The following is a 56,887-nucleotide window of genomic DNA, read 5'->3' as shown; positions in this document are numbered from 1 at the left end:
ACCGAGGTCGGTGACCTGACGATTGAGTTCTTCGTTGAGAGGCTTGCCCTCACGCGGTTCAAGGTTGATCAGCGGAACACCGGGGTTCATTTCTGCAATCTGCGAATCAAATCGAGTGAAACGCTGACCTGAGATGATCAGATCGGGGTTTGATGCTGCAAGAGCTTCGAGGTTTGGGTCGCGGTGCATGCCGATATCGGCGACGGAGTCGGTGTTGTAGGCCTTGACGGTCGAAGGGATGAGCTTCTTCGGAGCAGCAACCAAGGGAACGTTCCACTGTGCCAAGACCTCGAATGTGCGGTTGTCGAGCGAAGCGACGCGCTGGACGGGCAGCTTGATCTCAACGTTTCCTTGGTCGGATTCGATAGTGACCGAGCTGGGTGCGGAGCTGCTTGAGCTTGCGGGCGCGCTTGTGGGGGATTGGCTTGACGAGGCCGTGCCCCCTGAGCAAGCGGTTAGAGCCATCAAAGATGCTGCACCAAGAGCGGTCAGAGACAGGAGCTTACGCGACATTTTTTCTCCAGCAGAATACGAAAATAGCGGGCGTGCAGGCCTCGTTAATTAAGAAAGGCTTACCTAACTAAAAGTAGGTGAGTAGGAATTCTGTGGCAACTATTGCGGATCATCTCACTGTTTTGACGGGCAGCCCGTCAGATCGCGGCCTACTCAAGCAGGCCTTTCACGGCAGTATCCAACTCACGCAGCCAGGCCTCGGCGGAAGCATCCGAAGGCATACGCCAGTCTCCGCGCGGGGAAAGCGACCCGCCCGCCATAACCTTAGGCCCATTGGGGAGTGCACTGCGCTTGAACTGCTGAGTGAAATAACGACGGATAAACAGACGCTCCCACTTCACGATCTCGTCCAAGGAATACGAAACCTTGTCCTCTTCGGGGTAGCCAGCTGGCCAATCCCCGCGAGATGCATCCGACCACGCGTGCTCCGCCAAGAATGCAATCTTTGAGGGCCGCGCCCCGCGTCGAAGCACGTAGTACAAGTTGAAGTCTTGCAGGTTGTAGGGGCCGATCTTGTCCTGAGTGGACTGCATCTTTTGTCCGGGCTTTGCGGGAACAAGCTCCGGAGAAATTTCGGTTCCCAGAATCGACAGCAAGATCTCGCCAACTTCGGGGGAGAACTGGCCAGAAGACACCACCCAACGAATCAAGTGCTGGATCATCGTCTTCGGGACGCCGGTATTGACGGCGTAGTGGCTCATCTGGTCGCCCACACCGTAAGTGCACCAACCCAGCGCAAGCTCTGACAGGTCGCCAGTACCCAAGACGATACCGCCCAGGTGATTTGCGAGGCGGAAAAGATAGTCCGTGCGCAGTCCTGCCTGAACATTCTCAAAGGTCACGTCATAGTCGTCGTGGCCATCGGCGTAGGGGTGATCGATATCGGCCAGCATCTGCCTGGCTGCGGGGGTGATATCGATTTCCTTGAAGGAGACTCCCAAGCTTTCGCACAGCGCAATCGCATTGGTCTTTGTGCGTGCAGAAGTCGCAAAGCCGGGAAGGGTGTAGCCCAAGATATCTGTACGCGGGCGGCCCAAGAGGTCCATCGCACGAGCCGCAACGATCAGCGCGTGCGTTGAATCCAAACCGCCAGAAACCCCAATGACAATCTTGGGCTGGCCAATAGCGCTCAAACGCTTCGCGAGCCCCGCAACCTGGATGTTGTAGGCCTCGTAGCAGTCCTGCTCCAGCTGGTTCGGATCATCGGGGACGAAGGGGAAGCGATCGACCTCGCGTTCCAAACCCAGATCCGTTCGCGGCGGGTTCATCTCAATGGCAATGCTGTAGGGGCGTGGAATTGAGAGGCCCTCAAGCATCTTTTGAGCGTTGTCGGTGAAAGAATTCTGACGCGTGCGCTCGGTGCGCAGGTGCTCGACATCGACGTCCGCAGTGGTGATCTGGGTTCCCGAGGCGAAGCGCTGCCCGGCGGCAAGAAGCTGGCCGGCCTCGTAGATCAGGGTCTGCCCATCCCACGCAAGGTCGGTCGTTGACTCACCCGGGCCGGCGGCAGTGTAGACGTACGCGCAGGCACAGCGCGCGGAGGTCGACTGTGCCAGGAGCTTGCGTTCGTCGCCTCGTCCGACGGTGATCGGGGAGGCGCTCAGGTTGAGCAGCACCGTTGCGCCTGCGAGCGCAAGGAGTGAAGCGGGGGTGACGGGAACCCACATGTCTTCGCAGACCTCAATACCCACACACAGCCCCGGGATATCAGTGACATCGATCGTCACGGAGCCAAAAGGCAGCAGGGGAGCGTCCCCCGTGTAGGGCTCTGTTGGGGCCCACGGAGCCTGAAGAAGATCGTTATCAAAGCTCGGCGGAGTCACGAAATGACGCTTTTCGTAGAACTCGCGGTAGTTCGGAAGATAGGACTTCGGGATGACTGCAAGTGCGCGGCCTCGGTGGATTGCAACCGCGCAATTGTACAGGGCTGCTCCCTTGCGTAGCGGCGCGCCCACAACGATTAAGGGGAGGAGATCTGCGCTGGCAGCAATGATGGTGGTGAGCGCGCGCTCGACCTCATCGAGGAGAACGTCTTGAAGGAGAAGATCGTCGATTGCATACCCCGAAACGCACAGCTCAGGGAAGAGCGCGATCGAGACGCCGCGTTCATCGCAGCTTCGCGCGGCTGCAATGATTTCTTCGGCATTGGCCAGTGGCTGTGCGGGATGAACGGGGAGCGTCACTGCCGCCACGCGCGCGAAGCCCTGGTCATAAAGGGAATGGAAGTTCATGGCTTTCCTCCTGAGTCGCTAGGGCTATTGTCGCCTACTTGGGCGGGTTGCGCCTTCCCGAGGCCGTGCCTGCGCAGGCGTGTTTAGTTCAGTTCCTTTATGACAGCCTCAAAAGACTGAGCAATGGGGTCGCGGATGATGAGGTCAGCGTCAGCATCGGCGTTCGTTGGCGTCGCGTTCATCAAGACCAGGTGTGAGCCTGAGAAATAGTTGAGCAGTCCGGCGGCGGGATAGACGACCAGAGATGTTCCAGCCACGATCAAGAGATCGGCGTGTGCAATTGCCTGAACGGCGCTAGTGATGACGTCCTCGTTCAGTGCCTCGCCATACATGACGATATCGGGACGGAGCTGTCCGTGGCAGCGCGGACAGGTCGGGACTAACTCTTCAAAGGCCTCGGGAATAGAGGAAAAGGGATAGCCTGCCCCGCAATTGGTGCACAGCAGGTGTTCCCAATTACCGTGGAGCTCCCAGACTGTGCGTGAACCCGCCCGCTGGTGAAGACCGTCGATATTTTGGGTGATGACACATTCGAGAAGCCCAGATGACTCCAGCGAAGCAAGCGCGCGGTGGGCGCCATTGGGCGCTACCGGCTTATGGACTTCGCGGAACCACTCCCAATAGGCCTCGGGATGAACCGAAAAGAAATCGATACTGAGGACCTGTTCCAAGGGGATTGTGCGCTCTTGGAAGTAGAAGCCGTTTGCGCCGCGGAAATCTGGAATACCTGACTCCGTGGAGACTCCCGCACCGCCGAAAAATACTGTTGAAGCAGAGGTGCGAATCCAATTCGCAAGGGTTGAAATATCAGTGGTCATCGTGGCTCCTTTGACGATGGAACCGTTTAAGAATACGCCGAGGCCGGGGCTGCTATGTGCACCCCGGCCTCGTATTACGTGGAAAAGACGCGTCAGATCAGCGTGAGAGCCTGACGTGCGATTGCCAGCTCCTCGTTGGTAGGAACAACCATGACGGTAACAGAGGAATCATCGGTCGAAATGGTCGTTGCGGCAGAGAAACGCTGGTTGTTCACCTCGTCATTGATGCGCACACCGAAGGGGAGGAGGCGCTCGCAGACCTCGCGACGCAGATCCGCATCGTTCTCGCCAATGCCGGCGGTGAAGGTAATGACATCCAGGCCGCCAAGTTCGGCAGTGTAGGAGCCGATGTACTTGATGATGCGGGTGACGTAGATATCCAGAGCGAGGCGTGCACGGCGTGCGACCTCGGGGTCCTCAGAATCGACCATGTGGCGAACGGCGCGCATATCGTTCTCTCCGGTCAAGCCCTTGAGGCCCGACTGCTTGTTGAAGAGGTCATCGACTTCGTCGGCGCTCCAGCCGGTCTGACGCTGCAGGTGGAAAACGACGGCGGGGTCGATATCGCCGGTGCGGGTTCCCATGACCAAGCCCTCGAGAGGGGTCAGGCCCATCGAGGTGTCGATCGGACGGCCAGCCTTGACCGCGGACACCGATGCGCCATTGCCCAGGTGGAGGACGATCTGGCGCAGAGCGTCGTTACCCATGAGGCGAGCAACCTGACCCGAGACGTACTGGTGAGAAGTGCCGTGAGCGCCGTAGCGGCGCACCGCGTACTTTTCGGCGACTTCCTGCTTGAGAGCATAAGTCGCAGTCTCCTCGGGAAGACGCTGGAAGAAAGCGGTATCGAAAACTGCCACGTGAGGGGTGTCGGGCATGAGCTCGCGGGCAACGTCGATGCCCTTGAGGTGCGCGGGGTTGTGCAGGGGAGCCAAGGCGCACAGCTCATCGATCAGGTCACGGACCTCGTCGGTGATCAGTGCCGGTCCATCGAAGTACTTACCACCCTGAACGATGCGGTGACCAACGGCAACAATGTTGGCCTCGGCAAGAGAAGGGCCAACTTCGTCAAAGAGGCGCAGAACCTCGCGCATGCCAACTTCATGGTCGGCAATGGGTTCGTTCACATCGACGACCTTCTCGCCGTACTTGTGCTGGATGTGGCCCTCAGATTCGCCGATGCGCTCAACGAGGCCCTTGGCGATTGCGTCACCATTATCGGGGTTGACAAGCTGGTATTTGATGGAGGAAGAACCAGAGTTAATAACGAGAACGGTGTCGGTCACGACATACCTTCCTTGGGAGTGCTGACGACCCGGGGCAACTCGACGAAGCCGGAGGTCGTCCGCCCGGATTGTTGTGGGCAGTTAACTGAATTTTACTCGCGTCTATTACGCGGACGTGATTCGAGGGTGTGGGATTGTCCCCACACCCTCGAGAGTCGTTAGCCCTGTGCCTGAACGGCTGTCAAGGCGACGGTATTGACAATGTCTTCAACCAACGCACCGCGTGAGAGATCGTTCACGGGCTTGTTGAGTCCCTGCAAAACCGGGCCAATCGCAACGGCGCCGGAAGAACGCTGAACGGCCTTGTAGCCAATATTTCCAGCGTTGAGCGAGGGGAAGATAAAGACGTTCGCGTGGCCCGCGACGGGGGAGTCGGGCAGCTTGACCGAGGCGACGGCCTCGTCAACGGAAGCGTCGAACTGGATCGGTCCCTCAAGCGCCAGCTCGGGAGCCTTCTCGCGGGCAAGGCGGGTGGCCTCGACAACCGCATCCACGTCCACGCCCGAACCAGAGGTGCCGGTCGAGTAGGAGAGCATGGCAACCTTCGGGTCGAGGCCGAACTGGCGCGCGGTCGCGGCCGAGGAGATGGCGATATCTGCCAGCTGCTCGGGGGTCGGGTTGGGGTTGACTGCGCAGTCGCCGAATGCCCACACGCGATCCTTCAGCAGCATGAGGAAAACCGAAGAAACGATCGAGACACCGGGGGCAGTCTTAATGATCTGGAAGGAAGGAACGATGGTGTGAGCGGTGGTGTGGATGGCGCCTGACACCATGCCGTCGGCGTCGCCCATGTGGACCATCATCGTGCCGAAGTAGGAAACGTCGCGAACCTTATCGCGAGCCTGCTCAATGGTCACGCCCTTCTTGGCGCGCAGGCGTGCGAATTCCTCCGCGTAGCGCTCTGCGTATGCGGGGTCATCAACGGAAACGACGGCAGCTGCCGAAACATCCAAGCCAAGCTCCGCTGCACGTGCGTTGATCGCCTGAGCATCGCCGAGCAATACGAGGTCGGCAATTCCGCGCTCAAGAACGATTGCGGCTGCGCGCAGGACGCGATCATCTTCGGGTTCGGGCAAGACGATGCGCTTGCGGTTGGAGCGGGCGCGCTCGATGAGGTCTGCCTGGAAAGACAAGGGAGTGACGACCTGCGGTGCCTCAAGCGCCGAGGCCGCTTCCAGAGTTTGTGCGCTGAAAGGCAGTTCCAGAACGGGCAGTTCCGTCTGAACGTGCGAGGCCATGGCTGCGGGGAGAGCAACTGCGGCCAGGCGGGTTGCGTGCTGGCGTGCGCGGCGCTCAAGAACTTCAATCTCGCGCTGAACGAGCTCGGGCGATGCGCCTTCGGTGTCAAGAGCGGCGATCACGCGCGCATTCGTTGAAGCAGCGACGTCGAGGTTCCAGCCCAAGGTGTCGAAAGTTGACACGGAGCCTTCGGGGAGTGCGTCAATGAGGACGGTGTCTTCTGTGTGAGAGCGGATATCTTCCACGACGCGGGGAAGGGCTTGCTCGGGGTTGGAGGTGATGGCCTCGATTGTTGAGGTGCCACCGGCGCTCACCCGTGCCAGCGTTGATGAGGGGACAAGCTTGGCGAAGTCGTCACTGACCTGTGAGGCGGCTTCTGCCTGTGCGGCAATGACGATAAAACGGGCGGTCACGTCTGCTCCTTGCGTGTTGGGTCTAGTTGTGCGGCTGTTTGGTCGGAAACCAAGGAAGCCAACGGGACTATGGTAGTCCTCCCGTATTGAGTGCGTCGCGCTCATCCCCGGTGACGCGATAGGCTGTGCGTTATGGAAGAGGAATCCTCAGGATCGACAGGTGGAATTGCGACGCTCGCGAGCGTTGCTTTTGTTGTCCTCTCCTGCACGACGATGGCTGTCCTTGCGGTGATGAATCATCCGCACAAAGCGGTTCTCGTACTAGTGGGAACCATGTTCATCATGGCGGCGATGCGCGCGGTGTGGCCTGGTCGCCCATGGTTTGCTTCACGTCGTCGGTGGGCCGATGTTGGGCTCTATGTCGTTCTTGGAGCGCTTATTTGGTACTTCTCTCCCTACACCGCAACCCTCGGCCTCGGTTAATGTGACCCAGTAAACATTTGTTTCATATTGTGGGCAGTGCTGACTTCTTGTTCTAAACCTGAGACTCTTGCCAAGTCCGTAATCAATCACAAGAGGTTTATGCAATGAGAAAGTTCCTCGAACAAAGCGGCATCCTTTTATGGGTGCTGGCGGCTATTGTTTTGGCTTTGGTCCTCGGCTCCGTCACCGTCGGTGGGTCCCACATTATGCCCTCCGCTCTGGGCAATGTGTTCGTCACTTTCTCTACAATTTTTGGCCAGTTCCTCTCCTTCTCAATTCCGCTGATCATCATCGGCCTGGTAACCCCTGCAATCGCAGACCTCGGTAAGGGAGCCGGCCACTGGCTGGGACTCACCGCCGCTCTTGCCTACGCCTCGACGATGTTCGCAGGCTTCTTGACCTACGGAGTGTGTGCCTACTTCTTCCCGAAGGTTCTTGTTGGGCAGCTGACTCAGGTCGAAACTCCGAAGGAAGTTCTCAAGACCTACTTCACCATCGAAATGCCTCCGGTCGTCGGCGTGATGACCGCGCTCTTGCTCTCCTTCGTTATTGGAATTGGCCTGTCCTTGGTGCCCCGGGGCGTTCTGCGTAAGGGCTTCATTGAGTTCCGCGCAATCATCACCCGCTTGATCGAGAACATCATCGTTCCGCTACTTCCCCTGCACATCTTCGGTATCTTCTTGAACCTCACCTACACCGGCGAAGCGGTTCACATTATGCGCACGCTCATCCGCGTCGTCGTGATCGTGCTCATCCTCGAAGTTGTCATTCTGCTCACGCAGTACTTTGTTGCCGGTGCGGTTGGCCGCGTCAACCCCTTCAAGGCCATCTTCACCATGCTCCCGGCGTACTTGACCGCTTTGGGAACCTCGTCCTCGGCAGCAACGATTCCTGTCACCTTGCGCCAGACCCGAAAGAATGGCGTGTCGGATGCTGTCTCTTCGTTCACGATTCCTCTTTGTGCAACGATCCACCTGGCAGGATCGACCTCGAAGATCTTCGCCTTTGCCTTCGCGATCGTCTACACCCAGGGCATGACCGTGACCACTACGCAGTGGGTCGGATTTATCTTCATGCTCGGTATCACCATGGTTGCTGCTCCGGGTGTCCCCGGCGGTGCAATTATGGCGGCAACCGGTATCTTGCAGTCGATGCTGGGCTTCGATGATTCTGCAGTTGCTCTGATGATTGCCACCTACATTGCGCTGGACTCCTTCGGAACTGCAACGAACGTGACCGGTGACGGTGCAATCGCGATCATCATGGATCGCGTCACCGGCGGCAAGTTGGGGCCCGAGGGCGATTCCGAGCACACTCGTGAGCTTGCCTTCGATGGAATGGCATACCTCCACAAGGTTTCTGTCGAGGGCGTTGTGAGCCCCGAAGAGCTGGCAGAGTCTGCTGCTCTGAACGGCACGACCATCACCGAGAGCGGTCGTTCCTGAACAATTTCTCACCGCGAATTTAAGGTGGATGCAACGGCGTGCATTAAGCAATAGACTTAATGCACGCCGTTCGCTGTTGATCACTGTGGGAATGGAGCATGACTCGTGGAGCAAGTCGCCATCGATAGCACGTCAGAACCGATAAAGATCGGTGTCCTCACCTCTGGCGGGGATGCGCAGGGAATGAATGCCGCGGTTCGCGCAGTCGTCCGCACCTCTCTTGCCCGAGGCGCTCGCCCCTTTGCGATCCTCGACGGTTGGTCGGGCGCAGTTAAAGGTGGCGATAGCATTCGCCCCATGACCTGGACCGATGCCTCAGGAATCCTTGCACAGGGCGGAACGGTCATCGGTACCGCTCGTTGTCCAGAATTTCGCGAGTACGAAGGCCGCCACGCAGCGGCACTGCACCTGATTGAGCAGGGGATCGACCGCCTCGTCGTCATTGGCGGCGATGGATCGCTGTCGGGAACCGAAGAATTCCGCACGGAATGGGCCCAGCACCTCAGTGAGCTGGTCAATGAAGGGCAGATCAGCGCCGAACAAGCGAAAGCGCATGAGCGCCTCTACATCGTCGGACTGGTTGGTTCCATCGACAACGATATGGTCGGCACCGACATGACGATCGGCGCGGACACCGCACTGCACCGAATCGTCGACGCAATCGACCAAATTTCTTCAACCGCGGCCTCGCACCAGCGCACTTTCATTGTCGAGGTCATGGGACGTCACTGCGGGTACCTTCCCTTGATGTCTGCGGTCGCAGGCGGCGCAGACTATGTCTTTACCCCTGAAGACCCGGCTCGCGACGGCTGGGAAGACGAGATGGTCAACCTGCTCAAGGAAGGGCGCGCTGCAGGGCGACGCGAATCGATCATCATCGTCGCCGAAGGAGCAATGGATCGCGCGGGAAATCCCATTACTTCCCAAGACATTGCCGATGCTTTCAAGGAACGTACCGGCGAAGACGCGCGAATCACCATCTTGGGCCACGTTCAACGAGGCGGTACCCCCTCTGCCTATGACCGCTGGATGTCGACCCTGCTTGGCTATGCCGCGGTTCAAGAAATCCTTAATCCCGCAGATCCCGATGTTGCTTCGATTCTGGGCGTGCGGCACAACCGAGTGACCCGCATTCCGCTCATGGAAGCGGTTCATGAAACTCGCGGCGTTAAAGACCTCATCAAGGCCGGGGATTTCCAGTCTGCTCAGGCTGCTCGCGGTCGTTCATTCACCGTGATGGTGGGGATCAACCAGCTTCTGGCGACGCCTCCTCATCTTGCGGACAATCCCCCGAAGGAAAGTGGCAAGCGTGTCGCCATTCTGCACGCCGGAGGCCTCGCGCCGGGCATGAACACCGCGGCACGTGCAGCGGTCAGGCTCGGCATCGCTAAGGGATGGACGATGCTCGGAATTGACGGCTCATGGGCCGGCTTGGCAGATAACCAAGTGCGTGAATTGACGTGGGAAGACGTTGAAGGATGGGCTTTCCAAGGCGGTGCTGAACTGGGCACTCGTCGCCCGATTCCCCCCGTCAATGAATACTACGCACTGGGCCGCGCGATCGAGCGCAATGAGATTGATGCGCTCTTGGTCGTCGGAGGCCTGAACGCTTACCTTGCCGTCAAGGAAATGACGAACGAATTGGATCGCTACCCGGCGTTCCGCATCCCGATCGTTCTGGTTCCGGCCTCGATCGATAACAACCTTCCCGGTGCGGAACTAGCAATCGGTACCGATACTGCGCTCAACAACGCGGTGTGGGCGCTTGATCGGATCAAGGAAAGTGCTGCGGCCTCGAAGCGTTGTTTCGTCGCGGAACTCATGGGGCGCCGCTGCGGATACCTAACCCTCATGGCGGGCATCGCCTCGGGCGCGGAATACGCCTACTTGAATGAAGAAAACACGACTCTGGCTGAAATTGACCAGGACGCGCATCGCATGCACCAGACCTTCGAAAACGGGCGTCGACTTTTCCTTGTCGTCGTCAACGAAGAGGCCGATGCGCACTACAACCGCGAATTCCTCGCTAACGTTTTCGAGGCTGAAAGTGGCGACCTCTACGATGTGCGTTCCTCCGCGCTGGGCCACCTCCAGCAGGGCGGAACTCCAACTCCCTATGATCGCCTTCTTGCGACTCGCCTGGTCAATGCTGCACTTAACGAATGCGCAGACCAGTTTGCCGACGGGCGAGCACAAGCCGTCTATGTAGGCGATATGGGGAATGCAATTCAGGTGCGTCCTGTTGAGCACATGTTCGATGACCTCGACTTTGCAAACCGGCGCCCCTTCAACCAATGGTGGCGTGATCTTCGCCCGATTCTGGCTGCAGTATCGGTGCAAGCGCCGCCGCGTGATCTGCAGCCAGTGACTATTATTCAGGCTGAGGGCTTTGGCCACTGAGCGGGAATACCGGAACTTTCGATAATCAGGAGAATGCACGATGAGCGCAATTGACCCGACGACGACCCCTGCCTGGGCACAACTGGACGAACACGCGGAGGTCTTTAACCCCGACCTGCGCGCATGGTTCCAAGATGATCCGCAGCGCGCCCAAAAGTGGACGCTGAATGTGGCAGACCTGCATGTTGATTTGTCCAAGAACCTGATCGATGATGCCACTTTGGAACAGCTTCTTGCACTGGCCGATCAAACCGAGGTTTTCGCTCTTCGTGACGCGATGCTGCGAGGCGATCGCATTAACGTGACTGAAAACCGTTCCGTCCTCCACACGGCACTGCGTCGCGCAGCGGGCGAGGAGCTCATCGTCGATGGACGCAACGTTGTCGCCGATGTTCGCGAGGTTTTGGAACGCGTCTATTCCTTCGCAAACCGCGTTCGCTCGGGTGAATGGGTTGGTGTCACTGGCAAGCCCGTGAAGACTGTGGTCAACGTGGGAATTGGTGGCTCTGATCTGGGTCCCGTCATGGCCTACGAAGCCCTGAAGCCCTACGTCCAAGAGGGCTTGGAGTGCCGTTTCATCTCCAATATCGATCCGACCGACGTGGGGGAGACCACTAAGGATCTGGACCCCGAAACCACCTTGGTCATCGTCGCTTCGAAGACCTTCACCACCCTGGAAACCATCACCAACGCACACGCGGTGCGCGACTGGTTCTTGAGCTCCCTGCGTGCCAAGGGGATCATTAACAATGATCCCGAGCAGGAGAAGGACGCCATCTCCAAGCACTTTGTCGCCGTTTCAACGGCTCTGGACAAGGTTGCGGAATTTGGTATCGACCCGGCGAATGCTTTCGGATTCTGGAGCTGGGTGGGCGGACGCTACTCGGTAGATTCCGCAATCGGCACCTCGCTTGCAATCGCCATCGGTCCCGAGCATTTCGAAGAATTCCTCGGCGGAATGCGCGCAATCGATCAGCACTTCGCCTCGGCAGCGCCGAAGGAAAATCTCCCGCTGATCATGGGCCTGCTCAACGTCTGGTACTCAAACTTCTTGGGTGCTGATACCCACGCAGTGCTCCCGTATTCGCAGTACCTGCACCGTTTCCCCGCCTACCTCCAGCAGCTCACCATGGAGTCCAACGGTAAGTCCGTGCGCCGCGATGGCTCTCCGGTCTTCTACGACACCGGTGAGGTTTTCTGGGGAGAACCTGGCACCAACGGTCAACATGCTTTCTACCAGCTGATTCACCAGGGAACCCGTATGGTTCCGGCAGACTTCATTGCCTTTGCCCGCCCGACCTGGCCCATCCGTGACGGCGAGGCCGATATGCACGAGCTGTTCTTGTCGAACTTCTTCGCACAGACCAAGGCGCTGGCCTTCGGCAAGACCGCGGATGAGGTCCGCGCGGAAGGAACCGCAGAAGAGCTGGTGTCGGCCCGAGTCTTTACCGGTAACCGTCCGACGACCTCGATCATGGCGCCCGCGCTGACTCCCGCTGTCCTTGGCCAGCTCATCGCCCTCTACGAGCACATCACTTTCGTTGAAGGCGCTGTGTGGGGTCTTGACTCCTTCGACCAGTGGGGCGTGGAACTTGGCAAGGTTCTCGCCAAGCAGATCCTCCCCGCAATCGAGGGTGACCAGAGCGTTTTGGCCCAGCAGGATTCCTCCACTCGCGAGCTCATCGAGTTCTACCGCGCGAACCGCACGAAGTAGTCTCTTTCTCTGAGTGAGGCACGTCGGGGGCCGCGCCGTCAGGCGTGACCCCCAGTATGTTATCGGGTTGTGCGCCGACGCCAGTAGTCGATGAGACCGATCCGTGAGGGCGGGAGCCCACAGGAGCAGCATCGGGGCGTTGGCCGCGACCAGGATGGCCACCTGCCAGCCGTTCATGCCGTCTGCGGGGGCCTGCCGTCGGCAAGGCCCAGCCAGACGGAGCCGAACCTGATGATCAGGGTGGCGCAGATGCGGTAGAGCAGGGCGTTTCCGATCCCTCCGAGAACGAGCGGCGGGAGGGACACGAGCGCTCACGCGGGAATGTCTCGCACGCGGTAGGCGATCAGGCCGCCAGCGCAGCACGCGATGCCAACCCCAAGCTGGACGGCCATGGGCAGCCAGTGGGTCGTCCCCCACGGATCGATCACGTGCCCGAGGACGGAGAGGTCTTGCGCCCACTTCGGCATGTCGATGAGGCCGCCGAAGAGGCGGGCGAAGGAACTCCACGCGATGATCGCCCACGCCAGGGACCGCCACCGCGGGGCTGCTCCCACCAGCATCGCGGCGATGCCCACCGCCGCCACGACCCCCGGCAGTTGGGTAAGCGTGAAGACGAACGCCCTGCCGGCAGCGTGGTCCTCACGAACCTGGGTCGCCATGGCGGCCGCCAGTACAGCGCCCGACACGACGAGTAGGACCACTCCTGCGCCGATGGCGTCGGCCAGGGCCGCTATGAGCGCTCGTGTGCGCGGGACCCCACAGGTCAGCGCCGCTTCGCTCAGCCCGCGTTCCTCCGACGCGGCCAGGTTGAGCACCCGCTGGACGACCGCAGTGGCTACGAGGGCCACTATCACAACCGTGAGCAACGTGGTGTACTGGACGACGGGCCGCATCTCGGGGGCGATCTTGTCGATGTAGGCGGTGCTCGACGGGTTGTTGGCGATCAGGTCGGACAAGCCGCCCGACATCGCGCCGAAGAGCGAACCTGTGAGCGCCAGTGCGAAGGCCCAGGCAGCCAGGCGCCGAACGCCCAGGCGCGCGGTCAGGCCCAGCGGGCCGCGCACGCGCCACCGCCTGGCGGACACGGAGCGGTCGGCCAGTACCGCCCCCAGCAGTTCCCGGTGGGAGTGGAGCAGCGCCGCCAGCGCCACCAGTGCGGCGGCGGCGAGCGCAAAAACGGCGAACGCCCACACGCGCTCCGCCCCGAAGGGCTCGGCCACGTCCCGCCAGGCCAGGGGGCTCAGCCAGCGCAGCCACGCGGCCCCCGTCTCGTCGGCCAGGACACGGATGGCGAAGGCCGCCCCGAAAACCGTAAAACACAATCCCCGCGCGGTTGTGGCGTCCCGCACCAACTGCGAGGCCACCAGCGCAACGCCCGCGAAAGCCCATCCCTGGGCGATGGTCACGCCGCCGAATATCAAGGCCCCCCGCAGGGACGTCTCGCCCACGACGGCGTTCACGCCGATCAGCGAGGCCGCCAGGCCCGCACCCGTGAGCGCCATGGCACCCAGCGCCCACGTGGTCGCCGATGCGAAGGGCGTCCAGCGGCCCGCGCCCGCCCCGAGGACGACCTCGACGTGGCCGTCCTGCTCGTCGCGCCGGGCAAGCGCGGTCGTGAGCATGATCGCCATGATCGCCACGAACCACAGCAGGTACCCGCCGTCCTCCCAACTGGCGAACTCGCCCACGGAGCCGGAGGCGGGGAGGGGGCCGAAGAGCAAGCGCACGCCGGGCACGCCGCGCATCTGGGACAGGAGCGCGGTGCGCTCCTCGAAAGAGGGGTACATGCGTTGCAGGGCGATCGGGTGGCCCAGTAGGAACAGCCAAAGCGGTACCATCCACGCGAGCACCTGCCACCTGTAGCGGCGCGTCGCCAGCCCCAAGCACGGGCGCAGTCCCGTGAACGCGCTCATGACGCCGCCCCCTGGTTCCCCGAGTAGTGGCTCATGAACAGGTCTTCCAGGCTTGCGGGTTCCACTTGGACGTCGTCAGCGCCCAGCTCCGCAACCACGCCAAGGACCGCGGGCACCAGGGAAGAGGGGACGTGGGTCTCCACGCGGGTGCCGGTGGGGCGGACGGGGGCGCCGAGCCCGGACAGGGCCTCGACGAGGCGGTGGCGCCGCGCGTCCGACTCCCCGACGCCGATGCGGATGGCGGTCTTGGCCAGGGAGCGCAGATACGACAGATCGCCGCTCTCCACGGTGCGCCCGTCCTTGACGATCGTCACGTGCGAGCACAGGTCCTGGACCTCCGCAAGGATATGGCTGGACAGCAGGACGGTGGCGCCCCCATCGGCGGCCTCGCGGACCGCGTCCGTGAAGACGCGCTCCATGAGAGGGTCAAGTCCCGATGTCGGCTCATCGAGGATGAGCAGGTCCACGGGCGCGGACAGGGCGGCCACGAGTGCCACCTTCTGCGCGTTGCCCTTGGAGTAGGTCCGCACTTTCTTGGTGAGGTCCAGGTTGAAGCGCTCGGTGAGCTCCTCCTCGCGGGCGCGGTCGCGCGAGCCGCGTAGGCCCGCCAGGGTGTCGAGCACCTGCCCGCCCGTGAGACTGGGCCACAGGCTCACCGATCCGGGCACGTAGGCGAGGCGACGGTTAATGTGGGAGGCAGCGCGGGTGGGGTCCATCCCCATGACCCGGGCACGGCCGCCGTCGGTGTGGTACATGCCCAGCAGCACGCGGATCGTCGTGGACTTCCCCGCGCCGTTGGGGCCCAGGAAGCCGTGGATCTGGCCCTTCCCGACCCCCAGGTCGAGGCCGTCCAGCGCCTTGACCTTCCCGAAGCTCTTGATGAGGCCCTCGGCCTCGATGAGATTAGACAAGGTCCCAGTCCTTTCCTGTTTTCTCTTCAAGTACCAGACCAAACTCTGTGTCGTCGCGAACGCGACGAAGCAAGAGCTTGATGACTTGTCTCTGGTTCGGCTCGGGATAGCCGATCTTGGACAGGCGGGCCACCTGCTTCCATAGGAGGTGCCCGGGTCCGCCGCTGGGCAGGTCTTGCAGCACTCTGAGGGCTGTCGACCTGTTGCGCTCGAGGACTGCCCACGCGGTTTCTTCAAGTTCCTTGATGACGCGCTTCCTCTCCTCGTCGTCATAAGCATCGGGGTAGCGGTTGCGGTCGAGCTTAGCGAATGTAGTGAGCATGCTGGCCACCGCTCGGTGGTCCTCGTCGCTGAGTCCATCAATGAGAGGACCCAGCGAGGATGGAATGAGTCCCGACAGCGCCAGGGTCAAGATGATGCGCCGGTCCGTGTGCACGATGGATAGCGTTGCTGGGTCCTCAATAAGGACCTCGATGCGATTGTAGAAATGTTCGAGGACGACCGGGAGCGGCGAAAGTACCTCGCCCGAGCGTACCCTGGCAACGAGTCGGTCTATCCGCTCGCACTGGTCACGCAGGACCGCCATGCGGGCTTCAATCTGGGCTCGAGTCGCCAGCAGATCGGCCTCGATGGCGTCTATCGGATGATCGGGTCGTTCGGGGAGTATCTGGGGGATCTTCCCCAGCGGGATGCCGGACTCAGCAAGCCAACGGATACGCAGCAGGCGTGCCAGGTGCTCGATTCCATAGTCGCGGTGCCCCGCGACGACCGGGGGCACAGGCAGAAGCCCCACGCGGTGGTAGTAGCGCACCGTCCGCGTCGTTGTACCCGCGAGGTCAGCCATCTCTTTGACTCTCATGGAACCCATCGAACACTGTGACCCTACGTCACTGTCAAGGGCACGCGAGAAACAGGATCGTGAACGTCTTCGTCGGAGCACGTGCACCCCAAGATTCGAGCTGATCAGCGCCGCAGTGTTGCTGGGTGACGCTAGCGTGGTGTCATGAGGATTTTGGTGGTTGATGCAGGGGTCTCGGGCCTTGCATGCGCGGACGTGCCCGCCGACGAAAGGTGTTCCGCTCGCTTTGGTGAAGCCTTCACGCACCCGGTCATCGTCTCCGCCCGCGTGTTCACCGGCAACCGTCCCACGACCTCGATTATGGCGCCCGCGCTGACCCCTTCAGTCTTGGGACAGCTCATTGCGCTCTATGAGCACATCACCTTCGTTGAGGGTGCCGTGTGTGGGTCTATCCCTGTGCAGCTTGGGAGAAGTGGAGGGCGCGGAGCCGAAAAAGGTTTTAGTGCTGAAGATGCTCGTGTTGTGCGTGCGAAATCGATTCAACTTGGAAGGTGGAATGAGCGATTTCGACGGGGAAATGGTGCATTGCGCACTCGTTCAGAGAGTGAATAATCTGGTCGCGCTGGCCGGCGGTAACCGCCTCGGAAACCTCAATATGTGCGGTAACGGTCACCAGGTTTGAAGCTACCGAGCTCACGTGAAGATCGTGAACATCCTCGACCAAGGGAATCGACAGCATGTGCTGACGGACCTGTTCAAGATTAATCTCTGCGGGTACTTCTTCCATCAAAATCCGCAGGGTTCGAAGCAATAACATGCATGCGCGCGGGGCCATTAAGAATGCGATGAAAACTGAGGCTAGGGCATCCGCGCGACTCCATCCGCCAATTAATTCAACAGTTGCAGCAATGATGACGGCAAAAGACCCCAAAGCATCGTTTGCTACTTCAAGAACGGCTGCGCGCATATTGAGCGATGCGTGGCGCCCGCCAATTAGCACCATGAGAGAGAGCGCATTTGCGACCAGTCCCAAAATTCCAACCCACAGCATGGGCGTTGCACGGACCTCAACGGGGGAGACTAGACGCTGGATGCCTTCGATCGCAACCAAAAGACTGATGATCACCAGCATGCCCGCTTGGAAAGCTGCAGCAAGAACTTCCGAACGCGCCCATCCCCACGTCCTGCGATTATCACGAGGGCGCATGGCTAGGCTCGCAGCGATGAATGCGATAATCAGTCCCGCAGAGTCAACCGCCATGTGTCCGGCGTCGGCTGCTAGAGACAAAGAAGATGTGAAGAAAGCAGCAACAAGTTCTGTGAGGAAAATCGTTGCTGTGATTGCTAGTGCGATCGCAAGCCTTTTCCGAGAAGCACTGTGGCCGTGCGAATGATCGTGACCGTGGGAATGCGTGTGTTCGTGGCTGCTCGCTGATACTTTTTCCGCAGTATCTTCGCAGGCATTTTCGCTCTGCCCAGCGCAGCACGTCGACTGTGAGTGTGATTCCTTGGGGCTTGGCGTTAGTGGGGATTCGGACATAGTGAATAGCATAGTACCCTGTCTTCGGCGAAGACAGGGCACTGAGAGCGAACAGTCCTGTTGATCAGAGCGTCAACATGACCTTCGTTGCGCGACGCTCATCCATGCAGCGTAGCCCTCGGCCGCCCGCTCAAGCGGCAGGACCAGATCGAAGACAGCGCCCGGGTTGATCTCGCCGCCAAAGATCAGATCAATCATTGCCGGCAGGTACTTACGCACGGCGGCGGGACCGCCGAACATGTGGACCTCGGCAAAGAACATGCGGTCCATGTCCAGTGAGACGCCGTGGGGAACGCCCACGAAGGACAGGTGACCACCGGGACGCACGCAGCCGAGCGCCTGATCGAAGGATGCCTCGTTGCCGACCGCCTCGACGACGCCGTCTGCGCCAAGGCCGTCGGTCAGTTCTTCGACGGTGACGTTGCCGGGTTCGTGCATGACAACAGCGCGCATGGCACTCCTTGGGTAGAAGTATTTATTCCCATAAAGCTAGCCCGAAATTAACCAGACCTCCACCGGGTAGAGCGGGGATTTCAATGAAGACAATGGTGACTCCATCCGCCTGAACACTCATCAGCAAGTACACTGAAGCCCATGGCTTTCACTGTTACCAGCGTTAATGTCAACGGAATCCGTGCCGCACACCGCAAGGGCATGATGGAGTGGCTCGACGCCAACCCCTGCGATGTTCTTCTTCTCCAAGAAGTCCGTGCGGATGAAGAAATCGCCACCGAACTACTGGGCGATTCATGGGAAAGCATCATTCTTCCCTGCCGAATTAAGGGACGTGCAGGTGTCGCAGTTGCGGTGCGCAAGGATAGCGCACACATCAGCGGTGAACCGCGCCTCTTTCTTGACGACCAGGAAAGCGACGTTGATTCCGGACGCTGGCTAGAAGCGGTGGTTGAAACCGAGGCTGGGCGCGTCCGCGTTGTTTCCGCCTACTTCCACTCTGGCGAAAAAGACACTCCCAAGCAGGACGCGAAAATGGCACACCTCCCGCGCATTGCTCAGCGCATGGGGGAGCTCCTTTCCGAGGCCGCGCAGCGGCAAACAAGCGTCCTCGGGACCGTTGTGGCCGGAGATTTCAACATCGTTCGCAGTCGGTCCGATATTAAGAATTGGACTTCGAACCACAACAAACGCGCGGGCGTACTCGATGAGGAAATCGCATTCCTCGATCAGTGGCTCGACGCGGGATGGCATGACGTTATGCGTGATCTTGCCGGCGATGTTCAGGGTCCCTACACCTGGTGGTCCCAGCGCGGCCAAGCTTTTACCAATGACACGGGTTGGCGCATCGATTACCAGTTTGCGACTCCCGTGCTTGCGGAGAAGGCAACCTCTTTCGCGATTGGTCGCGCGGCCTCGTACGAGGAACGTTGGAGCGACCACGCACCGCTGTCGGTGAGCTACGAACTCTAAGCGCTTTCGAAATCAAAAAGCGCCATGGATGAGTAGACGCCGTTCTCGTCCACGCGGTCTAAGCGGAATCCGGGAACCATCCACGAGGCCTCGTAAGAGCCGATGCTCATCGCGCGGTCCAGCGCCTCATCGGACACACCCTGCGCAAGGGTCACGTGTGCGTGATAGGGGAATCGAGCCTCGGCGTACAAGGGACCGGAGCGGATATCTTCCGCCAAGAAAGTGCACTCGCGCGCGCCCTCGGCAAGAGAAAGATAGACAACCGGTGAAACCGGGCGGAAAGTTCCCGTCTCACCCAAAGTCACGCGGAAAGGCGTGTAGCGCTGCGCAACCGTGCGCAGGTGTTCGATCACGTCTTCGCGGCGGTCCTTATCCACTGCTGTTGGTGGAAGAATCGTGATGTGGGCGGGCACTTTTGTTCCCTGCTCATCGCCCAAACCGACGCGAATTTCCGTCAGCGCGCTCACCCAGGGTTCAGGTATCGCAACGACAACGCCGAGCCATTCTTGGCCCGGTAAACGCTGAGGGAGATACATGAAACTACCTGAAATGGGGGAATACGAACTCGCCCATGGTACATGGGGAGGCCGGCGTCGAGCACATCGAGTCCACAAGCGTATCGGCGTAAGGAAGATGCTCAATGCGCTACGCTGAAGACACTGTATTGATCGATTCACCCAAGGAAGTGTGCACGTGGATCTGTCCTGGTCAGCCGCTCTGAGCGCCCAAGAAGGACGCAAACTCGCCGGCGAACTTTTTGAAGAAACTTTCGGCTACCAGCCGCTCGACGTATGGTCGGCACCCGGGCGCGTCAACGTTATAGGCGAGCACGTGGACTACAACGGGGGCCCCTGTCTTCCCATCGCACTCCCGCATCGAGCCTTCATCGCCTACGCCCCCCGCGAAGATCGACTTTTGCGCTTGGTTTCGCCTCAGACTCGCGAGACCGTCGATGAACTGGACCTCGACAAGGTCGCGCCGCGTGGCTGCGAGGGCGAAGTTATCGGCTGGGCCTCGTATCTTTCCGGCGTCGCGTGGGCGCTTGAGAAGGCCGGTTATGGGCCGATTCACGGCTTTGACGCTGCGCTCTACTCCTGCGTTCCCCGCGGTGGTGGGCTTTCTTCCTCTGCTGCCCTTGAATGCGCAATGGCCGTCGCCATTGACGAGGCCGAAGACCTGGGCTTGGCTGGCCCGCTGAGCGCGCCGAACGATAAGGGGCGAGCAATCCTCGTTGAGTGTGCGCGCCGCGCAGAAAACGAGATTGCGGGAGCAAACACCGGGGGACTGGACCAGACCGCGTCGCTGCGTTGCGAAGAAGGCCATGCCCTTGCATTGGACTGCCGCGATATGAGCGTCGAACACATCCCCTTCGATCTGGAATCTCAGGGGCTTGCGCTGCTCGTTATTGATACGCGGGCTGCGCACTCCTTGGCGGATGGACAGTACGGACAACGCCGTGCTGATTGCGAAGAGGCCGCCCGACTCCTGGGCGTGGAACAGCTCGTTGAGATCGAAGACCTGCAAGGTGCCAGCGAGGCTTTGGAAGATGAGAGGCTCCGTAAGCGTATGCGTCACGTTGTCTCTGAAATTGCGCGCACTCGAGCGTTGATTGAGCTCCTCAAGGAAGGACCCCTGGAAGGTTCGCGTGTCCAGGTCGTCGGCGCGCTCATGAATGATTCGCATGATTCTCTGCGCGATGATTACGAGGTCTCGTGCACGGAACTTGATGTCGCTGTGGACGCAGCACGCGGCGCGGGTGCCTATGGTGCGCGAATGACAGGTGGGGGATTCGGAGGCAGTGCCATCGCCCTCGTTGATCGCGAGCGTGTGGAGGAAACCGCGCAGGCTGTTGCGCGCGCATTCGCTGATCATGAGTTGGGGGAGCCGGCGTTCATTGTTGCCGTTCCTTCTGCTCCCGCCGGCAAACTCTGAAGTACTCTCAACGCCTAACTTCACAGGTGTGCCACCTTCTTCCTGGACGCAGATGCGGGGAGGGGGTGGCACAATCGTTCTATGACTTCAACGGATCCCTGGATGGTTGTGGGCCTGGGTAACCCGGGCGCACAGTACGCAAATACCCGTCACAATGTCGGGCACATGCTCGTGGACCTGCTCGCGTCGAATGCGGGAGTCCAGCTTTCGGCCCATCGTTCAGGGACTCACTGTGCAGACATTCGATTGGGAATGCTCCCCGGGGGCGTTCCTGGACCGCGAGTGATTCTGGCAATCAGCGATTCCTACATGAACACTTCTGGAGGTCCCATTGGACGCCTCGCGAAGTTCATGAATGTCGCGCCTTCGCGTCTCTTGGTCGTTCACGATGATCTTGACCTTCCTGAAGGTACTCTGCGCTTGAAGACCGGGGGTGGAGAAGGCGGTCACAACGGTCTCAAATCAATCTCCCAGGTCCTGGGCACACGTGACTACAACAGGCTACGGATCGGAATTGGTCGCCCACCGGGGCGAATGAATCCCGCTGATTACGTGCTTGCGCGAATGAATCAAAACCAACTGACCGAGCTCGCAGTGACCATCGCCCAAGCCGGAGACGTTGTCGAAGATATCGTCACCACAAGTTTCAGTGAGGCGCAGCAGCGCTTGCACACGCAACAGGGAGCCTAAGTGCCGCAGTTTTCCTCTCTTCTCCCATCATTCGAAGGCGACGCAGCACTATCGCAGGTGCTCGAATCCGTTGACCAGGGGATCTCTGGTTGTGCAGTTGCTCCCGCTGGTGCGCGTATTCCCCTCATTGCATCGATGGCTGCTCGCCGAGGCGGAACAACCTATGTCGTGACCCCAACCGGGCGCGAGGCCGAAGAAACGGCGCTCGCCCTGCGCGCGTGGATCGACGAAGTCGAGGTCTTTCCTTCGTGGGAGACACTGCCGCATGAACGCCTCTCGCCTCAAGCGGACACCATGGCGCAACGCATCGCGGTCTTGCGGCGCCTTGTTCACCCGCAATCTGGCGATGAACACGCGGGAGGTCTCAATGTTGTTGTGATTCCCGTTCGAGCGCTCATGCAGCCCATCATTCATGGGATTGCTGATCGTGCCCCCGTGCGCGTGAAGTCCGGGGATATCGTTGACCTCCCGCACTTGGCTCAAGACCTTGAAAACCTGGGCTACGAGCGTGTCGATATGGTCGAGCGACGCGGACAATTCTCGGTTCGTGGTGGCATTCTTGATCTATTTCCCCCTCAAGAAGCGCACCCTTTGCGCATCGAATTATGGGGAGACGAAGTCGATGAAATCCGAGCCTTCTCCGTATCTGATCAGCGAACTTTGGGGGTTGTCGAGTCCGGTGTATGGGCGGTTGCCTGCCGGGAGCTGCTGCTGACCCCGCAGGTTCGCGCCAAGGCTCGCAATGAAATCGACCAGCTTCCTGGCGCAGCCGAAATCTTGGAATTGGCATCGCAGGGAATCGCGGCTCCTGGCCTTGAATCTCTCGCTCCAATCTTGGTCGGGGGAATGGATTCTTTCCTTGACCTGATTCCTGCTGGTGGACTCTTTGTTGCCGTTGACCCCGAGCGTATTCGCGCTCGCGGGGCGGACCTGGTTGCAACCACAGAGGAATTTCTCGCCGCGGCCTGGTCTCAGGCTGCCGGTGGGGGAGCAGTGCCCCTTGAAGCAGGCCAGGCCTCGTTCATCCCATTGGAAGAAATCTGGGGAGCGCAGGGGCGTCCTTGGTGGGACCTGACGGCTCTTCCTCCCGCGCAACTTGCTCAGGCAATCGCTGAACAAGGCGGAAGCCCCGCGAACAATGAAGATGAAGAAGCACAAACTTCGGGAGCGCTCCTGAAGAAAGAAGCGCGCTCCGTCGTTGTTTCAGACGAACTGGTTGCTCTGGGTGCGCGGGACGTGCGCCCCTATCGAGGCGATTATGCGCGTGCTCTCGACGATATCCGGACTTTGCTCCGGGCAGGATGGACGCTCATTCTTGCGGCTGAAGGAGAAGGCCCTGCCCGTCGTTTGAACTCCATTGCGACGGATGCGGGAATCGGAAGTCGCATCGTTGAAGAGTGCGATCCTTCGCAGGACCCTTCGGTGCTCTACGTTGTCTCAGCTCCGCGAACTCGCGGTTTTGTTGCGCCCGAACTCAAACTTGCGATCATCTCCGAATCGGATCTATCCGGGCGCGTGGGTGCGACAACCCGAGATATGCGGAAAATGCCTTCGCGCAGGCGAAAGGGAGTCGATCCCCTCACGCTTCATCCGGGGGATTACATCGTTCATGATCAGCACGGAATTGGGCGATTCATTGAGCTTGTCTCCCGCACTGTTGGACGCGGGGAAGGACAGGTTACTCGCGACTATTTGGTCTTGGAATACGCGCCCTCAAAGCGTGGCCAGCCCGGTGATCGACTTTTCATCCCAACCGACAGCTTGGATCAGATCTCGAAGTACACGGGCTCGGATCAGCCCGCACTGACCAAGATGGGCGGCGCTGACTGGGAGAAAACCAAGGCAAAAGCTCGCAAAGCCGTCAAAGAAATCGCGCAGGAACTCATTCGCCTCTACGCGGTGCGTCAAGCAACGAAGGGGCACGCTTTCGGTCCGGACACCCCGTGGCAACGCGAGTTGGAAGATTCCTTCCCCTACGTGGAAACACCCGACCAACTCGTCACTATCGACGAAGTGAAAGCCGACATGGAAAAGCCCATGCCCATGGACCGCCTTCTCACGGGCGACGTGGGCTATGGAAAAACCGAGATCGCAGTCCGCGCGGCCTTCAAAGCAATCCAGGATGGCAAACAGGTCGCCGTCTTGGTTCCAACGACGCTTCTCGTCCAGCAGCATGCCGAAACTTTCGCGGAACGTTACGCGGGATTCCCCGTCACCATCGGCACGCTCTCGCGCTTCTCGACGCCCAAGGAAGCGGAAAAGGTCAAGGAAGGCTTGGCCTCGGGAGGAGTGGACCTGGTCATTGGTACCCACTCGCTGCTCTCCGGTGCCATTACCTTCAAGGATCTGGGCCTGGTCATCATCGACGAGGAACAGCGTTTCGGCGTCGAGCACAAGGAAACACTCAAAGCCCTACGAGCCGATGTGGACGTCCTTTCAATGTCCGCAACGCCCATCCCCAGGACCTTGGAAATGGCAGTTTCGGGTATTCGCGAGATGTCGATTCTTCAGACCCCGCCCGAAGAACGCCAGCCCGTCCTCACTTTCGTCGGAGCACACACCGACGCGCAGGTCAGCGCAGCCATTCGACGCGAGCTTTTGCGCGACGGTCAGGTCTTCTACGTGCACAACCGCGTGGACTCCATCGCCTCGGTCGCCGCGCATATCCAAGAACTTGTTCCCGAGGCGCGGATCAGAGTTGCCCACGGGAAGCTCAACGAGCACCAATTGGAAAGCGTCATCGTTGATTTCTGGAACCATGATTTCGACGTTCTGGTGTGTACCACCATCGTGGAAACCGGCCTCGATATCTCCAACGCGAATACTCTGATTGTTGACCGTGCGGATACTTTCGGTCTATCCCAATTGCACCAGTTGCGTGGTCGCGTCGGCCGAGGCCGTGAGCGCGCGTATGCGTACTTCTTCTACCCCTCTGACCGCCCCCTTTCAGAGATGGCACACGAGCGCTTGCAGACGATTGCCCAGAACGCTGATCTGGGTGCGGGGCTTGCGGTTGCTCAGCGAGATTTGGAAATCCGAGGCGCTGGTAACCTCTTGGGCGGCGCGCAGTCGGGACACATCGAGGGCGTGGGCTTCGACCTCTACGTCCGAATGGTCGCAGATGCGGTCGCTGCCTTTAAGGGGCAGCGTAAGGAAGAAAAGAAGGATCTGCGTCTGGATATTACAGTTGACGCACACATCCCAGAGGACTACATCTCCGCTGAACGCCTACGCCTTGAGGTCTACGGCAAGATCGCGGCGGTTGAAACCAGCGAGCAGGAAAAAGATCTGCGCGAGGAGCTGGCCGACCGCTACGGTCCTATTCCCCAGCAGGTTGACTTGCTCTTTGAGATTGCTCGTCTTCGCTCACTCCTGCGTCGCATGGGTATTGATGAGCTTGCAACGCAGGGAAAGTACTTGCGGATTCACCCCATCGAATTGAAAGAATCTCAGGCGATGAGGCTCAAGCGCCTGTACCCGGGATGCGTCGTGAAAGCTGCCGTTCGTCAGTTGCTCGTCCCTCTGCCGATGACGGCGCGTATCGGTGGTGTGCCGTTGACAGATCACGCCCTCATCGACTGGATCGAAAATCTGATGACGAAGGTACTCAACCCACCGCAGGCGTCTCAGGCCTAATCAGAGCGCTACACTGACACCTATACAGAGTGATTTTCCGGAGGATATAGTCATGGTTTCTCTTTCACGCGCATCGAAGGTGGCGGCAATCTTGGCCGTGTCTGGATTGGGCCTCGGTGCCTGCTCCGCGCACCCGGGAACTGCAGCGATCATTGGTGATTGGAGCGTGAGCGAGGCAGAACTGGACCTGTCTAGTCAGCAGCTCAGCGCATTGATGGGACAGCAGGTCGATGCAGCGCAATTCCTTCCGGATATGAGTTCTTCACGTGCAGTGGGCCAAGTTGCTGAAGAAAACGGCGTGACGGTGAGTGACGAAGAGGTCATGCAACAGTTCCAGCAAATGGGGGAGCGCGTTGTTGCTCGTGGAGGACAGAGTACTCCTGTCAAAGAACCGACTCCCTTCTTGAAGACGATCGTCAAGGATACTTTGGCTCTGCAAAAGCTGCGTTCAATGGGATTTTCCTCCGAAAAATCGCAGGAGCTGAGCAATCAGATTTCGCAGATTATGCAGTCAACGAAGGTTGAGATCAATCCGCGCTACGGTACCTACAATGCGCAAAGCAATGAGCTGACTCAGACAGTTTTCGGCGACGTCGTCCGCTCGAGCTCTGCCGCGCGGCAGGCAGGCCAGAACTAGTTGCCGGCTGCGCGTGGGCGTATGGGTATACCCCCACGTGTCTGAAATGTGATGTATCGCCCACCCGTGAGGGTGGGCGATACGGCATTTATGGGGACCTATGTCTAATTTGCGCCAATGTGTCCTTGATCGTGACGAGGAAAACGCGTGTGAGTGCTCGCGTAGTACTGATGGAGTGGCCCCGAATGTACTAGCGTTAGATACGACAGTAGTCACGTAGTTAATCGATTGGAGAATTAACGTGGCAAGCATTGAAGCAATCGGAGCTCGCGAGATCCTCGACTCCCGCGGTAACCCCACCGTTGAGGTTGAGGTCATTCTTGAAGATGGCACTTTCGAGCGCGCAGCAGTTCCTTCTGGCGCCTCCACCGGTGCATTCGAGGCCGTTGAGCGTCGCGATGGCGACAAGGGTCGTTACCAGGGCAAGGGCGTTCAGGACGCCGTTGACGCAGTGAACGACATCATCGCCCCCGAACTGATTGACGAAGACGCTTCCGACCAGCGTCGCATCGACGAAATCATGATCGAGCTGGACGGCACCCCCAACAAGGGCAAGCTCGGCGCCAACGCAATTCTCGGTGTCTCCCTTGCTGTTGCAAAGGCCGCTGCCGAGTCCGCAGGTCTGCCCCTCTACCGTTACCTGGGCGGCCCCAACGCTCACATCCTGCCCGTTCCCATGATGAACATTCTCAACGGTGGCTCTCACGCAGACACCAACGTTGACATCCAGGAGTTCATGATTGCTCCTCTGGGTGCACCGACCTTCCGCGATGCCCTCCGCTGGGGCGCCGAGGTCTACCACACCCTCAAGGCCGTCATCAAGGAACGTGGCCTGTCCACCGGCTTGGGCGACGAGGGCGGTTTCGCACCGAACCTCTCCTCCAACGCCGCTGCACTCGACCTGATCATCGAGGCCATCGAAAAGGCCGGCTTCAAGCCCGGCACCGATGTCGCACTCGCCCTGGACGTCGCCTCCTCCGAGTTCTTCAAGGATGGCCTGTACCAGTTCGAAGGCGAAGGCCGCTCGACCGACTACATGGTCACCTACTACGAGAAGCTCATCCGCGATTACCCGCTGGTCTCCATCGAAGACCCGTTGTCGGAAGACGAATGGGACGCATGGACCGCTCTGACCGCCGAAATCGGCGATCGTGTCCAGCTCGTTGGCGACGACCTCTTCGTCACCAACCCCGAGCGTCTGCGCAAGGGCATCGAGCTGCACGCTGCTAACGCTCTGCTCGTCAAGGTGAACCAGATCGGCTCGTTGACCGAGACCCTGGATGCCGTGGAAGAAGCACACCGCAACGGCTACCGTTCAATGACCTCTCACCGTTCCGGTGAAACCGAGGACACCACCATTGCGGACCTCGCGGTTGCCACCAACTCCGGCCAGATCAAGACCGGTGCTCCCGCTCGCTCCGAGCGCGTGGCAAAGTACAACCAGCTCCTGCGCATCGAAGAGGATCTCGACGTTGCAGCAGTGTACGCGGGTCGTTCTTCCTTCCCCCGCGCTTCCTTCTGAGAAGCACATACTGACACGCTCCTAGAAGCGTGACCTAGGGGTGGGTGATGAGAAATCATCACCCACCCCTTCGTTATGCGATTCAGCCCTCAATTGGGAACACATGAGTTTTATGTTCTGCCCGTCTTGCCGGCTTGAGGCACCATAGGGATATGGCTCAGAAACCCAGAAAAGGACGCCCAGTCGTCCCCAACGCCCGCAGACGTCAAGCTGCGGCTGAGCCTGATACCCAGCGGCGGCCTCGTCAGGTGGGAAAAACCCCGCGAGCACGCGCTCAAGGGACTCAAAGCACACCAATCGCGCGCACAACACCGCGAGTGCGTCCGGAACGCGAAGCTTCCAGACCCCGCGCCCAAGCCGCGGAAAACGCGGCGAAGCGCCCCAGCTCGGTCTCTTTCGGCGGTATCGAAATCTCAATGCGTATTTTGGGATTGCTCCTTCTTGGGGCACTTCTCGCGCTGCTCCTCGTTCCCTCCTTCATGCAGCTGTGGAGCCAAGAACGTGAACTTGCAGCGATCAAGGCAAAAGTCCAACAAACCCAGGCGGACAACGACGCGAAGCGCCAACAACTCGAACTGTGGTCGAACCCGCAGTACATCGCCTCACAGGCGCGCGAACGCCTCGGATACGTCAAGCCCGGAGAAACTCAGTACTCCGTCTTGGACCCCGGTAAGGACTACCAAGACCAAGCCCAGGTCGCGGCAGCACGCGAGGCGGGCCCCGCTCGCCCATGGATGCAGGTCCTCTCGATGACGGTCGAAGAGGCTGACCATCCGACGGGAAATATCCAGACCGCACAAACGGGCGGGAATGCGCCATCTCCCTCGCAGTCTGCGACTCCTGAAAGTAGCGCAAGCACACAAGGAACTGGCAACTGATCACCGCGCGCCACACGCGCCAGATCCATTGCGTGGAAACACTCCCTCCCGCAAGCCTTTTCGCGTAAAATAATCCGGGTTTGTCTGAATGTGGAGGAATGATGAACGCAATTACGCCGGCTAGCGCCGAGGATCTTCAGGTTCTCGAAGAACAATTGGGACGTGTTCCCCGAGGGGTCGTCGGGATTGCCGCGCGTTGCGTTTGCGGGAAGCCGACCGTTGTTGCGACGGCGCCTAGGCTTGAAGACGGAACTCCTTTCCCCACAACTTTCTACCTGACCAGTCCCGGAGCGGTCCGCGCCTGCTCGACGCTTGAAGCAACCAAGGTCATGGAAGACTTCAATGAGCGCCTGGCCGATGACGAGGACCTGCGCGCCGCCTACCAGCATGCTCACGAGGCCTACATTGCTTCCCGCGAGGAGCTTGGCAGGAAGCTGGAGCTCGACGTTCCTGAAATCCACGGAGTATCCGCCGGTGGAATGCCTACGCGCGTCAAGTGTCTGCACGCGCTGGTCGGTCACGCCTTGGCCGCGGGGGAGGGCGTGAACCCGATCGGTGACCTCGCGCTGGAGATGATGCGCGAACGAGGCCTGTGGGATCGCCAATCCTGCACCTGCTGATGCGCACGGTGCGTGTCAATTTCTAGAAATAGCGAACTCCCCAGAAAGAACGGAACCATGACGCGGGTAGCGGCAATTGATTGTGGAACGAACTCAATTCGACTTCTTGTTGCAGACGGCGAAACCCAGGGTGAGCGCGTGATTTTGAACGATCTCACCCGACAAATGCGGATCGTGCGCTTGGGACAGGGCGTTGACCGCACGGGGCGCCTCGCTCCCGAGGCAATTGAACGCACCCTCGCAGCGGTGCGCGAATACAAGCGGATGATTGACAATCTGGGGGCAACGGACATTCGTTTCGTGTCGACATCGGCAATGCGTGACGCTGAAAACCGCCAGGATTTCATTGAGCCCGTGAATGAACTCCTAGGTGTCTACCCGGAAGTTGTTCCCGGCACTGAAGAAGCCGCCTTGTCTTTCGCCGGTGCTGCAAGCAGCGTGCACGCCTACGATCGAGGGAAGGTGCTGGTCGTCGATATCGGTGGCGGTTCAACGGAAATGGTCGTAGGTACGCTAGGTAAGGGCGTTGATGCGGCATATTCGGCCGATATGGGCTCCGTCCGCGTGACCGAGAAATTCTTTGCCGGATGCGCAAGCGATCAACCGATTCCCGACGGGGTCCAGGCCCAGGCCAGTGAGTGGATCGATGCGCGCCTTGACGAGGCCGAAGAGGCTGTTGATTTCTCTAGCGTCCGAGGCGTGGTGGGCGTAGCGGGCACCATCACAACGATCGCTGCACACGCGCTGGGCTTGGCCTCGTACCAGCCGGAAAAGATCGATGGCGCATTTCTGAGCCACGCGGATACCGATGCCTCGGTCCGTTTCATGCTCGAGCAGCCACTGGCGGTCAAGGCAGCCCTCGGGTTCATGCCTGAGGGGCGCGCGGACGTCATCGCAGGTGGCGCCCTGATCTGGAAGCGTGTCATGGACCGCGTTACTCTACGCTGCGAGAATACAAACCACCCGATAGCGGGCGCCCACGTCTCCGAACACGATATCCTTGACGGTATCGCGCTTTCGATGCTGGCTCGTCGCTAGCGGCGATGCCCCCATAGCCCAATTGGCAGAGGCAACCGACTTAAAATCGGTGTGTTGTCGGTTCGAGTCCGACTGGGGGTACTCAATAGATACTGAACCGAGGGAAAGGAAATCTCATGACAAACCCCGTGTTCTCAAAGATGGAGCGAGACTGGTCTCGCGCCGATTCGACTCCTGCGGGCTACCCGGCGATGCCCGGCTACCAGCCCACGAATGCTCAAGCTTCCGGGACAACCGTTGTTGATCCCGCGCGCTACCCCTACGCTCAGCCCCAGGCCTCAACCTATGGGACCCAGACTCAAGGCGGCTACGCTGGCGCACCCAGCGTTGACCCCTCCGTGTATGCCGATCTCCAGCAGGCCTACCAGGCGCCTTCCGCGGACGCGGTCGATCGCGGTCGCATGACCTATGACGACGCCTTGATGAAGACCGGAATCTCTTTCCTCATCCTGCTTCTTGGCGCCGCCCCTGCGTGGTTCCTCGCTGCAACGAACCCCACGCTGGGCATTTTTGCAATGGGGCTGGGCGCGTTGGTCGCTTTCATTTTGGCAATGGTGAATTCCTTCTCGAAGACCATTCGCCCGGGCCTCATCATGGCCTACGCCTTCGCAGAGGGTGTCTCGCTGGGTGCCCTGTCCTCCTTCATGGAAATGATGTACCCGGGCATCGTCGCTCAGGCATTCATCGCAACCCTTGCCGTTACGGGAATTACGCTTGTCCTCTTCACTTCGGGCAAGGTGCGCAATTCGCCCAAGCTTGCAAAGTTCACCTTGATTGGCATTTTGGCTCTTCTCCTTACTCGCATCGCGAACGCGGTTTTGGTGGCCTTCGGAGCGATGTCGCCCATCGACACGATCTACGTCAAGGGCATTCCGCTGGGCGTGGTTGTCTCCCTCATCGCCGTTGTCCTTGCAACCCTGTCCTTGATCGGTGATTTCGATACCGTCAAACAGGGCGTTGAACGAGGTGCTCCCGTGCAATTCGCGTGGTACTGCGCTTTCGGCATCATGGTCACGGTCGTGTGGATGTACGTCGAAATCCTCCGAGTTCTTTCGATCTTGGCGTCTCGTCGCTAACAAGTTGGGGTCGCGTTCGCTTGAGCGTGGCCCCTTCTGCATCTTTCGGGATGCCTCATTGAATACTCAGTCCTCTACCGCAGTACTTCCCTAAGGAGAAACCATGGAAAACCTTATAGTGACAGGCGAATTTGGCCGTAAGCCCACCCTGGAATTTACTGATCCCACCCCCAGCGATGAGCTGCTCGTCGAGGTCCTCCATGAGGGCGACGGCCAGGTCGTCGAAGCTGGAGACACCATCCACTGCCACTACCTGGGGCAAGTCTGGGATGGAAACGTCTTCGATAATTCCTACGACCGCGGCGCTGCGCTGAGCTTCCAAATCGGCGTGGGAATGGTCATCCGCGGCTGGGATGAGGGACTCATTGGTCAGCGCGTCGGCTCGCGCGTCCTGCTGTCGATTCCTTCCGAATACGGTTATGGTCAGCGCGGTGTTCCCCAGGCTGGGATCCGCGGCGGCGATACCCTTGTTTTCGTCACCGATATTCTCGGTGTCGCCTGAGCCAACAAACTGAAAAGACGAGGCCAAGCATGAGCGAAAAGGATGCGCAGCAACAAGCATCAACCCCCGATCAACGCCCCAGCCGTACAGATAAGGGAGGAGGGGGAGCCGGCTCAAGCTTGGCCTCGTCGCTTCTGAAACCTCTCGAACAGATCAGGCGCCGCGTTCAAGAGCAGCGCTCTCATCTCCAGGGGGACAGGCCACAGCGCGTTCGCGTCGTCGTTGAGGATGAACCCACCAGCCGGGATGCTTCCGAGGCCGTGCCGTGGTCCCTGCGCGTGGGCGCGGCAGTTGCGTGGCGTGCGATCGTCGTTATCGCGGCGGTAGCTCTGCTGATTTTCGGAATGACTTTCGTTTACGGGATTATCGTTCCGATCGCAGTTGCACTTCTTCTTGCGGTCTTCCTTAACCCGATGGTGTCGTGGCTTCACCGCAAGGCTCACTTCCCGCGAGCGCTTGCTGCCCTTAGTGGTTTGCTTGCCACTGTGGTTGTTGTAGGTGCAGCGCTGTCGACCGCTGGGGCTCAGATCCTCTCACAGGTTCCCTCACTGCTGACCCGCGCAAACGAAGGTCTCACCACGCTCCTCGAGTGGTTGCGTACCAGCCCATTGGGGATCGACACCTCAGGTATCGATTCGCATCTGGAAAACTTACAGTCCGAGATTGTCGCCTGGGTTCAATCCCACGCGCAGTCACTGATCTTCGGTGCGGTGAATGCGACTTCTTCAGCGATTTCTATCGCCACCGGTTCGGTGATCGCTCTCTTCTGCCTCTTCTTCTTCCTCAAAGATGGCCGCGACATCTGGGTCTGGTTCGTGCGCTTGCTTCCTAAGGGCGCTCGCGAACCCGTTCACGAGGCCGCAATTCGCGGGTGGGCAAGCATGGGTGGCTATGTGGTCGGCCAGATGCAAGTTGCCTTCATCGATGCGCTGAGCATCGGCATCGGTGCCTACTTCTTGGGTGTCCCACTGGTCATCCCGATCATCGTTTTGGTGTTTTTCGGCTCTTTCATTCCGATTATCGGTTCCCTGATTTCGGGAATTATTGCAGTCTTGGTGGCCGTCGTGGATCAGGGCTTCACCGTCGGTTTGATCATGCTGGTCATTATCTTGCTGGTCCAGCAAGTCGAGGGTAACCTCCTTCAACCACTTCTGATGTCCAACGCCGTATCTTTGCACCCGCTGGTTGTTTTGCTCGGTGTAACGGCAGGTTCGATGGTTGCCGGAATCGCGGGGGCGATTTTCTCCATCCCGATCGCAGCCTTCATTAACTCCACTGTGCTCTACCTGCACGGACACGATCCTGAGCCTGCGCTAGCGACAAAGCTTGATCGTCCAGGCGGGGCTCCGGGTACGCTCGATGCTTTGATTGCTCATTCCTACGGCGAAGATCTTCCCCTCCTTGCAGGGGAGGCAGTTGATGCACACACCTACGCTGTCAACGAGGAACTGAGCGAACGCATGGTGACTGCTGGCACTGCAGAGCCGGGCGATAGCGTGGGGACGCGTGTCGCTGATGAAATTGAGCAGAGCGCTGAAACGGATGAAGAAGACAGCGGCGCATGATGCTGAGTGAAGCTGAAAGCGCCTTGTTCTGACTGAACGCGTAAAACTGTGGGGGCTCCAGAGTTCAACTCTGGAGCCCCCACAGTTCGTTTGGGTTTACTCAGCCAACGAAAGGCGTTGCATCCAAGATCTCAACGGTGATCTCGCGGCCATTGGGGGCCTCGTAGGTGAGGGTATCGCCCTTGCGGTGTCCCATCACTGCTGCGCCCAGAGGAGCCTGGGAAGAGAAAACCTGCACTCCGAGGTCGCCGCCGGCATCGCGGGAACCCAGGAGGAACTTCTGCTCGCGGCCTGCAACAAGAGCGGTGACAACCATTCCGGGTTCGACGATTCCATCATCAGCGGGGGTTTCGCCAACCTCGGCGTTGCGCAGCATTTCTTCGAGTGCCTGGATACGGGTCTCGTTGAGGGACTGCTCGTTACGAGCAGCGTGGTAGCCGCCGTTCTCTCGCAAATCGCCTTCCTGGCGAGCTGCGTCAATCAGACGAGCGATCTCAGGACGACGCACCTCGACGCGATCCGTGAGCTCCGCCTGGAGCTTGTCATACTGAGCTTGAGTCAGCCATTGGGTATCAGCCATTACTTATGCCTCCGACATGTGCCGACGGGCGTCGGCCTTCACATTGATTCTATAGATTTGCCAGCCTAGCAGCCTTCAGCCTGGAAATGTGGATTTTGCGCTATCTGTGGAAAATTTACAGAACTGTCAAATACACGGCGGTGCAATGGCACGCCCACGCAAGAACCGTGAAGGTATGGAAGATCTCGTGGAACCCGAACCATCGAGGCGATAAATCGGGTTTCTTTGTTGCGTAGACGATCGCGCCGATCGTGTACAAGATTCCGCCAGCTAAAAGAAGCCAGACCACGGCCGGTCCCGCAAGCGCCCAGAATTGCGGGAGGTACCACAGAGCAACCCACCCCAAAGCAACGTAAATGAGCGTTGCGAGCCACCTGGGAGCGGTTGGCCAGAAGAGATTGAGCAGGATCCCGGCAAGCGCGCCTCCCCAGACGATTGACAAGATCGTGACCGCTTGGTCGTGAGGGAGTACCGCGACCGAGAGGGGAGTGTAGGTGCCGGCGATGAGTAGGAAAATATTGGAATGATCGAGGCGATTCCACACGATTTCCCATCGCGGCGACCAATAAAAGCGGTGGTAGAGCGCTGAAATTCCAAAGAGAATCAGTGAAGCCGCGAGGTAGATTGCCGAACCCCACTTGGTTACCCCGCTGGGAGCGAGGCAGGTGAGGACGATAGATGCCGCCAAAGAAAGAGGTGCGGCGACTAGGTGGATCCATCCTCTCAAGTGAGGCTTGACCGAGACCTTCTGTCCGGGGAACCACTCAGTGGGTTTGAGGGAAGCGATTTTCATTGCTGCCTCCTCTAAAAACTCTACCTACGTTTGCGTAACTTACTACACCGTAGGGTACGCCAATCTCGCGGAAAAATCATCGCTTGTGGCGGTATATGTGAGGTAGCTCAGGGATGCGGACGAATATGCAAGTGGCGTGAGAATCGCGATACCCTTAAACGGTATTGACACTCTTTCGCGCGGAAGGGACTGAAAGTGTCGCAGTGGAACATGCTCTATGACGTGTATGAGAAGCGCTTACGAGCATCTTTATCGGGGCGCCCAATCCCTCGCCACGTCGGAGTAATTCTTGACGGAAACCGGCGTTGGGCGAAGTCGATTGGCTTCACCGCTTCCCAAGGACACCGAGTCGGCGCGGGGAAAATCGCTGAGTTCCTTGGGTGGGCCGAAGAAGTTGGCGTCGAAATCGTCACTTTGTGGATGCTCTCGACCGATAACCTCTCGCGACAAAGCGATGAACTTGCTGAGCTCCTGACGATTATCGCGCAAACCGTGAGTGCCCTCAGTCAAACCGGAAAATGGCGCTTGCGTATCGTTGGGGATCTGCGCCTGCTCCCGGATGACATTGCCGATTCCCTCCGCGAAGCCGCAAAGGAAAGTCCTGCCACCAGCGCGCTCAGCGTCAACATTGCCGTCGGTTACGGCGGGCGCCATGAGATTGTCGAGGCCGTGCGCGAGGTGATCCGCGATGCGGGCCAGCGTGGGGAGAGTCTTGAAGAATTGGCTTCGCGATTGAAAGACTCTGATATTGCCGAGCATTTGTACACGGGAGATCAACCCGACCCTGATTTGGTGATCCGCACATCGGGAGAACAACGGCTGTCGGGTTTCATGATCTGGCAGTCTGCGCACTCAGAGTTTTACTTCTGTGAAACCTACTGGCCAGATTTTCGTAAGATCGACTTCCTGCGCGCCTTGCGAGCCTATGCGCAGCGCGAAAGGCGAATGGGGAAGTAAGGTCAGCGAGGTTCCTATGGGGCGAGGGCATAGGCTCGGTCGCCACTGAAGAAAAGCGTTGCACGATGAAACTTAGATAACCTTGGGGGGCTTGAATCCTGTGGATTCAAGCCCCCCAATGAGTCTTTTAGCGCTGAGAGATTGCCCTTCTTAGGCGAGGAACTCGGCGAGTTCCGACAACCAAGGCGGGTTCGCGCCAGCGCGGGAGACAGTAATGTCACCGATGGTTGCAGCGCGCTGCAAGATGAAGTCGACCTTTGAAGCATCCAAATCGCGCAGAGCAGGACGCGACATGGCACCGACCAGGCCGAGCGACCACAGTGCGTCGATCAGGCCGCCCATGAAGGAGTCACCGGCACCGACGGTGTCTTCGACCTTGACGTCTCCGGCGGGGATTGAACGGCGAACACCATTCGAAGTGAAGGCCGCTGCGCCATCCTTACCCTTCGTGACAACGATCAGCGAGGGGCCGGCTGTGAGCCAATCTCGCACGACTTCGTCGATTTCGCGTCCGTTGGTCAGCCACGCGATGTCTTCGTCGGAAACCTTGACGACATCGGAGATACCGATGAACTTGTTGACGATAGCGAGCGCCTGCTCGGGGGTGCCCATGAGTGCAGGGCGCGCATTGGGATCGTAGGTGATGATCGCGTGCTGACGCGCGGTGACCATGGCATCCAAAACGGCATGTGCACCCGGCTCGATGACTGCAGCAATGGAACCGGAGTGAACGATTCGGGCCTGAGTCGAAACCCAGATCGGGCTTGGGGGACACCAATCCAGATCAAAGGTGTAGCTTGCTGCGCCCTTTTCATTGAGCTTTGCTAGGGCAGTTGGGGTGTGGTCCGCGCCGAAGGATTCCTCGGTAATAAGCACATGCGAGGCTGTGAAGTGATCTTCAATAATCTCGCCACGTTCGTCGTGTGCAAGCCAAGTCTGCAGGCCGACGTTACGGCCCAGGCGCCCAAGAGTCATTGCGACGTTAGCGGGCGAACCACCCGGGATTTCGGCAGTTGGAACGGGGCTGTCCGCTGGGACAACGATATCCATCAGTGCCTCTCCGATGGAGAGGATGTGGGGGTCGGTTGCGAGGTCCATATTTCCTCCTGTTTCCAGACCACTTTGGCTGGTTCCACTAACAGATGACGCTTTAAGTCTAACCATTCCCAGCTGATTGCGGGACCCGGAGTCTACTGGTCGGACTGGGGTGATTCTGCTCCTGCTTGCATGCGCTGAGTTGCCGCGTCGAGGATGGAACGGCAACGCGTTGCAAGGGCCTCGCCGCGCTCCCACATGGCAAGAGTGTCTTCAAGGGGAGCCTGTCCGCTTTCAAGCGTCTTGACGATCGCAACGAGTTCATCGCGCGCTGCTTCGTAGGACAGTGTTTCGGGTGCGGGAAGGGATGTTTCTGCCATGGGAACCTCCGGTAGTGACAAGTATGGGCGGTAGTTGAGTGTGAAGGGGACGTTTACTGTGGGGATTCGGGTGCACGCGTAGCGGGCGTTGAACCGACAACTTGAGCAACCAAGCGACCCTGCGCCAAGATTCCCTCCACTAGAGTTCCCTTAGGAACTTGCGAAGCGTCGCGGACAAGCTCCCCTGAGGGAAGACGCAACATTGAGTAACCGCGTTCCAAAGTCGCCTGGGGGGAGAGGGCCTGAAGGGCTGCCGAGGCCTGAAGGATGCTCTGACGTTCAGAGCTCAAGCGACGCTCAACCTGAGTGCGCAGTGAGGTGAGAACGGAGTCAATGAAAGTCCGATGCGGCTCCAAAGTTGCAGCGGGAGCTAAGAAAATTGGACGAGACACCAGCAAATCGAGGTTGTAGCGCTCCTGATCAAGCCGACGCTGGATTGCACTACGCATTCCTTCGCGTGCTCGAGCAAGGCCATCAAGTTCCTGAACGAGATCGGGGACAATCCGGCGGGCGGCGTCGGTCGGCGTCGAGGCGCGGTAATCCGCAACGTAGTCCAAAAGGGGAGCGTCCCCTTCGTGGCCGATAGCTGACACCAGGGGAGTGGAGGCCTGCGCGGCGGCGCGTACCAAGGTCTCGTCAGAGAAGGGAAGAAGATCCTCAACGGAACCGCCACCGCGGGCAACGACAATGACGTCCACCTGGGGGAGGGAGTCCAGCTCCGCGATTGCTTGGGAGACCTCGCGGACGGCGTATTGCCCCTGGACTGCGACCTCACGGACCTCGAAGCGCGCACCGGGCCAACGCGCGCTCGCATTGACGATGACATCGTCTTTAGCTTTTGCATTTCGGCCACACACCAGGCCGATCACTCGCGGGAGGAAGGGAAGAGGCTTCTTGCGATCTGCATCAAAGAGGCCTTCGGCGGCCAGACGCTGGCGTAAGCGCTCTATTTGAGCCAGCAGGTCGCCCAAACCCTGAAGATGAACTTCGGCTGCCTGGAGGTTGAGGCTTCCGCTGCGCTCCCAAAAAACGGGCTTGACGCGGGCGACGACTTTCACGCCTTCCTCAAAACCGGCACCAATCGCAGTGATGACATTTGGGAAGGCCGTCACGGTCATGGACGTGTCAGATTCCGTGTCGCGCAGTGTAAAGAAAGCCATGCGCGAACCCGGGCGCGGGTTGTATTGAACGACTTGGCCTTCAACCCAGAGCGGCGACATGCGATCCACGTAGATCTTGATGTTCTGGGTAAGCCTGCTGAGCGGCCACGGGTTGTCACGCGTGGTGTCGGCGGCTTTTGCAGCAGGAGGCATCTTTTCTGGCACGAAACAAGCATGACACAGGCACCTAGCATTTGCGTCCAGTGTGAGGAGCATCAGTGGTTTCGGCTGCGCGGATATTAGTGCCTACCTGTACCGTTGAATCATGACTGTTGACGACCAGACGCTGGGCAGCCTTGAACAAAAAAATGCCGGTGGGAAGATCTTGCTGGCAGCGCCACGCGGATATTGCGCGGGCGTTGACCGTGCAGTTGATGTCGTAGAAAAAGCGCTGGATCTGTATGGCGCTCCCGTGTACGTGCGCAAAGAAATCGTTCACAACAAATTCGTGGTGGAATCCTTAAGCAAGCGCGGGGCAATCTTTGTTCAAGAGACCGACCAGGTCCCCGAGGGCGCGCGCGTCGTCTTTTCCGCACACGGAGTTTCCCCTCAGGTCCATGAGGTCGCAGCGCAGCGACACCTGGCAACCATTGATGCGACATGCCCGCTGGTGACCAAGGTACATCGCGAGGCCGTGCGCTACGCGAAGGACGATTACGACATTATTTTGGTGGGCCACGAAGGCCACGAAGAAGTTGAAGGGACCTTTGGCGAGGCCCCTGAACACATTCAAGTCGTTGGAAGTCCTGAAGAAGTCGACAACTTGGTGGTGCGTGACCCCGAGCGGGTCGTGTGGATTTCGCAGACCACCTTGTCGGTTGATGAGACTCGCCAGACTGTTGATCGCCTGCGCGAGCGTTTCCCGGCTCTTCTTGATCCGCCCTCGGATGATATTTGCTACGCGACACAGAACCGCCAGGGGGCCGTGAAGGTCATTGCACCGCTGGTGGATGTCATGGTTGTCGTGGGCTCGGCGAATTCTTCGAACTCGGTGCGTTTGGTTGATGTTGCGCTCGAATCGGGTGTTCCCGCTGCTTATCGCATCGATAAAGCGGAGGAACTGCAAGAAGAGTGGTTTGCGGGAGCCTCGACGGTCGGTCTGACTTCTGGTGCGTCGGTGCCCGAGATCCTTGTACGCGATGTTGTGGCTTGGCTGCAAGAACGCGGTTTCCCAACAGTTGAAGAGGTGCGAACAGAGACGGAGACGACGACTTTCGCGCTTCCTCGCGATCTGCGTTCAGACCTGAAGAATGCTGGACAGATTGATGTGCGCCCTCACGCTCGCCGCACTGCGGGCCCTGATCACACCAGCTGAGCGCAAGTTCACCCGCTTTTTCACGCACTTTCTATGCGTGCGGGCAAACGGGAGTGCGGCCTCGTCGGATAGGATAGGGGCGTGTCTTTAACTATTGGTATCGCTGGCCTGCCCAACGTTGGCAAGTCCACCCTGTTTAATGCTCTGACCCGCGCGACCGTTCTGGCTGCGAACTACCCCTTCGCGACCATTGAACCGAACGTCGGTGTGGTCCCTCTTCCTGACCCGCGCTTGAACAAGCTCGCCGAGATCTTCGGCTCCCAGCGCATCATCCCCGCAACCGTGTCTTTCGTTGATATTGCGGGTATTGTGCGTGGTGCGTCTGAGGGTGAGGGCTTGGGTAACCAGTTCCTTGCGAACATTCGCGAGGCCGACGCCATTTGCCAGGTGACGCGTGCCTTCTCCGACCCCGACGTTGTGCACGTTGACGGCAAGGTTGATCCGGCCTCGGATATTGAAACCATTAAGACCGAGCTGATCCTGGCTGACATGCAGACGCTCGAAAAGCAGATCCCCAGGCTGGAAAAGGAAGTCCGCGGCAAGAAGACCGAGGCAATTGTCCTGGAAACCGCGCGCGAGGCCCTGGAACTGCTCGAACGCGGCGAGCTGCTCAGCGGCCCCGCGGGGGCAAAGCTCGACCAGGATGCATTGAAGTCTTTCCAGCTGATGACCTCCAAGCCCTTCATCTTCGTGTTCAACATGGACGCCGCCGAGATGGACAACCAGGAGATGCAAGACGAATTGCGCGCTCTGGTTGCGCCTGCTGAAGCGATTTTCTTGGACGCGCAGTTTGAGTCCGAGCTTGTTGAACTGGATGAGGACGACGCGCGAGAAATGCTGGCTGAGTCCGGTCAGAGCGAATCCGGCTTGGATAAGCTCGCACGCGTTGGCTTTGACACCCTTGGCCTGCAGACCTATCTGACCGCTGGCGAGAAGGAAGCGCGCGCCTGGACGATTCACAAGGGCGACACCGCTCCCAAGGCTGCAGGCGTCATCCACACGGACTTTGAAAAGGGCTTCATTAAGGCTGAAATCGTCTCCTACGACGATCTGATCGAGGCCGGTTCCATGGCCGCCGCGAAGGCTGCAGGTAAGGTCCGCATGGAAGGCAAGGACTACGTCATGGAAGACGGCGACATCGTCGAATTCAGGTTTAATGTTTAATTGCTCCTGAATCAGGCAGTGGCCGGGTCGCGCGAGGGCGTGGCCCGGTTTTACTGTTGTAAGTTCTTGAATTAAGGGTGAATGCGGGATGGCGTGTTAAAAAATAACGTCTTGCGTTAATAACGTTTTACGTTATATTGTTGTGTCATGATCCAGTCGTTCGGTGATCGTCAGACTGAGCGGTTGTTTGCGAGAGAACCTGTTCCTTCATTGGACTCGCGCATCGCACGTGTCGCGTTGCGCAAGTTGCGTCAGGTCGACGCTGCGTGTCGTTTGGAGGACCTCCGGATCCCTCCGGGCAATCGTCTCGAGCTTCTGCGCGGTAATCGGGCGGGGCAGTACAGTATCCGAATCAATGATCAGTGGCGTATCTGCTTCAGGTGGAGCGATGCTGGTCCAGAAGGGGTTGAGATCGTTGACTACCACTAAAATTGCTCCGATTCACCCGGGCGAAGTCCTCATGGAGGACTTCATCGAGGGGTTCGGAATTACGCAGCACAAGCTTGCTGTTGCTATTGGGGTTCCGCCTCGTCGTATCAATGAAATCGTCCATGGGAAGCGTGGGATCACAGCGGATACCGCGATGCGGCTGTCCCGCTACTTCGGTACAACCCCGGGGTTTTGGATGAACCTTCAGATGCGCTACGAACTCGACTGTGCCGAAGATGCGCTGGGGGATGCATTGAGCGGAATCGTCCCCCTCATGACCGTGGGAGTCGCTTAAGTCGACGGAGGCTGATAAGGCAGTGGCCGGGGCGCGTGCGCCCCGGCCACGATCTTAAGACGCCTTAACAAACCCCGCTTTCTCGGGCGTCGTCCCAAGGCGCGTAGCGATCAGTTCTTTGTCCTCATCCGAGGCCAGGTCCCGCACCCACTCCACGTAAGTCGGCTCATCTGCGTGAACCTCCTGCGTGAAGGGATTGCGTTTCTTTGAGACGATTACATACACGTGGCGGCCGAAAACCCACACATTTGCAAGCAGCGCGGCTGCCGAGATGATGAACATCGCGCTTGGGTTGTGCGCGCTGCGGTGCGCAAACATCGAGTCCTGCATGAAATGCGGGAAAGTGAGCACCACCGCCGACCAGAAAGTCAGCGTGTAGGCCCGATATTGGATCCACGCGCCTCGTCCAAACTTCATGAGAGCCGGAATCGTACACGCCGCCAACAGTGCCACGCCCGAATACCATGCGCGGTCCGCTAGACAGTTGTAGACGTAGGCGAAATTCCACAGGTCGTAGGCGATAATCCACCCGATCGTCAGGTCACCCCAGACGAGCGCGCGCTCCTTGCCTTTCGACACGAAGATCCCAATCCACCCCGAGATTGCGAGCAGATTCAAAATGCCCGCGATCCCGTTCATGATGTTCCACGGACCTCCCCACGTCACCATGCCCTGGGAAGGATCCACCCCGTGAATGCCGAAGCACTGGAAATCGCGCACCACGGCCTCGGCAATGTTGACGGAAAGGATCACCGGCGGAATTAGCAGGTACCAGCGGTTGTGCCGCAGCCTCGGGAATACTTGAAGCGCGACCAAGCACAGGGATCCCGCCAGCGCCGAGTATTGCTTGACGATTGGGAACCAACCTGCCGAGGCCGTGCCTTGCGTCGAGTGCGGCCACCAAAAGATCGTGAGCGCAAGCGGGATGACGATGAAAACAGCGAGGACCACCCACATATTGCGTTGGGCAAGCCACGCGGTAAAGGCGAGGGCAGCGATGACCACGAGGAGCATCGCATAATCCCACCACTCGCCGGCCTCGAAAAAGAAGAGGGTCGGATAATCCGGGGGAGTGATCGAGCCCATCAGTGTTGCTCCTTGCCCCAATCAGCTAGGTAGGTGCGCTCCATCTTCTGGCGGATCTGCTCATCCCACGAGAATGCGGGCTCGCTCCATCCTTCGAAGTACGAGGCGTCAACTTCGCTTTCCCACGGCGTGCCCGGGCCCGTCGGTGGCCACGAAGGATCATCGGTGACGGGCGGACGGATTTCGGCAACGGCCGGGGCGCTGCGCCCGAAACGGAACCACTGCGTGTAGGTGTCCTCGAAGAGGGGAGTGCCATCGTAGCGGCCAGCCGGGGTCTCGCTGTTAAAGAAACGGCCGCCGAGCATGCCTCGCATGAAACGACCCGTCAGGTGCTGCTTCTTGCGGAACTCAAGCACGCGCTTGACGTAGAGGATTTGCAGGTGCGTCATGCAGCCGCCGATGAACTCGATGTTCACCCAGTTGAGCGCGGTCATTGCGGGCGAGGGGGGTTCGTAGCCGATGCGCCAATGGTTGATCAGGCGCGTGCGTCCACCCTCCAAGGGGACCATGTAGAAGCACCATGCTGCCGCAAAGTGCTTCATTCCGGGGAAGCGGAATGCATAGGAACCGGGTGCCTTGGGCGGGTTCTTCGTGTCGACCCACTGGACCATGTACTTGCCGGGCACGACGTCTGCCCATTCCATGGACATTCCGTGGAAATCGAAGGCCGCAATGTCTCCGGGCACCATGGAATCGGGCTGCTGGAACTCCTCTTGGATCTCGTAGGAGTTGAAGAAGGGGAGTCGCGCGAAGACGCGCTCGAGGAATTCGGAGGAGAATGACCCGGACTTTTCCGCACCGATTTGCTTGAAGAGGCGCCACACTGCGTAGGCGGGGGCGTCGATGGTGATCGCGTAGGTGGAGGAATACCCGTTGTCGTAGTTGGCGTCGATGAGATCGTCGCCCGGGTAGCGCCAGGCCTGTTCTTCGGGGGTGGCTTTGCCGCTGAGCTGGCTGAAGGCGTACATTCCGCCCAGGAGTGCGCCTCCTCCGACGAGGCCGAGGCGGCAGAGTCTGCCAAAGCGTGACGAGTGTCGTTTCATGATCCTCCTCCTTGAGGGTCAGTGTGTGGGTTGCGTGTGGGGGTGCGACGGTGTCGCTTCCCTTCGACGCAGAATATGTAGCAAAGCTCACATATTAGTGTGATTTAGGCACTATGATAGACGAAAATATTCAGCTTAGTTACAGGTTCGAAGGAGAATGCTGTGGACTCGCTCTTCCTCTGGGAGCTCGGAACCCCAAAGGTCTATCTCATCTGGCTGCTCGTCTTGCTCGCGCAAATCCTTGTCGCCGAGATCAATCGCCGATGGAACTGGACGATCTTTGCTGTGTGGACGGTTGGAGGCATTTTGCTTATGCCCTATGCATGGATCCACGGGACTCCCATGGTTGGCTGGTTCCCCTTCGGTAAGTACGCGATCATGATCCTGACCGCCACCATGACCGGAACTGTCTTGGTTTACGCCAAACGCAACCCGGTCAAGGCGCATAAATACGCGATTTGGTTGGGCGTGGCACTGTGGATCGGCTTGGCCGTCAACATCATGGAGGCGAACATCCGCGACCTCACGATCTACTTCAACGCTGATACTTACTATTCGTGCGGCGCCGACTGGCAGTGCCTGAAGTCCGTCAATGACGCCCACACGATCGATATGGTCGCGGGCTTGCCCGAGGCTCGAGGCGTCAGTGCGGAGCTCCACTCAATGCAGTGGTATCAGGAAGTCGCAGCGAACCTGTCTTCTCGCCACGTTGGTATTGATCCTGAAACTGGATTCCGTACGATCGGCGGATATTGGAACCTGCTCTCCGCGCTGGCTGGCCTGCTCAATATCATCACGATCACCGGCCTCGGAAAAATTATCGCGACCTCCCCGGGAAAGCAGAAGGTCCGCGGGCTGATCTGGGTGGATATGGTGTGGCCGTGGGTTATCGCTTACGATCTGTGGAACCACGCGTTCCTCTACAATTCGCTGGCTGACTACACGTGGTACTGCACGCTTGCGCTACTGCTGGCCTGCACGATCCCCGCGTTTACGTGGGCGAAGGGACAGTGGATCTGGTTCCGCTGCTTCACGCTGGTTTTTTGGATTTCCATGAATACTTTGCTTCCCGAGGTCTTGGTGCCTCCCTCGGATATCTTTAATTTTGCGACCATGGATCCGCGAGCGAACATCGTGTGTGCGGTGGTTGCCTTGGTGGCAAACGTGATGCTCTTTGCCTACTGGCTCTACAAGATCGTGGTGTTTAAGCGCAATCCGATCACCGGAGTTTTGTACTGCGAGCTGGGAGAGTTCCGCACGATTGTTCGCGAGCACTGCGACGATAAGGACAAGTACTTCCTCGTCGACGGAATTCCGCAGACTCCTGAAGAACTTGGTTATGAGCCCTCGTCCAATACTGCGCCTGCCGATGGATATGCCTCGTGGATGCCGTGGTGGAAGGGTGAGGACCGGCGGTATCCCACGAAGCGTGGGTAGTACCTGCTTCCAGTAGAATCGAACTACCTTTTCCGGTGTCACTGAATGAAAAGAGACAAGCATGATTCAGGGTGATGATGAACGCGAAGACGAACTCATTGTCGAGCCGATCATCGAAGGCGAAATTATCGAGGAAGACGCTGCGGTTTCCCTGGTTTCTGAGGCATCTTCAGACCAGGACCAGCAGGCCTCGGTCTACGCAGTTTTCTTCTTGAAAAAGCTCGTTCGCCTGCGGGGAGTACGGATCTCGCGCGAGGACTTCCTGCGCCAGGAACTGCGAAAACTCCACCTGAGTGATGCTGAGATTGAGCGTGCTATTGCAAGTGATCCTGTCTCTGCAGGGATTTCGCGCAAGTCTTTGGACAAGCTGGCCAATGATGCGATTTCTTTCGAAACGAAGAAATCTACCGCGCTCTCGTTTGCTGCAGGGATTCCAGGTGGCTTTGCGATGCTCGGAACCATTCCCGCCGACCTCACTCAGTACTACGTTCACTCGCTGCGCATCATGCAAAAGCTTGCGTACCTGTATGGGTGGAAAGAATTCTTAACGGATTTGGACGATGTCGATGATGAGACGATCGCCCAGATGGGCCTCTTCTTCGGCGTCATGCTGAAAGTTGCAGGAGCTGCAGAGTCACTACGCGACTTTGCACGAGTGATCGTTGCGCCGGCAATCGAAAAGAGGATCGCACGCAAAGCCCTGATGAAGACGACGTGGTACCCGGTCGTGAAGAAGTCTCTGAGAGTGATTGGCGTTTCGGTCACGAAACAGAGCATGGCGAAAACAATGTCAAAGATCGTTCCCCTGATCGGGGGAGTGATTTCGGGCGGAATGACCTTCGTTGCTCTACAAACTCAAGCGACAAGGCTCAAACAGCACCTGCGTCAGCTCCCGCCTCCGGGCCTCGATGCCGCGGAGTGGAAGCAAGTGAGTAACTGAGGCCCCTACTTTCCTCGAAACACCCTCCACGCCCCGCGAATCAGAGGAATCTGAAGCGGCAGTCGAGCATACGCAAGCGCCTGTGCGCCCGCAGGCTTGCCTTCCTTGCGATAATCCACGGCCATCTTGATATTCGCGGGGAAGACTGCGAGATACAGTGCGCTCGCGGCTAAGCCGGCCAGTCGCCTCGTCAAAGGAAGCGCAAGGCCAGCGGCAATTGCCAACTCGGCCGCGCCGCTCACCAAGGTGTAGGTTCGCGCATTCCCGGGAAGGCTACGTGGCACAATCGCGTCATAAACCTGCGGTGCCTTGAAATGCATAACCCCAGCTCCTGCAAGCAAAAGTGCGTGCCAGTGTGCTGTCTTCATTAGGACTCCTGAACTTCGGCCTCGCGCCGCATGATGAACTCGCGGTCAGCGTGGTCGCCAACCATGAACTTGTACTCGCCGACCAGCTTAAACCCGTGGCGCCCGTAGAGTCGCTGTGCCCCGAAGTTCTCACTGAAGCATCCAATCCACAGGGGGCGCGGCCCATCGGCGAGGAGGTAATCGATCGCGTGCCGGAGCATCATTGATCCGCGCCCGCCACCTTGGTATTCCCGCAGCAGATAGAGGCGTTGAACTTCTCCGTCGGTGGGCTTGACGTCGGGGTGGGGCAGGTGCGCGGGGCAAACAGTCACGTAGCCGATCAATGTGCCTTCCGAGGCCGTGCGCGCATCAGTGCACTCTGGTGCAGTCGCGTCGGCCTCGCTTTCTTCAAGGAAAAGCAGCCAGGTTGGGCGCTGGGGGTCCGCGAGCTCGCCACGAAGGACTTCGGGGGAGTAGGCCTCGTGAATGAAACGATCAAGGTCTTCGGAAGAGTAAAGCTGCCCAAAAGTCTGGATGTAGCACGTGGACGCAAGCACGGATAGTGCCTCTGCATCTTCGGGTGTTGCGCGACGCAGCATAATTCTCCCCTCCTTGGGCTAGCCGATGATCATAAGAACAGTCCCGGCACACATACCAGCGATTCCCAATAAATACCGTCCCGAGACGCGCTCGCGCAACATGAGCGCTGAAAACGCAACTGTCACCAGTATTGAGAGCTTGTTGATGGGGACAACGGGGACGGAATCCGCATGTTTTCATGGGCAGCACAAGTCGATGTTTGTGAGTGAACGTCTCTACAGGTGCTTGAAAGTTACGTTTTTAGATTATTGGTAGCCAGACCGCTGGAAGCGCCTGAAATTTCCTCAAAAAATTCCCGATACATTTATGAATGCAAACTGTTGCGAGTGTTTTGCCCTGCCCTCATACTGTCTGTAGACAGTACAGGTGCAGGTTGACGCCCTAGCCTAAAACCTCAATATCCGCCCATACCTCACCACGAGGTGCCGACGAACAGGGAAGGCCATGCACGTTTACTCTGCACGCCCAGAGCACATCGATAAGCTCGCTGAAATCGCGGGTGCTGCCTTCGAGAATTACCCCCTTCACACAGCAGTGAAGGGACTACTGGCCGATCCGGAGGAATTCCCCAACTGGATTCGCGATGTCCACGCCGTCATGATTCGTGTATTCGCGCGTTATCACACAGTTCTGGTCCTTGAAGACCAGGGTGAAATCCTTGGAGTTGCCCTCCTGAATCATCGCCCGCCCGGGATGCTCGAATACCTGCGCTACTGCAGGCCGCTCCTGGGCTATATGCGCTTTGATCGCCTCGTGCGTTTCTTTGCCTTTACCGAGGCCGCAGATAGCGTAGTGCGTCGCGAATCCGATTTCGATTGGTTCCTGACCGTTATCGCTGTCGATCCTTCACGCCAACATCAGGGCATTGGTCGGCGCTTCCTTGAGAAGGGAATCGAAGGATACGTACGCTCCCACGGAAGTGGACGCCTCGCATTCATTACCTGTACTCCCACGAATGCGCGCTTCTATTCCTCGGCTGGATACCGAATCGTGGGGGAGCACTCGGTTTCTTTAGATGGGAACGATGTTCCCGTGTGGTCTTTTGAGAAGGTCATCGAGTAGATACCTGCTGGCGCGTTCGAACTGGAGGGAAGAATGCATACGGGGCTTCTACGATGAGTTTGAGGGCGTGGTATCAGGTGATACCACGCCCCCAAACTATCTATCGAGATCTAGCTCGTTATTGCTGAACAGGTCCCTGCTGTCCCCAGGGATTAGGCTGCTGGCCCTGCTGATTGGGCTGTCCGCCTTGCTGCGGAGGCTGCCACTGCTGGCCACCTTGCTGGCCCTGCTGGGGTGCGGCACCATTGGGCTGTTGACCCCACTGTTGTGCGGGCTGGCCTTGCTGCGGTTGCCGGCCCCACTGTTGTGCGGGCTGGCCTTGCTGCGGTTGCTGGCCCCATTGCTGTGCGGGCTGACCGGACTGGCCGGCGTACTGCCTCCACTGGTCGCCTTGCATACCCTGCTGCTGACCCCACTGCTGTTGGCCTTGTTGGGGAGCAGCGCCGTACTGCTGCTGTCCCCATTGCTGGCCACCTTGCTGGCCCTGCGGGGGTACGGCACCATTGGGCTGACCCCACTGCTGTGCAGGCTGGCCTTGCTGCGGCCGCTGACCCCACTGAGGCGCAGGGGCAGGTTGCTGAGCAGGTGCCGGGGGAACGTACGAGGGACCCCACTGTCGGGGAGCAGGAGCATATCCCTGCTGGCCATAGCCGACTCCCTGCTGCGGGGGCAGAGGCTGTCCCCACTGTTGCGGTGCAGCCGTTGGCTGCTGGCCAGGAAGTGGCACGTAGCTCTGTCGCTGGCTTTGCCTGGTCTGCTGTGGGGGCAGAGGCTGTCCCCATTGCTGTTGCTGCGGTTGCTGCTGCATGGGGGCTGCGCCGTACTGCGGTTGCTGACCCCACTGCTGGGGAGCTTGCGCGGGCTGCTGCGAGGCCATCGGCGTGTAACCGGGCTGAGGCTGCTGTACGTACGGCGCTGGTGCCGGAGCAGGTGCAGGCGTGGGAGCCTGTGGCTGGACCTGCGGCGTTGGCGCAGGCTGGTACTGCGGAAGCGGTGTAGGCGCCGGAGCGTGCTGAGGCTGAGCCTGAGGCTGTGCCGCGGGCGCTTGCGCGCCTTGCTGAGAGTAACTCTGCGGTTCTTGTGTCGCTACCGGGCTGGAAACGGGCACCGAATCGGCCTGATCCTGAGGTTCGGGCTGTGCTTGTTCGGCCTCATCGTGCTCAGCCGCGGGAACAGTCTCTTCGACCGGTGCAGTTTCTTCGGCCGGTGCAGTTTCTTCCGTCTGCGCGGCCGCGAAGGCCTCGGTCTTCGGTTCCTGAGCAGCCTCTTCCGGCTCGCTCATCTCAGGCAGTGCGGATTCTACAACTGGTGCCGGCTCATCGTTTGGCACGGTAGCCGGGGCTACAGCTGCAACCGGCTGCTCGGGCTCTGTGGACGCATGACGCGCCTCTGCCTGCGCGGGGATTTGAGCCGCAGCGAATGACGGGACGCCAGCCTCTGTTTGAGAGGGTTCCGGAGTGTGTTCCTGCGACGAGGCCGGAGCATGAGCTGGCTTGTACGCCTGCTGGGCCGGCTGAAGCGGAGTGTGCGGAGCGGACGCCTGAGCGCGTTGAGCCTGAGGAACCTGCGGTTGGACAGGTGTCGATGCTGCGGAATTAGGCGTTGAAGATGCACCAGAGGGAGCACGAACTCCTCTGACGGGAGTCGCAATAGGCATTGAAGCTGCAGTGCCAGGCGTTGCCCCGGGAGCCGTAGGTGCTGGTGCTGCCTGGGTAGAACCACCGAGAGGAAGAGCTCCCTGCGACATAGGTGCGGATGCAGTAGCCCCAGCCTTCGCGCGCTTGCGATCCTCGCGAGCTTGACGTTTCGCTGCGCGGGCCTCTTCACGCGCCTGCTGACGCTGAGACTTTGCAGTCGAATCTGCCTTTCGCGAACGACCGCGGAGAACAAAGATGACAATTCCTGCAAGAACAACAAGGCCGCCAGCAACTGCTGCAACGATGATCCATGTGGTTGAAGAAATTGAACCGATGAGAGAGCCTGACTTTGCTGCAGCAGCAGTGCGGTTACGGTCGGGTGCAGCAGGATCCGTCGGCGCCGGTGTCAGAGGCTCAAAAGAGGGAACCGGCGTACCGTACTGTGCGGCGACGGTCGCATTGCCCTGGTAAGCACCAGTCTTCTTCCCGTGGACGGCGACCTTTCCATCAGGCTTATTCCACAGAACAATCTGTCCGGTGGGGGAGTATTTTGAATCGCCTCGCTGATCAGCCCAGAAGTCGGTGAACTTTGCCCCTGCAGATGCGGAATCAAGGTCAAAAACCAGAGGGCGGATGCTGATATAGCCAATGTCGCGCGGGCGGCCGAGGAATTCTGTTTCCTGCATCAACTGTTCACTTGAATAGACAAAAATAAACTCACCTTTGTCATCAAGCGAATAGTACTTTCCTGCATTTTCGGGGCCTTCGAAAGGCGGGAAGATTGAGCAACGAGTGAAGTTATCACCCTGGGCGAACTCGATGCGGTAGTCATTATTCCCATTTGAAAATGACTTGCACTTACCTTCGTCGATCTGCTTCGTGCGGTCATACACTTCAAGCGCGTGTCCGACGCTTCCCTTGTTGTAGACGCTCAATGTCACCGAGACAGTCAAGTCTGAATCTGCGGCCTGCGCAGTTGTTGCAGTAGGGAGCACCAATGCTCCTGCAAGCACGAGTGTGGCCGCTGTCGAATACAAACGCTTCATTGAGGCATCCTTTGAAAGTGAATCACGCTATTTCAAGCATATCGAATTGTGAGGGGTGCGCAAAAACAATTATTCCGAGGGTGGGGCAAAGGGATTTTTCCCCTGCTCTACCTGTGAATCTTCAGGGAAAAGCTCGCTTTGTGCCGATGAAGACGAGGGCGGCGCGGGTGGTGAATAATCCTGAATGGAGGGCACAACAGGCGCATCTTCCACATGAAGATCATCTGAAAGTTTGAAGGGATTTTGCCCAGTGTCCCCGGGAGTTAGCGAGCCGGAAAAACCTGTCCCACTTTGGTAACTCAGCGGAACTGCGAAACCTCGCTGTTCGCGTTCCTTTCTCCTGCTGTTTGCGCGCATGATCATGGGAACGCCGATGATTAAGAAGAGACAGACAACCGGAACCAGAATGATCTTGATAATCGTCCCGATCCCGCGTGCAGGTCGGTAAGCAGTGGGGCTGGGGGATGGGGTGTAGGGCGTGATGGAACGGGTGTGTACTACCGCCTCGAGGTCAGAAGGAAGATCGGCGGGAACGACACTGTTCATTGCTTTGCGCTCGATTGCGTGGAAGTCGCTGAACATCTGCACGCTTCCCTTCGCGCCGATCAGTGTTTCCGATGTGCTCATCCACTTCGCTTCATCAGCAGAGCTATCGTCTTCGTCCAGTACTGCTCCCGGGCTGAGTTCTGAAATGGTCAGGTAGCTCCCCTGCAGGTATGCGTCATGGCGCGTCAGTTTGACGTCGCTGGGAAGCCCTAGATTGAGCTCCTCAAGTTTCAGGAGTTTTGCGGCGAAAGTAAGGTTTCCTTGGCCATCGATCTCGATATAAGGATTAACAAAACGATTGAACTTTGTTGTAATTCTGCAATCATTCGAGTAAGTTCCCGCCTCAAAGTGCACTTCGGACCATTCCGTTACCTGGGGAACTACTTCGCAGGCTTTCTGATCGAGAGTCTTGGAATAATCGCTGATATAGATTGAGTAGCTCACACTCGATGTGCCAACAAAGAAGTACTCGGAAAGATCGACCTCGTTTCGCGCGGCGTGTGCCGGGGAGGCGCCAAGTATCCCGCCGACAATGCTCAGCATGCACATACATGCAAGGAAAAGTGTTTTCGTTCGTCGTCGTAAGACCTGCAATGCTGATTCCTTGTCCGATAGTGCCAGATTACCGAGGCGCCCCAGCGGCGTGCATTTAGTTCGACGGGGGTGCGTAGGGGTTTGTTGGCCCCTGAGTTGAAGAAGAGGGGTCAACGGTTGAAGGAGTTGAGTGCTCGGCAGAAGGCGCAAAAACCTCGTCTGCTGAAAGAGCGAAGGGATTCTTCGTCTGCGAAGCGGAAGTAGGTGTACTCGGCTGATATGCGGTGGGGATGACGAAGCCACTGGTCTCTTGTTTGCGGCGTTTCTTATTAGCTCTCCTCACTAGGGCAATCGCCCCGAACACGATGGCAACGAAGCCGAACATGAAGTACTTACCAATAGAACTTGTGAGGAGGGATGGGGTAGGAAGGGCGCCGGTGGCACGCCACGTAGGACGTGGGGAAGAAGAGGTCTGAAGCGCTTGAAGATCGGTTGGCATGTCGGCAGCAGCTATGCCCTTGTACTCTTTGCGTTCTTGGGTGCGGAAATAATCATTCTGCTCGAGGGTTCCCTCTGCGCCAAGAACTAGTGCTGGTGCATTTTCCCAGGTGACGGTGTCGGAGTATTCGCTTCGATCAAGAGCCGCACCCGGGGTTGCTTTTGTTCCTCGGAAATAAGTACCGCTCAGAGAAAAACGGCGGGAAGCAACCGAGGCGTCATTTGGAAATGTGAGCCCCAGATCGTCAAGAGTGACTTGCTTTGCAGCAAAAGTAACGTTTCCGTTGCTATCGACGCCGATATAAGGATTGACGTGACGATTGAAGTCCGTCGTGATCTCACAACGGCTGTAGTACTTACTTGTCGAAAAATCGACGATTGACCACTCCTGGACAAATGGCAGAGCAGTGCAGGTGTCCTCAGTGATGGTCTGAGATTCGTCGGTCACAGTGAGCCTGTATTGAGTGCGACCATCGCGCTCAATACGAACGTCCTCGTTGATTCTGATGTCTTTGTCCAAGGCATGTGCAGGATGAGCCCCAGCGATGGGGAGAAAAAGAGTCAGCGCGCAGGCGCATGCAAGGACAAGGGCGCGTGTGTGTCGATGAAGTGGCAGGTGCATGCATGACTCCTTTGAGTGAGGTGGCCGTGAAGCGGCTGCGTCTCAGTGTGAACAATACTAGTTTGTCGGCGGTGCAAAGCGGCTTCGCGGGGAAGACGAGGGATCGTCTGGCGTAACACCGCTTTGCGCGGAAGACTCCGGCGAAGTGGGGATTCTCTCTTCGGGAGGAAGAACGAAGGGGGAACGAGGCGAGGAGCTTCCCTCCGCGTGATCATCGCTGAGTTGCTCATCGACTTTCGCTTCGGCCTGACGGGAATTTTGAGCGTCCTGCTGCTGTTTCGCGTTCCATATGGAGTACACGCCGAAGGCTGCGAAGACGAATACGCTGAGCCCCATGATCTTTTTGATGAGAGCATCACCGTCGATGTCCACCAGTGGTGTATGCGTTGGCGGAACCGAAGAAGAACGCTGTGTTCTTGTGGCGCGTGGTGTCGCTTGCATAGATGGCGTTGGAGCTGCGACTACTTCAAGGTCTGTCGGAAGCTCGTCAGGCGCGACTTCCGGCTTTGAAACCCGCCTCGTCGATTGAAAATCGCCTGCAGGCGAAAAAGTGCCAACAGCCGCAAGGGAAGAGCCAAGATCGCCACTCCACCGGACATTGACGCTGTTTCGTGGCCCGTCACTTACAGTGCCACCAGGGCTCATTTTTGAGATCTTCATGCTGATCCCCCCGAAGCTGAGATCTCGAGTCAGATAGGACGTGCCCTCTGGGAAGGAAACCTTGAAGTCCTCAAAGCGAACGGGACGCGTGACAAAAGTGAAGGATCCATCCTCGTTGGCCTCCACATAAGGGTTGTTTAATCTGAAGAATGTTGCCCTGATCGAGCACGTCTTGCGCTGTGGATCAGTGGAATAGCTGGTCTGGGCATTATTTCGCGCTTGAGGAAGGGCCTTGCAGCTTTCCTCTGTGATCGTCCCCGAGGAGTCAAAAACCCACAGTTCGTATGACAAAAATCCCTGATTGGAGAAAACGAACGACTCGTGAATCGTCACGCGATTATTCACGGCATGCGCAGGAGTCCCCTGGAAAAGAAGAAGAAAAGCTCCCGCGCACACGCAACTCAGGACACAAGCAAGCAATCGCCTCGGCAATGAAAAATCCACGCGCGCTCCCAATGCCTACTGGCCCAAGCCAGGGGAGGGGAGGGGAGGCGGAGAAGAAGGACGCGAGCGCTTACGAGCCGAGCGCGCGAGTATCGCGATGCTGATAATCAAGATCACCATCGATGGGATGAGTAACTTCGAGCTCGGGCATGAACATGTCTCACGATCTCCGCGATAAGGCAGCGCTCCCGTCGCCGGAGTCACAGGCGTGCTCGTTGTCGAGGGCCTCGCCGGAATATCCTCGAGGCCAGTGGGAAGCTCGACGGGGGCGATTCCTTGATACTCAACGCGATTAGTCGTGCGGAAATCTTCCGCTGTCTCGATGGTCCCCGCCACGCCGACGATCTGAGGAACATCGTCCTTCCACGTAATAAAGCCCTTGACGCTATCGCTGACTCTTCCTCCGGGACTCATCTGTGAAAGCTGACCAGTATCAGCGCTGAAGTGGAACTCGTGCTCTGTTAGGGAAGTTCCCGCGGGAAAAGTGATGTTGAGGTCCGACAATTGGATGCTCTTCGCTGCGAAGACAAAGTTCCCTTTTTCGTCAGTGCCAACATAGGGATTCTTATCACGCGTGTATTCCGTAGCGATCTGGCAGTTGCTTGCTGCTGGCGCAGCATTAAAGTGCACTTCAGACCACTCGATGACCTGGGAGAGGGAATTGCACGTGTCCAGAGTGATGGTCTTCGTTAAGTCGACAATCTTCAAGCGGTACGTGATTGAGCCTGAGGCTGAGAGTGAATACTGCTCCTCGATCTGAACGCCCTGATCTTGAGCGTGGGCGGGCGTTGCGCTCAGTGCGGCGCTAAGAACGAGCGCGCAAGCGAGGGAGGCGGCGCGCTTCAGTAGAGAGAGCGTCATCAGGATTCCTTCCGTTCAGCGGTTGATTTCCGAGGCCGGAGCGGGCTTGGTGCGTCTGTGAAGTGGGGGAGCGGTGGAGAAGACAGTGGGGCGAACGCTTTGACCGCGCTCGCCCCACCGGCTGTTCAGGTTTGAGAGTTACTCAGGCCTGAGGGTACTGTCCGGGCTGCTGTCCCTGATCGGGGTACTGACCCGGCTGCTGGGGGTATTGACCCTGCTGCGGGTACTGCTCAGCCTGCGGATACTGCGCGGGCTGCTGCGGGTACTGCCCCTGCTGCGGGTACTGCGTCGGATCCGTGGGAGCCTGGCCGGTCGGAGCGGGGTACTGTCCGGGCTGAGGCATCGCGCCGGGGTAGGCGCCCGGGTATGCGCCGGGGGCGCCCATGGGCTGTGCCTGAGTCTTCTTGCGGTTGCTCATGACGACGAAGACAACGATGCCGCCGATAACGACAACGGCCAAAATGCCGAGAAGAACCCACTTCATGCTTGAAGATGACGAAGAAGAAGTGCTGCCCTTAACGGAGACGTTATCGCTCACGTCGGTCCACGTGACGGTTCCAGCTGCCTTGTCGATGGATCCGCCATTGTCTGCAGTTGTGGGGACCATACCGCCAGAGAACTTTGCGGTGACCTTCTGCATTGTGATGCCGGGCATCACTGATGAGAGACGCGAGACAGCAGTCTCTGTCTGGGAGGTGAAAGTGAAGTCCTTGCCGTTGACCTTAAGGACCTCATCAATTTCACTGCTCTTAAAGGACTGGCTGACATCGCAGATGTGGGAAGAGCCGCTGGTGCGGAAAGCCGTGGTTGCTCCGGCAGACTGCACACTCTTGCAGATAGACTCTGAGATCAGAGTACCGCTGGTGTCGATCATGCTCAGGGTATAGCTTCCCGACGTGGTCGAGGTGAATTCGTAGGTTTCTTCGAGGTCAATGCTCGGAGCTGCAATAGCTGAACCGGTCGCCATAACAAAGGTGCCGGTAAGCGCCAGAGTTCCGATGACTCCAAGAGAGCGTCGCTTCATGAGTGTTCCTTCTCGGTATATGAGGACAGACAGATAAAAGAATAGGCACAATCGACTCTGCTGACGAATTGTGTATCGTTTAAATTACAGAATGCTGAGTGGTTGCTGAATGCGCGGCTTGGGGGTTAGCCCTGTGGATACTGCCCCGGTTGCTGCGGATATTGTCCGGGTTGGTGTGGATACTGTTCAGCTTGTTGCCCCTGCTCGGGTGGCTGCCACTGTTGTTGCTGTGGATTGAACTGTTCTGGCTGTGGTGGAGGCGCTGCCTGCCACTGTTGCGCGGAAACCTGGCCCTCTGCGGGGAAGAACTGGGTGACCTGGGGATATTGCCCCGGTTGTGGGTATTGGCCGCCTTGGGGCTGGGCCTTCTTGCGGTTGTTCATGACAACGAATGCACCGATGCCACCGATGACGATGACTGCCAAGACCAGCAAGAGGATCCACTTCGAGCCGGACGAGGAGGAAGACGAGGTGGAATCAGGCGTTGAGGATGCTGCGCTGGTGGAGTCGGAATCTGCTGAGGCACTGCTTGTCGAACTGCTCTTCGCTGTGGAAGAAGCAGCTGCCTTACCGTCCGTACTGCCCTTTACTTTGACAGCAGTCTTGACATTGGACCAAGTGACTGTGCCCGTTGATTTGTCGATCGTGCCGCCATTATCGGCAGAACTGGGAACCAAGCCACCAGCGAACTTCGCAGTCACCTTCCCAATGCTGTCAATTTTGTCGTCGGGGAACTGCTTATGCATGACCTTCAAGAAGCCATCAGACTCGGAAGTGAAGGTGAAGCTGCTTCCCGAGACCTTCAAGAACTCATCGATATCAGTTTCGTTGACCTCGGTGATTACATCACAGACGTTCACTGAGCCTTCTGTGTGGAACTTGGTGCTGAGCTCTGGGTTCTTGCTTGAAATGTAGCTGCATGTATACTCTGTCATCAAAGTCTTCGAGCTGTCCCTGTAATGCTGGGTGTAGCTCAGGTGAGTTGCAGAGGTGAAATCGTAGGTCTCTTCCACGCCGAGAATCGGCTCGTCAGCAAAAGCTGGTCCTGTCGCCAACACGAGGCTGGCTGTGAGTGCCAGGGCGCCTGCTGCCCCGATCGCGCGTCGCTTCATGAGTGTTCCTTCTCGATATATGAGGACAGACAAACAAAAGAGTAGGCACAATCGTCGCGGCTGACGAATTGTGTATCGTTTAAATTACAGAATGCTGAGTGGTTGCTGAATGCG

At 58.6% G+C, this 56,887-nt stretch carries 50 protein-coding genes, 1 tRNA gene and 3 pseudogenes (1 of these 54 cut by a window edge); 26 read left to right on the top strand and 28 right to left on the bottom strand.

The genetic code is table 11. From position 1 onward, the window contains the following. The 5 genes from HMPREF1627_RS06255 to pta form a co-directional block, all read right to left on the bottom strand. A protein-coding gene (locus HMPREF1627_RS06255; RefSeq protein WP_034502101.1) for a siderophore ABC transporter substrate-binding protein crosses the window boundary here: on the bottom strand, window positions 1-513 show its 5' portion. Its footprint begins 504 nt before the window's first position; the window shows 513 of its 1,017 coding nt (coding positions 1-513); the start codon lies at window positions 511-513; its stop codon lies beyond the left edge, outside the window. 149 nt (window positions 514-662) lie between these two features. Beyond that, on the bottom strand, window positions 663-2,744 hold the full coding sequence (locus HMPREF1627_RS06250; protein WP_034502099.1) for an NAD(+) synthase: 2,082 nt from the start codon (window positions 2,742-2,744) through the stop codon (window positions 663-665). 83 nt (window positions 2,745-2,827) lie between these two features. Beyond that, window positions 2,828-3,562: an NAD-dependent protein deacylase gene (locus HMPREF1627_RS06245; protein WP_034502096.1), complete on the bottom strand. Its 735-nt coding sequence runs from the start codon at window positions 3,560-3,562 to the stop codon at window positions 2,828-2,830. A 92-nt stretch (window positions 3,563-3,654) separates the two neighbouring features. Then, on the bottom strand, window positions 3,655-4,848 hold the full coding sequence (locus tag HMPREF1627_RS06240; RefSeq protein ID WP_034502094.1) for an acetate/propionate family kinase: 1,194 nt from the start codon (window positions 4,846-4,848) through the stop codon (window positions 3,655-3,657). Between the two features lie 158 nt (window positions 4,849-5,006). Next, window positions 5,007-6,500 (bottom strand): phosphate acetyltransferase, encoded by a 1,494-nt coding sequence (pta, locus tag HMPREF1627_RS06235; protein WP_034502091.1) that lies wholly within the window; start codon window positions 6,498-6,500, stop codon window positions 5,007-5,009. A 132-nt stretch (window positions 6,501-6,632) separates the two neighbouring features. Here pta and HMPREF1627_RS06230 point away from each other — a divergent pair, with 132 nt between their 5' ends. The 4 genes from HMPREF1627_RS06230 to pgi all read left to right on the top strand — a co-directional run bounded on the left by HMPREF1627_RS06230 (window position 6,633) and on the right by pgi (window position 12,482). Beyond that, window positions 6,633-6,923 (top strand): DUF3017 domain-containing protein, encoded by a 291-nt coding sequence (locus tag HMPREF1627_RS06230; RefSeq protein ID WP_034502089.1) that lies wholly within the window; start codon window positions 6,633-6,635, stop codon window positions 6,921-6,923. A 104-nt stretch (window positions 6,924-7,027) separates the two neighbouring features. Then, window positions 7,028-8,368: a dicarboxylate/amino acid:cation symporter gene (locus tag HMPREF1627_RS06225; RefSeq protein WP_034502087.1), complete on the top strand. Its 1,341-nt coding sequence runs from the start codon at window positions 7,028-7,030 to the stop codon at window positions 8,366-8,368. A 105-nt stretch (window positions 8,369-8,473) separates the two neighbouring features. Further along, a complete protein-coding gene (locus HMPREF1627_RS06220; protein WP_034502085.1) occupies window positions 8,474-10,768 on the top strand; it encodes a 6-phosphofructokinase in 2,295 nt (764 codons plus the stop codon). A 40-nt stretch (window positions 10,769-10,808) separates the two neighbouring features. Further along, complete coding sequence (gene pgi / locus HMPREF1627_RS06215; protein ID WP_034502081.1) at window positions 10,809-12,482, top strand: glucose-6-phosphate isomerase; 1,674 nt, start codon at window positions 10,809-10,811, stop codon at window positions 12,480-12,482. A 311-nt stretch (window positions 12,483-12,793) separates the two neighbouring features. Here pgi and HMPREF1627_RS06210 read toward each other — a convergent pair whose 3' ends face one another. From HMPREF1627_RS06210 to HMPREF1627_RS06200, 3 genes are read right to left on the bottom strand one after another with little or no spacing between them, the layout of a single operon-like run. Further along, window positions 12,794-14,395 (bottom strand): ABC transporter permease, encoded by a 1,602-nt coding sequence (locus HMPREF1627_RS06210; RefSeq protein ID WP_034502080.1) that lies wholly within the window; start codon window positions 14,393-14,395, stop codon window positions 12,794-12,796. Then, the gene (locus tag HMPREF1627_RS06205; RefSeq protein WP_034502079.1) at window positions 14,392-15,306 is read right to left on the bottom strand and encodes an ABC transporter ATP-binding protein; all 915 of its coding nucleotides are present in this window, start codon (window positions 15,304-15,306) and stop codon (window positions 14,392-14,394) included. Before HMPREF1627_RS06205 ends, HMPREF1627_RS06210 begins: the two co-directional genes overlap by 4 nt. Continuing rightward, window positions 15,299-16,150 carry a MerR family transcriptional regulator gene (locus HMPREF1627_RS06200; protein WP_234305266.1) on the bottom strand — a complete coding sequence of 284 codons (852 nt, stop codon included), beginning with the start codon at window positions 16,148-16,150 and terminating at the stop codon, window positions 15,299-15,301. The genes HMPREF1627_RS06205 and HMPREF1627_RS06200 overlap by 8 nt, the downstream gene beginning before the upstream one ends. A gap of 255 nt (window positions 16,151-16,405) precedes the next feature. Here HMPREF1627_RS06200 and HMPREF1627_RS10930 point away from each other — a divergent pair. Further along, window positions 16,406-16,552, top strand: a pseudogene (locus HMPREF1627_RS10930) (hypothetical protein); the annotation flags it as partial. Window positions 16,553-16,604: 52 nt separating this feature from the next. Here HMPREF1627_RS10930 and HMPREF1627_RS06195 read toward each other — a convergent pair. After that, complete coding sequence (locus HMPREF1627_RS06195) at window positions 16,605-17,645, bottom strand: cation diffusion facilitator family transporter (RefSeq protein WP_034502136.1); 1,041 nt, start codon at window positions 17,643-17,645, stop codon at window positions 16,605-16,607. A 64-nt stretch (window positions 17,646-17,709) separates the two neighbouring features. Continuing rightward, window positions 17,710-18,053 (bottom strand): annotated as a pseudogene (locus HMPREF1627_RS06190) (zinc-binding dehydrogenase); the annotation flags it as partial. Between the two features lie 186 nt (window positions 18,054-18,239). On the opposite strand from HMPREF1627_RS06190, the gene HMPREF1627_RS06185 reads away from it, so the two are divergent. After that, entirely contained in the window at window positions 18,240-19,070 is an 831-nt protein-coding gene (locus HMPREF1627_RS06185; RefSeq protein ID WP_034502076.1) for an exodeoxyribonuclease III, read from the top strand. Here HMPREF1627_RS06185 and HMPREF1627_RS06180 read toward each other — a convergent pair. Beyond that, complete coding sequence (locus HMPREF1627_RS06180) at window positions 19,067-19,606, bottom strand: 2'-5' RNA ligase family protein (protein ID WP_034502075.1); 540 nt, start codon at window positions 19,604-19,606, stop codon at window positions 19,067-19,069. The two genes, HMPREF1627_RS06185 and HMPREF1627_RS06180, sit on opposite strands and share 4 nt — an antisense overlap. Before the next feature lie 157 nt (window positions 19,607-19,763). On the opposite strand from HMPREF1627_RS06180, the gene galK reads away from it, so the two are divergent. The 12 genes from galK to HMPREF1627_RS06120 all read left to right on the top strand — a co-directional run bounded on the left by galK (window position 19,764) and on the right by HMPREF1627_RS06120 (window position 33,166). Next, entirely contained in the window at window positions 19,764-21,002 is a 1,239-nt protein-coding gene (gene galK / locus HMPREF1627_RS06175) for a galactokinase (RefSeq protein WP_034502074.1), read from the top strand. A gap of 81 nt (window positions 21,003-21,083) precedes the next feature. Then, the gene (pth, locus tag HMPREF1627_RS06170) at window positions 21,084-21,692 is read left to right on the top strand and encodes an aminoacyl-tRNA hydrolase (protein WP_034502073.1); all 609 of its coding nucleotides are present in this window, start codon (window positions 21,084-21,086) and stop codon (window positions 21,690-21,692) included. Window positions 21,693-21,827: 135 nt separating this feature from the next. Beyond that, window positions 21,828-25,328 carry a transcription-repair coupling factor gene (mfd, locus tag HMPREF1627_RS06165; RefSeq protein WP_234305269.1) on the top strand — a complete coding sequence of 1,167 codons (3,501 nt, stop codon included), beginning with the start codon at window positions 21,828-21,830 and terminating at the stop codon, window positions 25,326-25,328. A 52-nt stretch (window positions 25,329-25,380) separates the two neighbouring features. Beyond that, window positions 25,381-25,965 (top strand): hypothetical protein, encoded by a 585-nt coding sequence (locus tag HMPREF1627_RS06160; RefSeq protein WP_034502071.1) that lies wholly within the window; start codon window positions 25,381-25,383, stop codon window positions 25,963-25,965. Window positions 25,966-26,206: 241 nt separating this feature from the next. Beyond that, entirely contained in the window at window positions 26,207-27,487 is a 1,281-nt protein-coding gene (eno, locus tag HMPREF1627_RS06155) for a phosphopyruvate hydratase (protein WP_034502064.1), read from the top strand. Window positions 27,488-27,639: 152 nt separating this feature from the next. Next, a complete protein-coding gene (locus HMPREF1627_RS06150; RefSeq protein WP_081940779.1) occupies window positions 27,640-28,365 on the top strand; it encodes an FtsB family cell division protein in 726 nt (241 codons plus the stop codon). 98 nt (window positions 28,366-28,463) lie between these two features. Next, window positions 28,464-28,985: a DUF501 domain-containing protein gene (locus tag HMPREF1627_RS06145; protein WP_034502063.1), complete on the top strand. Its 522-nt coding sequence runs from the start codon at window positions 28,464-28,466 to the stop codon at window positions 28,983-28,985. Window positions 28,986-29,042: 57 nt separating this feature from the next. Beyond that, a complete protein-coding gene (locus HMPREF1627_RS06140; RefSeq protein ID WP_034502062.1) occupies window positions 29,043-30,023 on the top strand; it encodes a Ppx/GppA phosphatase family protein in 981 nt (326 codons plus the stop codon). Window positions 30,024-30,030: 7 nt separating this feature from the next. Further along, window positions 30,031-30,104, top strand: a tRNA-Leu gene (locus HMPREF1627_RS06135). Between the two features lie 35 nt (window positions 30,105-30,139). Next, window positions 30,140-31,099, top strand: a complete 960-nt coding sequence (locus HMPREF1627_RS06130) for a Bax inhibitor-1/YccA family membrane protein (RefSeq protein WP_034502060.1) — start codon at window positions 30,140-30,142, stop codon at window positions 31,097-31,099. A 103-nt stretch (window positions 31,100-31,202) separates the two neighbouring features. After that, window positions 31,203-31,601: an FKBP-type peptidyl-prolyl cis-trans isomerase gene (locus HMPREF1627_RS06125; RefSeq protein WP_034502057.1), complete on the top strand. Its 399-nt coding sequence runs from the start codon at window positions 31,203-31,205 to the stop codon at window positions 31,599-31,601. A 29-nt stretch (window positions 31,602-31,630) separates the two neighbouring features. Beyond that, entirely contained in the window at window positions 31,631-33,166 is a 1,536-nt protein-coding gene (locus HMPREF1627_RS06120; RefSeq protein WP_052040868.1) for an AI-2E family transporter, read from the top strand. Window positions 33,167-33,266: 100 nt separating this feature from the next. On the opposite strand, the gene greA is transcribed toward HMPREF1627_RS06120, so the two are convergent. Continuing rightward, window positions 33,267-33,746 carry a transcription elongation factor GreA gene (gene greA / locus HMPREF1627_RS06115; RefSeq protein WP_034502055.1) on the bottom strand — a complete coding sequence of 160 codons (480 nt, stop codon included), beginning with the start codon at window positions 33,744-33,746 and terminating at the stop codon, window positions 33,267-33,269. A gap of 115 nt (window positions 33,747-33,861) precedes the next feature. Next, entirely contained in the window at window positions 33,862-34,539 is a 678-nt protein-coding gene (gene trhA, locus HMPREF1627_RS06110; RefSeq protein ID WP_034502053.1) for a PAQR family membrane homeostasis protein TrhA, read from the bottom strand. A gap of 195 nt (window positions 34,540-34,734) precedes the next feature. Here trhA and HMPREF1627_RS06105 point away from each other — a divergent pair, with 195 nt between their 5' ends. Continuing rightward, window positions 34,735-35,496 carry an isoprenyl transferase gene (locus tag HMPREF1627_RS06105; protein ID WP_034502052.1) on the top strand — a complete coding sequence of 254 codons (762 nt, stop codon included), beginning with the start codon at window positions 34,735-34,737 and terminating at the stop codon, window positions 35,494-35,496. Window positions 35,497-35,646: 150 nt separating this feature from the next. Here the strand turns inward: HMPREF1627_RS06105 and HMPREF1627_RS06100 are convergent, their stop codons facing one another. The 3 genes from HMPREF1627_RS06100 to xseA all read right to left on the bottom strand — a co-directional run bounded on the left by HMPREF1627_RS06100 (window position 35,647) and on the right by xseA (window position 38,224). After that, the gene (locus HMPREF1627_RS06100) at window positions 35,647-36,594 is read right to left on the bottom strand and encodes a carbohydrate kinase family protein (RefSeq protein WP_034502050.1); all 948 of its coding nucleotides are present in this window, start codon (window positions 36,592-36,594) and stop codon (window positions 35,647-35,649) included. Between the two features lie 92 nt (window positions 36,595-36,686). Beyond that, window positions 36,687-36,911, bottom strand: coding sequence for an exodeoxyribonuclease VII small subunit (locus tag HMPREF1627_RS06095; protein WP_034502049.1), 225 nt, complete (start codon window positions 36,909-36,911; stop codon window positions 36,687-36,689). A gap of 53 nt (window positions 36,912-36,964) precedes the next feature. Further along, window positions 36,965-38,224, bottom strand: coding sequence for an exodeoxyribonuclease VII large subunit (gene xseA, locus HMPREF1627_RS06090; RefSeq protein WP_034502046.1), 1,260 nt, complete (start codon window positions 38,222-38,224; stop codon window positions 36,965-36,967). A gap of 112 nt (window positions 38,225-38,336) precedes the next feature. Between xseA and HMPREF1627_RS06085 the strand changes: the two genes are divergently transcribed. From HMPREF1627_RS06085 to HMPREF1627_RS06075, 4 genes are all read left to right on the top strand, one after another. Next, the gene (locus HMPREF1627_RS06085) at window positions 38,337-39,386 is read left to right on the top strand and encodes a 4-hydroxy-3-methylbut-2-enyl diphosphate reductase (protein ID WP_034502043.1); all 1,050 of its coding nucleotides are present in this window, start codon (window positions 38,337-38,339) and stop codon (window positions 39,384-39,386) included. A gap of 81 nt (window positions 39,387-39,467) precedes the next feature. Then, the gene (gene ychF, locus HMPREF1627_RS06080) at window positions 39,468-40,550 is read left to right on the top strand and encodes a redox-regulated ATPase YchF (protein ID WP_034502042.1); all 1,083 of its coding nucleotides are present in this window, start codon (window positions 39,468-39,470) and stop codon (window positions 40,548-40,550) included. A gap of 147 nt (window positions 40,551-40,697) precedes the next feature. Further along, on the top strand, window positions 40,698-40,979 hold the full coding sequence (locus tag HMPREF1627_RS10200) for a type II toxin-antitoxin system RelE/ParE family toxin (protein WP_081940778.1): 282 nt from the start codon (window positions 40,698-40,700) through the stop codon (window positions 40,977-40,979). Continuing rightward, entirely contained in the window at window positions 40,906-41,274 is a 369-nt protein-coding gene (locus HMPREF1627_RS06075) for a HigA family addiction module antitoxin (protein ID WP_420705310.1), read from the top strand. The genes HMPREF1627_RS10200 and HMPREF1627_RS06075 overlap by 74 nt, the downstream gene beginning before the upstream one ends. A gap of 54 nt (window positions 41,275-41,328) precedes the next feature. On the opposite strand, the gene HMPREF1627_RS06070 is transcribed toward HMPREF1627_RS06075, so the two are convergent. Together HMPREF1627_RS06070 and HMPREF1627_RS06065 are read right to left on the bottom strand one after the other, a co-directional pair. Next, the gene (locus HMPREF1627_RS06070; protein WP_034502041.1) at window positions 41,329-42,360 is read right to left on the bottom strand and encodes a DUF5692 family protein; all 1,032 of its coding nucleotides are present in this window, start codon (window positions 42,358-42,360) and stop codon (window positions 41,329-41,331) included. Further along, window positions 42,360-43,403: a hypothetical protein gene (locus tag HMPREF1627_RS06065; protein ID WP_034502040.1), complete on the bottom strand. Its 1,044-nt coding sequence runs from the start codon at window positions 43,401-43,403 to the stop codon at window positions 42,360-42,362. Before HMPREF1627_RS06065 ends, HMPREF1627_RS06070 begins: the two co-directional genes overlap by 1 nt. A gap of 162 nt (window positions 43,404-43,565) precedes the next feature. Between HMPREF1627_RS06065 and HMPREF1627_RS06060 the strand changes: the two genes are divergently transcribed. Then, a complete protein-coding gene (locus HMPREF1627_RS06060) occupies window positions 43,566-44,840 on the top strand; it encodes a DUF5692 family protein (protein WP_034502039.1) in 1,275 nt (424 codons plus the stop codon). 61 nt (window positions 44,841-44,901) lie between these two features. Next, on the top strand, window positions 44,902-45,780 hold the full coding sequence (locus HMPREF1627_RS06055; RefSeq protein ID WP_034502037.1) for a hypothetical protein: 879 nt from the start codon (window positions 44,902-44,904) through the stop codon (window positions 45,778-45,780). Between the two features lie 5 nt (window positions 45,781-45,785). Here the strand turns inward: HMPREF1627_RS06055 and HMPREF1627_RS06050 are convergent, their stop codons facing one another. From HMPREF1627_RS06050 to HMPREF1627_RS10785, 3 genes and pseudogenes are all read right to left on the bottom strand, one after another. Beyond that, entirely contained in the window at window positions 45,786-46,148 is a 363-nt protein-coding gene (locus HMPREF1627_RS06050; protein ID WP_034502035.1) for a membrane protein, read from the bottom strand. Beyond that, on the bottom strand, window positions 46,148-46,726 hold the full coding sequence (locus HMPREF1627_RS06045) for a GNAT family N-acetyltransferase (RefSeq protein WP_034502033.1): 579 nt from the start codon (window positions 46,724-46,726) through the stop codon (window positions 46,148-46,150). Before HMPREF1627_RS06045 ends, HMPREF1627_RS06050 begins: the two co-directional genes overlap by 1 nt. An 18-nt stretch (window positions 46,727-46,744) precedes the next feature. Then, window positions 46,745-46,882 (bottom strand): annotated as a pseudogene (locus HMPREF1627_RS10785) (EamA family transporter); the annotation flags it as partial. A 289-nt stretch (window positions 46,883-47,171) separates the two neighbouring features. On the opposite strand from HMPREF1627_RS10785, the gene HMPREF1627_RS06040 reads away from it, so the two are divergent. Beyond that, complete coding sequence (locus tag HMPREF1627_RS06040; protein WP_034502032.1) at window positions 47,172-47,789, top strand: GNAT family N-acetyltransferase; 618 nt, start codon at window positions 47,172-47,174, stop codon at window positions 47,787-47,789. Window positions 47,790-47,907: 118 nt separating this feature from the next. On the opposite strand, the gene HMPREF1627_RS10020 is transcribed toward HMPREF1627_RS06040, so the two are convergent. From HMPREF1627_RS10020 to HMPREF1627_RS06005, 7 genes are all read right to left on the bottom strand, one after another. Continuing rightward, on the bottom strand, window positions 47,908-50,472 hold the full coding sequence (locus HMPREF1627_RS10020; RefSeq protein WP_052040867.1) for a hypothetical protein: 2,565 nt from the start codon (window positions 50,470-50,472) through the stop codon (window positions 47,908-47,910). A 69-nt stretch (window positions 50,473-50,541) separates the two neighbouring features. After that, entirely contained in the window at window positions 50,542-51,561 is a 1,020-nt protein-coding gene (locus HMPREF1627_RS10015) for a hypothetical protein (RefSeq protein WP_052040866.1), read from the bottom strand. A gap of 106 nt (window positions 51,562-51,667) precedes the next feature. Next, on the bottom strand, window positions 51,668-52,672 hold the full coding sequence (locus HMPREF1627_RS06025) for a hypothetical protein (RefSeq protein WP_052040865.1): 1,005 nt from the start codon (window positions 52,670-52,672) through the stop codon (window positions 51,668-51,670). Window positions 52,673-52,729: 57 nt separating this feature from the next. Next, window positions 52,730-53,458 carry a hypothetical protein gene (locus tag HMPREF1627_RS06020; protein WP_158705815.1) on the bottom strand — a complete coding sequence of 243 codons (729 nt, stop codon included), beginning with the start codon at window positions 53,456-53,458 and terminating at the stop codon, window positions 52,730-52,732. Window positions 53,459-53,791: 333 nt separating this feature from the next. Further along, window positions 53,792-54,637: a hypothetical protein gene (locus tag HMPREF1627_RS06015; RefSeq protein WP_034502030.1), complete on the bottom strand. Its 846-nt coding sequence runs from the start codon at window positions 54,635-54,637 to the stop codon at window positions 53,792-53,794. 142 nt (window positions 54,638-54,779) lie between these two features. Continuing rightward, on the bottom strand, window positions 54,780-55,661 hold the full coding sequence (locus HMPREF1627_RS06010; RefSeq protein ID WP_034502027.1) for a hypothetical protein: 882 nt from the start codon (window positions 55,659-55,661) through the stop codon (window positions 54,780-54,782). A gap of 125 nt (window positions 55,662-55,786) precedes the next feature. Next, complete coding sequence (locus tag HMPREF1627_RS06005) at window positions 55,787-56,773, bottom strand: hypothetical protein (RefSeq protein ID WP_034502026.1); 987 nt, start codon at window positions 56,771-56,773, stop codon at window positions 55,787-55,789. Between the last annotated feature and the right edge of the window lie 114 nt (window positions 56,774-56,887).

Origin of the sequence: Actinomyces sp. S6-Spd3 (assembly GCF_000758755.1) — a bacterium.
Lineage (GTDB): Bacteria > Actinomycetota > Actinomycetes > Actinomycetales > Actinomycetaceae > Pauljensenia.
The sequence above is the reverse complement of the archived record's forward strand: the minus strand, read 5'-3'. Positions and strand labels throughout refer to the sequence as shown.

Bases quoted from the DNA above. Each gene is read 5' to 3' on its own strand.
- HMPREF1627_RS06250 (WP_034502099.1), bottom strand. From the start codon at position 2,744: ATGAACTTCCATTCCCTTTATGACCAGGGCTTCGCGCGCGTGGCGGCA.
- HMPREF1627_RS06245 (WP_034502096.1), bottom strand. From the start codon at position 3,562: ATGACCACTGATATTTCAACCCTTGCGAATTGGATTCGCACCTCTGCT.
- HMPREF1627_RS06230 (WP_034502089.1), top strand. From the start codon at position 6,633: ATGGAAGAGGAATCCTCAGGATCGACAGGTGGAATTGCGACGCTCGCG.
- HMPREF1627_RS06225 (WP_034502087.1), top strand. From the start codon at position 7,028: ATGAGAAAGTTCCTCGAACAAAGCGGCATCCTTTTATGGGTGCTGGCG.
- pgi (WP_034502081.1), top strand. From the start codon at position 10,809: ATGAGCGCAATTGACCCGACGACGACCCCTGCCTGGGCACAACTGGAC.
- HMPREF1627_RS06210 (WP_034502080.1), bottom strand. From the start codon at position 14,395: ATGAGCGCGTTCACGGGACTGCGCCCGTGCTTGGGGCTGGCGACGCGC.
- HMPREF1627_RS06200 (WP_234305266.1), bottom strand. From the start codon at position 16,150: ATGGCTGACCTCGCGGGTACAACGACGCGGACGGTGCGCTACTACCAC.
- HMPREF1627_RS06195 (WP_034502136.1), bottom strand. From the start codon at position 17,645: ATGTCCGAATCCCCACTAACGCCAAGCCCCAAGGAATCACACTCACAG.
- HMPREF1627_RS06185 (WP_034502076.1), top strand. From the start codon at position 18,240: ATGGCTTTCACTGTTACCAGCGTTAATGTCAACGGAATCCGTGCCGCA.
- HMPREF1627_RS06180 (WP_034502075.1), bottom strand. From the start codon at position 19,606: ATGTATCTCCCTCAGCGTTTACCGGGCCAAGAATGGCTCGGCGTTGTC.
- pth (WP_034502073.1), top strand. From the start codon at position 21,084: ATGACTTCAACGGATCCCTGGATGGTTGTGGGCCTGGGTAACCCGGGC.
- mfd (WP_234305269.1), top strand. From the start codon at position 21,828: ATGGCTGCTCGCCGAGGCGGAACAACCTATGTCGTGACCCCAACCGGG.
- HMPREF1627_RS06160 (WP_034502071.1), top strand. From the start codon at position 25,381: ATGGTTTCTCTTTCACGCGCATCGAAGGTGGCGGCAATCTTGGCCGTG.
- HMPREF1627_RS06150 (WP_081940779.1), top strand. From the start codon at position 27,640: ATGGCTCAGAAACCCAGAAAAGGACGCCCAGTCGTCCCCAACGCCCGC.
- HMPREF1627_RS06145 (WP_034502063.1), top strand. From the start codon at position 28,464: ATGATGAACGCAATTACGCCGGCTAGCGCCGAGGATCTTCAGGTTCTC.
- HMPREF1627_RS06140 (WP_034502062.1), top strand. From the start codon at position 29,043: ATGACGCGGGTAGCGGCAATTGATTGTGGAACGAACTCAATTCGACTT.
- HMPREF1627_RS06130 (WP_034502060.1), top strand. From the start codon at position 30,140: ATGACAAACCCCGTGTTCTCAAAGATGGAGCGAGACTGGTCTCGCGCC.
- HMPREF1627_RS06125 (WP_034502057.1), top strand. From the start codon at position 31,203: ATGGAAAACCTTATAGTGACAGGCGAATTTGGCCGTAAGCCCACCCTG.
- HMPREF1627_RS06120 (WP_052040868.1), top strand. From the start codon at position 31,631: ATGAGCGAAAAGGATGCGCAGCAACAAGCATCAACCCCCGATCAACGC.
- greA (WP_034502055.1), bottom strand. From the start codon at position 33,746: ATGGCTGATACCCAATGGCTGACTCAAGCTCAGTATGACAAGCTCCAG.
- trhA (WP_034502053.1), bottom strand. From the start codon at position 34,539: ATGAAAATCGCTTCCCTCAAACCCACTGAGTGGTTCCCCGGACAGAAG.
- HMPREF1627_RS06100 (WP_034502050.1), bottom strand. From the start codon at position 36,594: ATGGACCTCGCAACCGACCCCCACATCCTCTCCATCGGAGAGGCACTG.
- HMPREF1627_RS06095 (WP_034502049.1), bottom strand. From the start codon at position 36,911: ATGGCAGAAACATCCCTTCCCGCACCCGAAACACTGTCCTACGAAGCA.
- xseA (WP_034502046.1), bottom strand. From the start codon at position 38,224: ATGCCTCCTGCTGCAAAAGCCGCCGACACCACGCGTGACAACCCGTGG.
- HMPREF1627_RS06085 (WP_034502043.1), top strand. From the start codon at position 38,337: ATGACTGTTGACGACCAGACGCTGGGCAGCCTTGAACAAAAAAATGCC.
- HMPREF1627_RS10200 (WP_081940778.1), top strand. From the start codon at position 40,698: ATGATCCAGTCGTTCGGTGATCGTCAGACTGAGCGGTTGTTTGCGAGA.
- HMPREF1627_RS06075 (WP_420705310.1), top strand. From the start codon at position 40,906: ATGATCAGTGGCGTATCTGCTTCAGGTGGAGCGATGCTGGTCCAGAAG.
- HMPREF1627_RS06070 (WP_034502041.1), bottom strand. From the start codon at position 42,360: ATGGGCTCGATCACTCCCCCGGATTATCCGACCCTCTTCTTTTTCGAG.
- HMPREF1627_RS06065 (WP_034502040.1), bottom strand. From the start codon at position 43,403: ATGAAACGACACTCGTCACGCTTTGGCAGACTCTGCCGCCTCGGCCTC.
- HMPREF1627_RS06055 (WP_034502037.1), top strand. From the start codon at position 44,902: ATGATTCAGGGTGATGATGAACGCGAAGACGAACTCATTGTCGAGCCG.
- HMPREF1627_RS06050 (WP_034502035.1), bottom strand. From the start codon at position 46,148: ATGAAGACAGCACACTGGCACGCACTTTTGCTTGCAGGAGCTGGGGTT.
- HMPREF1627_RS06045 (WP_034502033.1), bottom strand. From the start codon at position 46,726: ATGCTGCGTCGCGCAACACCCGAAGATGCAGAGGCACTATCCGTGCTT.
- HMPREF1627_RS06040 (WP_034502032.1), top strand. From the start codon at position 47,172: ATGCACGTTTACTCTGCACGCCCAGAGCACATCGATAAGCTCGCTGAA.
- HMPREF1627_RS10020 (WP_052040867.1), bottom strand. From the start codon at position 50,472: ATGAAGCGTTTGTATTCGACAGCGGCCACACTCGTGCTTGCAGGAGCA.
- HMPREF1627_RS10015 (WP_052040866.1), bottom strand. From the start codon at position 51,561: ATGCTGAGCATTGTCGGCGGGATACTTGGCGCCTCCCCGGCACACGCC.
- HMPREF1627_RS06025 (WP_052040865.1), bottom strand. From the start codon at position 52,672: ATGCACCTGCCACTTCATCGACACACACGCGCCCTTGTCCTTGCATGC.
- HMPREF1627_RS06015 (WP_034502030.1), bottom strand. From the start codon at position 54,637: ATGACGCTCTCTCTACTGAAGCGCGCCGCCTCCCTCGCTTGCGCGCTC.
- HMPREF1627_RS06010 (WP_034502027.1), bottom strand. From the start codon at position 55,661: ATGAAGCGACGCTCTCTTGGAGTCATCGGAACTCTGGCGCTTACCGGC.
- HMPREF1627_RS06005 (WP_034502026.1), bottom strand. From the start codon at position 56,773: ATGAAGCGACGCGCGATCGGGGCAGCAGGCGCCCTGGCACTCACAGCC.